The organism is Pseudomonas sp. BIGb0558, from assembly GCF_024807515.1.
GTDB lineage: Bacteria > Pseudomonadota > Gammaproteobacteria > Pseudomonadales > Pseudomonadaceae > Aquipseudomonas > Aquipseudomonas yamanorum_A.
This window is the reverse complement of the sequence record NZ_JANUEW010000044.1, coordinates 1-46,194: the sequence shown is the minus strand read 5'-3', so window position 1 is coordinate 46,194 and position 46,194 is coordinate 1. Positions and strand designations below refer to the sequence as shown.

The 46,194-nt window shown below is 61.4% G+C and carries 43 protein-coding genes; 21 read left to right on the top strand and 22 right to left on the bottom strand.

Going from position 1 to position 46,194, the window contains the following annotated elements; all coding sequences use genetic code 11:
- Nucleotides 1-337: 337 nt before the first annotated feature.
- The 7 genes from nagE to M2400_RS29530 form a co-directional block, all read right to left on the bottom strand.
- Nucleotides 338-1,996: an N-acetylglucosamine-specific PTS transporter subunit IIBC gene (gene nagE, locus M2400_RS29560; RefSeq protein WP_405046184.1), complete on the bottom strand. Its 1,659-nt coding sequence runs from the start codon at nucleotides 1,994-1,996 to the stop codon at nucleotides 338-340.
- Between the two features lie 74 nt (nucleotides 1,997-2,070).
- Nucleotides 2,071-4,578, bottom strand: a complete 2,508-nt coding sequence (gene ptsP / locus M2400_RS29555) for a phosphoenolpyruvate--protein phosphotransferase (protein ID WP_259196351.1) — start codon at nucleotides 4,576-4,578, stop codon at nucleotides 2,071-2,073.
- 36 nt (nucleotides 4,579-4,614) lie between these two features.
- A complete protein-coding gene (locus M2400_RS29550; protein WP_177047003.1) occupies nucleotides 4,615-5,637 on the bottom strand; it encodes an SIS domain-containing protein in 1,023 nt (340 codons plus the stop codon).
- On the bottom strand, nucleotides 5,618-6,724 hold the full coding sequence (gene nagA / locus M2400_RS29545) for an N-acetylglucosamine-6-phosphate deacetylase (RefSeq protein WP_177077463.1): 1,107 nt from the start codon (nucleotides 6,722-6,724) through the stop codon (nucleotides 5,618-5,620). Before nagA ends, M2400_RS29550 begins: the two co-directional genes overlap by 20 nt.
- Before the next feature lie 10 nt (nucleotides 6,725-6,734).
- On the bottom strand, nucleotides 6,735-7,493 hold the full coding sequence (locus tag M2400_RS29540; protein WP_076017517.1) for a GntR family transcriptional regulator: 759 nt from the start codon (nucleotides 7,491-7,493) through the stop codon (nucleotides 6,735-6,737).
- A gap of 263 nt (nucleotides 7,494-7,756) precedes the next feature.
- Entirely contained in the window at nucleotides 7,757-8,260 is a 504-nt protein-coding gene (locus M2400_RS29535; RefSeq protein ID WP_177114775.1) for a murein L,D-transpeptidase family protein, read from the bottom strand.
- Nucleotides 8,261-8,303: 43 nt separating this feature from the next.
- Entirely contained in the window at nucleotides 8,304-8,852 is a 549-nt protein-coding gene (locus M2400_RS29530) for an NUDIX hydrolase (protein ID WP_259196352.1), read from the bottom strand.
- Nucleotides 8,853-8,998: 146 nt separating this feature from the next.
- Here M2400_RS29530 and M2400_RS29525 point away from each other — a divergent pair, with 146 nt between their 5' ends.
- The 5 genes from M2400_RS29525 to purT all read left to right on the top strand — a co-directional run bounded on the left by M2400_RS29525 (nucleotide 8,999) and on the right by purT (nucleotide 12,318).
- A complete protein-coding gene (locus tag M2400_RS29525) occupies nucleotides 8,999-9,601 on the top strand; it encodes a CoA pyrophosphatase (protein ID WP_177077459.1) in 603 nt (200 codons plus the stop codon).
- Nucleotides 9,602-9,640: 39 nt separating this feature from the next.
- Entirely contained in the window at nucleotides 9,641-10,165 is a 525-nt protein-coding gene (locus tag M2400_RS29520) for a gamma carbonic anhydrase family protein (protein ID WP_177046987.1), read from the top strand.
- On the top strand, nucleotides 10,162-10,377 hold the full coding sequence (locus tag M2400_RS29515) for a DUF1289 domain-containing protein (protein ID WP_177046985.1): 216 nt from the start codon (nucleotides 10,162-10,164) through the stop codon (nucleotides 10,375-10,377). Before M2400_RS29520 ends, M2400_RS29515 begins: the two co-directional genes overlap by 4 nt.
- A 221-nt stretch (nucleotides 10,378-10,598) precedes the next feature.
- The gene (locus M2400_RS29510; protein WP_003209599.1) at nucleotides 10,599-11,066 is read left to right on the top strand and encodes a hypothetical protein; all 468 of its coding nucleotides are present in this window, start codon (nucleotides 10,599-10,601) and stop codon (nucleotides 11,064-11,066) included.
- Nucleotides 11,067-11,136: 70 nt separating this feature from the next.
- The gene (gene purT, locus M2400_RS29505) at nucleotides 11,137-12,318 is read left to right on the top strand and encodes a formate-dependent phosphoribosylglycinamide formyltransferase (protein ID WP_169387190.1); all 1,182 of its coding nucleotides are present in this window, start codon (nucleotides 11,137-11,139) and stop codon (nucleotides 12,316-12,318) included.
- A gap of 96 nt (nucleotides 12,319-12,414) precedes the next feature.
- Here the strand turns inward: purT and M2400_RS29500 are convergent, their stop codons facing one another.
- The 3 genes from M2400_RS29500 to M2400_RS29490 form a co-directional block, all read right to left on the bottom strand.
- The gene (locus M2400_RS29500; protein ID WP_177046983.1) at nucleotides 12,415-13,725 is read right to left on the bottom strand and encodes an MFS transporter; all 1,311 of its coding nucleotides are present in this window, start codon (nucleotides 13,723-13,725) and stop codon (nucleotides 12,415-12,417) included.
- A 222-nt stretch (nucleotides 13,726-13,947) separates the two neighbouring features.
- Nucleotides 13,948-15,186 (bottom strand): transporter associated domain-containing protein, encoded by a 1,239-nt coding sequence (locus M2400_RS29495; RefSeq protein WP_259196358.1) that lies wholly within the window; start codon nucleotides 15,184-15,186, stop codon nucleotides 13,948-13,950.
- A 12-nt stretch (nucleotides 15,187-15,198) separates the two neighbouring features.
- Nucleotides 15,199-16,011 (bottom strand): inner membrane protein YpjD, encoded by an 813-nt coding sequence (locus M2400_RS29490; RefSeq protein WP_026078135.1) that lies wholly within the window; start codon nucleotides 16,009-16,011, stop codon nucleotides 15,199-15,201.
- A 219-nt stretch (nucleotides 16,012-16,230) separates the two neighbouring features.
- On the opposite strand from M2400_RS29490, the gene ffh reads away from it, so the two are divergent.
- The 9 genes from ffh to thrC all read left to right on the top strand — a co-directional run bounded on the left by ffh (nucleotide 16,231) and on the right by thrC (nucleotide 24,890).
- Nucleotides 16,231-17,607 carry a signal recognition particle protein gene (gene ffh / locus M2400_RS29485; RefSeq protein WP_177046972.1) on the top strand — a complete coding sequence of 459 codons (1,377 nt, stop codon included), beginning with the start codon at nucleotides 16,231-16,233 and terminating at the stop codon, nucleotides 17,605-17,607.
- A gap of 251 nt (nucleotides 17,608-17,858) precedes the next feature.
- Entirely contained in the window at nucleotides 17,859-18,110 is a 252-nt protein-coding gene (gene rpsP, locus M2400_RS29480; RefSeq protein WP_003209587.1) for a 30S ribosomal protein S16, read from the top strand.
- Nucleotides 18,111-18,115: 5 nt separating this feature from the next.
- A complete protein-coding gene (rimM, locus tag M2400_RS29475) occupies nucleotides 18,116-18,652 on the top strand; it encodes a ribosome maturation factor RimM (RefSeq protein WP_003175898.1) in 537 nt (178 codons plus the stop codon).
- A 43-nt stretch (nucleotides 18,653-18,695) separates the two neighbouring features.
- Nucleotides 18,696-19,406, top strand: a complete 711-nt coding sequence (gene trmD / locus M2400_RS29470; RefSeq protein WP_237151084.1) for a tRNA (guanosine(37)-N1)-methyltransferase TrmD — start codon at nucleotides 18,696-18,698, stop codon at nucleotides 19,404-19,406.
- Between the two features lie 45 nt (nucleotides 19,407-19,451).
- Nucleotides 19,452-19,802: a 50S ribosomal protein L19 gene (gene rplS, locus M2400_RS29465; protein ID WP_003175895.1), complete on the top strand. Its 351-nt coding sequence runs from the start codon at nucleotides 19,452-19,454 to the stop codon at nucleotides 19,800-19,802.
- 397 nt (nucleotides 19,803-20,199) lie between these two features.
- A complete protein-coding gene (gene xerD / locus M2400_RS29460; RefSeq protein ID WP_010176826.1) occupies nucleotides 20,200-21,096 on the top strand; it encodes a site-specific tyrosine recombinase XerD in 897 nt (298 codons plus the stop codon).
- 154 nt (nucleotides 21,097-21,250) lie between these two features.
- On the top strand, nucleotides 21,251-21,982 hold the full coding sequence (gene dsbC, locus M2400_RS29455) for a bifunctional protein-disulfide isomerase/oxidoreductase DsbC (RefSeq protein WP_259196359.1): 732 nt from the start codon (nucleotides 21,251-21,253) through the stop codon (nucleotides 21,980-21,982).
- Nucleotides 21,983-22,108: 126 nt separating this feature from the next.
- Nucleotides 22,109-23,413 (top strand): homoserine dehydrogenase, encoded by a 1,305-nt coding sequence (locus tag M2400_RS29450; RefSeq protein WP_003209580.1) that lies wholly within the window; start codon nucleotides 22,109-22,111, stop codon nucleotides 23,411-23,413.
- A 67-nt stretch (nucleotides 23,414-23,480) separates the two neighbouring features.
- Nucleotides 23,481-24,890, top strand: coding sequence for a threonine synthase (gene thrC / locus M2400_RS29445; protein WP_177114770.1), 1,410 nt, complete (start codon nucleotides 23,481-23,483; stop codon nucleotides 24,888-24,890).
- Nucleotides 24,891-24,977: 87 nt separating this feature from the next.
- On the opposite strand, the gene M2400_RS29440 is transcribed toward thrC, so the two are convergent.
- A complete protein-coding gene (locus M2400_RS29440; protein ID WP_177046954.1) occupies nucleotides 24,978-25,199 on the bottom strand; it encodes a hypothetical protein in 222 nt (73 codons plus the stop codon).
- Between the two features lie 301 nt (nucleotides 25,200-25,500).
- On the opposite strand from M2400_RS29440, the gene M2400_RS29435 reads away from it, so the two are divergent.
- Complete coding sequence (locus tag M2400_RS29435) at nucleotides 25,501-25,785, top strand: DUF3509 domain-containing protein (RefSeq protein ID WP_003209570.1); 285 nt, start codon at nucleotides 25,501-25,503, stop codon at nucleotides 25,783-25,785.
- Nucleotides 25,786-25,956: 171 nt separating this feature from the next.
- Here M2400_RS29435 and M2400_RS29430 read toward each other — a convergent pair whose 3' ends face one another.
- On the bottom strand, nucleotides 25,957-26,835 hold the full coding sequence (locus tag M2400_RS29430; protein ID WP_259196361.1) for a TIGR02285 family protein: 879 nt from the start codon (nucleotides 26,833-26,835) through the stop codon (nucleotides 25,957-25,959).
- Nucleotides 26,835-28,034, bottom strand: a complete 1,200-nt coding sequence (locus M2400_RS29425) for a CaiB/BaiF CoA-transferase family protein (protein ID WP_177129085.1) — start codon at nucleotides 28,032-28,034, stop codon at nucleotides 26,835-26,837. Before M2400_RS29425 ends, M2400_RS29430 begins: the two co-directional genes overlap by 1 nt.
- 147 nt (nucleotides 28,035-28,181) lie before the next feature.
- On the opposite strand from M2400_RS29425, the gene M2400_RS29420 reads away from it, so the two are divergent.
- The 5 genes from M2400_RS29420 to M2400_RS29400 all read left to right on the top strand — a co-directional run bounded on the left by M2400_RS29420 (nucleotide 28,182) and on the right by M2400_RS29400 (nucleotide 32,855).
- The gene (locus M2400_RS29420; protein WP_177129083.1) at nucleotides 28,182-28,724 is read left to right on the top strand and encodes a YaeQ family protein; all 543 of its coding nucleotides are present in this window, start codon (nucleotides 28,182-28,184) and stop codon (nucleotides 28,722-28,724) included.
- A gap of 203 nt (nucleotides 28,725-28,927) precedes the next feature.
- Entirely contained in the window at nucleotides 28,928-30,637 is a 1,710-nt protein-coding gene (recJ, locus tag M2400_RS29415; protein ID WP_177046946.1) for a single-stranded-DNA-specific exonuclease RecJ, read from the top strand.
- A 151-nt stretch (nucleotides 30,638-30,788) separates the two neighbouring features.
- Nucleotides 30,789-31,895, top strand: a complete 1,107-nt coding sequence (locus M2400_RS29410) for an NADH:flavin oxidoreductase/NADH oxidase (protein WP_177046944.1) — start codon at nucleotides 30,789-30,791, stop codon at nucleotides 31,893-31,895.
- 80 nt (nucleotides 31,896-31,975) lie between these two features.
- Nucleotides 31,976-32,467, top strand: coding sequence for an ATP-binding protein (locus M2400_RS29405; RefSeq protein WP_177046942.1), 492 nt, complete (start codon nucleotides 31,976-31,978; stop codon nucleotides 32,465-32,467).
- Nucleotides 32,468-32,669: 202 nt separating this feature from the next.
- Nucleotides 32,670-32,855 (top strand): hypothetical protein, encoded by a 186-nt coding sequence (locus tag M2400_RS29400; RefSeq protein ID WP_177046940.1) that lies wholly within the window; start codon nucleotides 32,670-32,672, stop codon nucleotides 32,853-32,855.
- Nucleotides 32,856-32,900: 45 nt separating this feature from the next.
- On the opposite strand, the gene M2400_RS29395 is transcribed toward M2400_RS29400, so the two are convergent.
- The 9 genes from M2400_RS29395 to M2400_RS29355 form a co-directional block, all read right to left on the bottom strand.
- Nucleotides 32,901-34,526: a glucan biosynthesis protein D gene (locus tag M2400_RS29395; RefSeq protein ID WP_177046938.1), complete on the bottom strand. Its 1,626-nt coding sequence runs from the start codon at nucleotides 34,524-34,526 to the stop codon at nucleotides 32,901-32,903.
- Between the two features lie 322 nt (nucleotides 34,527-34,848).
- Nucleotides 34,849-36,711 (bottom strand): FAD/NAD(P)-binding protein, encoded by a 1,863-nt coding sequence (locus M2400_RS29390; protein WP_177046936.1) that lies wholly within the window; start codon nucleotides 36,709-36,711, stop codon nucleotides 34,849-34,851.
- Nucleotides 36,712-36,889: 178 nt separating this feature from the next.
- Nucleotides 36,890-38,314, bottom strand: coding sequence for a gamma-aminobutyraldehyde dehydrogenase (locus tag M2400_RS29385; protein ID WP_177077449.1), 1,425 nt, complete (start codon nucleotides 38,312-38,314; stop codon nucleotides 36,890-36,892).
- 149 nt (nucleotides 38,315-38,463) lie between these two features.
- Entirely contained in the window at nucleotides 38,464-39,273 is an 810-nt protein-coding gene (locus tag M2400_RS29380) for an ABC transporter permease (protein ID WP_063032954.1), read from the bottom strand.
- Nucleotides 39,263-40,192, bottom strand: a complete 930-nt coding sequence (locus tag M2400_RS29375; protein WP_003209552.1) for an ABC transporter permease — start codon at nucleotides 40,190-40,192, stop codon at nucleotides 39,263-39,265. Before M2400_RS29375 ends, M2400_RS29380 begins: the two co-directional genes overlap by 11 nt.
- A 1-nt stretch (nucleotide 40,193) precedes the next feature.
- On the bottom strand, nucleotides 40,194-41,228 hold the full coding sequence (locus tag M2400_RS29370; protein ID WP_177046932.1) for an ABC transporter ATP-binding protein: 1,035 nt from the start codon (nucleotides 41,226-41,228) through the stop codon (nucleotides 40,194-40,196).
- A gap of 194 nt (nucleotides 41,229-41,422) precedes the next feature.
- On the bottom strand, nucleotides 41,423-42,574 hold the full coding sequence (gene ydcS, locus M2400_RS29365; protein WP_003209550.1) for a putative ABC transporter substrate-binding protein YdcS: 1,152 nt from the start codon (nucleotides 42,572-42,574) through the stop codon (nucleotides 41,423-41,425).
- 72 nt (nucleotides 42,575-42,646) lie between these two features.
- Nucleotides 42,647-44,104: a gamma-aminobutyraldehyde dehydrogenase gene (locus M2400_RS29360; RefSeq protein WP_177046928.1), complete on the bottom strand. Its 1,458-nt coding sequence runs from the start codon at nucleotides 44,102-44,104 to the stop codon at nucleotides 42,647-42,649.
- Nucleotides 44,105-44,237: 133 nt separating this feature from the next.
- A complete protein-coding gene (locus tag M2400_RS29355) occupies nucleotides 44,238-45,149 on the bottom strand; it encodes a LysR family transcriptional regulator (RefSeq protein WP_003209548.1) in 912 nt (303 codons plus the stop codon).
- A gap of 168 nt (nucleotides 45,150-45,317) precedes the next feature.
- Here M2400_RS29355 and M2400_RS29350 point away from each other — a divergent pair, with 168 nt between their 5' ends.
- The gene (locus tag M2400_RS29350) at nucleotides 45,318-46,031 is read left to right on the top strand and encodes a tellurite resistance TerB family protein (RefSeq protein WP_177047268.1); all 714 of its coding nucleotides are present in this window, start codon (nucleotides 45,318-45,320) and stop codon (nucleotides 46,029-46,031) included.
- Nucleotides 46,032-46,194: the final 163 nt, after the last annotated feature.

The window sequence follows — 46,194 nt, the reverse complement described above, 5'->3', positions numbered from 1 at the left end:
TACGGCTTCGCGGCCAAACCCGGGCCCCACATTTGACCGAGTTGCCATGTCTGGTGGCGATCAAATGTGGGAGCTGGCTTGCCTGCGATAGCGCCACCTCGGGCGCCCCGGGTTCCTGCAGGCCAACGCTGAATTTATGTAAGGTGCCTGAACAGGCGGCCCCGGCATGGACATATTTCTTTGCTAAAGGCCGTAACCCTGTGGCGAGGGAGCTTGCTCCCGCTGGGGCGCGAAGCGGCCCCAAAACCTGCCACAGAGTTCTACCTGAAAAAATGCGGCGCTCTTATTGGGGCTGCTGCGCAGCCCAACGGGAGCAAGCTCCCTCGCCACAATGTTGTCAGGCGCCGGTTACGGCTTCGCGGCCACTGACCAACCGCTCCAGCGCCTCACCCAAGCCTGACGCCTTGTCACCAATCAGCAAGTGCCAAACACCGCTCTCAAGTTGGCTCACACCCTGGCAACCCAGCGCCGTCAGTTGGGACTCGGACAACGCCGAACCATCCCCCAACTCCACCCGCAGCCGCGTCATCGCCACCGCGTCCAGTTGCAGCACATTGCCCCGACCGCCCAGCGCACTCAGCCATTTCTCGGCCTCATGCACATTCACCGGCGTGCTCTTCTCAACCGGCGCAGCAGCGACCGGAGTTACCCCAACATAGGAAGGCATGGCCAACCGAATCTCATCGGCAATGCTGTCCGCCATCGGCCCGACCACCACCTGCAAACTCCCGCCATTACCCGGCCGAACCACCGCCATGGCACCCAGCGCTTTCAGCTCGGCATCTACCGCCTTGTTGCGGTCCACCATGTCCAACCGCAGGCGCGTCGTGCAAGCCCCCACACTCAGCAAATTCTCCGCACCACCCAGCGCACGAATGTAAGCCCCGGCCCGTTGGTTATCAGTCATGGCCTCAGCCTGCACCACCTGAATATCCTCACGCCCCGGCGTCTTCAAGTTGAACCGGCGAATGCAGTAATTGAACACGCTGTAGTAGATCAACGCATACGCCAGCCCAACCGGGAATACCAGCCAGCCGTTGGTGGACTTGCCCCAACCCAGCACCATGTCGATAAACCCACCGGAGAAGGTAAAGCCCAGGTGGATGTTGAGCATGTTGGTGATCGCCATCGACAACCCGGTGAGCAGCGCATGCACCAGGTACAGGAACGGCGCGAGGAACATGAAGGCGAATTCGATCGGCTCGGTCACCCCGGTCAGGAACGAGGTCAGCGCCATCGACAGGAAAATCCCGCCCATGATCTTGCGCCGTTCCGGCAGGGCATTGCGGTACATCGCCAGGCACGCCGCCGGCAGGCCGAACAGCATCACCGGGAACATGCCGGTCATGAACTGGCCGCCTTTCGGGTCGCCGGCAAAGTAGCGGGTCAGGTCGCCGGTCACTACCGCGCCCGTGGTCGGGTCGGTGAAGGTGCCGAACACAAACCACGCCATGTTGTTGAGGATATGGTGCAAGCCAGTGACGATCAGCAGGCGGTTGAACACCCCAAACACGAACGCACCAAAGCTGCCGCTTTCCATCAGCAACACACCGAAGCTGTTGATGCCTTGCTGCACGGGTGGCCAGATCAGCCCAAAGATCACCCCCAGCGCCACCGCCGAGAACCCGGTGACGATCGGCACAAACCGTCGCCCGCCAAAGAATGCGAGGTACTCCGGCAGCTTGATGTCCTTGAAGCGGTTATACAGCGCACCCGCCATCAAGCCGCTGGCGATGCCCGCGAGCATGCCCATGTTGATGCTGGCGTCCATCACCTTGAGGGTGGAGACCATCACCAGGTAACCAATGGCCCCCGCCAGGCCCGCCGTGCCGTTGTTGTCGCGGGCAAAACCCACGGCAATCCCGATGGCGAAGATCAGCGCCAGGTTGGCGAAGATCGCCTGCCCGGCGTCGTGCATCACCGCGATGTTCAGCAAGTCGGTGTCGCCCAGTCGCAGCAGCAGGCCGGCGATCGGCAAAATCGCGATCGGCAGCATCAGCGCACGGCCCAGGCGTTGCAGCCCTTCGATAAAATATTGGTACACGGCGTGTCTCCCTATTCTTGTTGTTTTCAGCTCAGCGGCCAGTGGTGTTGACAGGCTTGGCGAACGGCTTTGGCGCTGCTCAGGTTAAGCAGGCCTTGGCTCAGTTGCCGGCATTGGGCTGCGTCCAGGTGGCGGACACGGTCCTTGATTTCTCCGATTTGCGGCGGGCTCACGGACAGCTCGCTGATGCCCAGGCCGATCAGCACCGGCGTGGCCAGCGGGTCGGACGCCAGCGCACCGCACACACCCACCCAGCGCCCATGCTTGGCGGCGCCGCTGCAGGTCTGTGCGATCAGCCGCAGCAGCGCCGGGTGCAGGGCGTCGACCCGGGCGGCGAGGCCGGCGTGGTCGCGGTCCATGGCCAGGGTGTACTGGGACAGGTCGTTGGTGCCGATGGACAAGAAGTCCGCGTGCTCGGCCAGTTGTTCGGCCATCAGCGCGGCGGCGGGCACTTCGATCATCACGCCCAGCTCGGGGCGTTGGGTCAGTTCCAGCTCGGTGCACAACTCATCGAGGCGCTGGCGGATCTGTAACAGTTCGTCGACTTCGCTGACCATCGGCAGCAGGATCCGGCAGCGTTCCAGCGGCGAGACTTGCAGCAGGGCACGCAGTTGCTGGTCCAGCAGTTCCGGGCGCACCTGGGCCATGCGAATGCCCCGCAGGCCCAGCACCGGATTGGTCTCGAACGGCAGCGGCAGGTAGTCCAGTTGCTTGTCGCCGCCGACGTCGATGGTGCGGATGATCACGGACTTGTCGCCCATGGCATCCAGCACGGCTTGATAGGCCTGGCGCTGCTCCTGTTCATCGGGCGCGGTGCGGCGGTCGACGAAGAGAAACTCGGTGCGCAGCAGGCCGACGCCGTCGGCGCCGTTCTCAAAGGCCAACTGGGCTTCGGTGCTGGAGGCGACATTCGCCGCCACTTCTATACGCACGCCATCTTGAGTACTGGCTGAACCTTGAGCCTCGGTGTGTTGCTGCTGGCGCCGCAGTTTCTGTGCGTCGCGCAATTGGTGAACCTGAGTGTGGCGCGCATCATCCGGCGTCAGTTCCAGCCGACCGTTGGCGGCATCCAGCACCACCCGCTGGCCTTGGGGCACGTCGAGCAATTCGGTGCCCAGCGCAACCACACACGGCAAGCCTTTACCCCGCGCCAGAATCGCCACATGGGAGGTCGCGCCGCCCTCGGCCATACAGATGCCGACGGCGTGTTGTTTGCTCAGTTGCAGCAGATCCGACGGGGTCAACTCATGGGCGGACACGATCGCGCCGGCCGGCAAATCAAAATTCCAGGCCTCGCCCAACAGCGCCCGCAGCACACGTTGCTGCAAGTCCCGCAGGTCATTGGCACGTTCGGCGAACAGCGGTTTTCCGAGGGCCAGCAGCACCGCGCACTGGGCCTGGATCGCATCGCGCCAGGCGTGAGTGGCAGCACTGCCGTGTTCGATAGCAGTGGTGGCGGCCTCCAGCAGTGTCGGGTCTTCCAGCAGGGCGAGGTGGGCGGCGAAGATCTCTTCTTCCTCCACATCCTTGCGCTGGCGGGCCTGGTCCAGGGTGTGGCGGATTTCGCCGCGCACCTGTTCCAGGGCACTGTCCAGGTGCTGCAGTTGTTCATCCGGGACGTTGCTGCCCGGGTCTGCCGGCAGCTCGATTCCGTTCAGGCGGAACAGCGGGCCACAGACCAGGCCGGGCGCGGCGCACACGCCTTGCAGTACACCGGCTTCGGTATTTGCAAGGCGCGGGGCAATGACCACTGGCGCGTGATGTTCTTCGCCAACTGCCACCGACAGCGCGGCAATCAGGGCTTGCAGCGCCGCTTCACAATCCTTGCCGCGACAGGTGACCTGCACCTCGTCCTGCTCGCCAATCCCGAGGCCCATCAAGCCGATCAAGCTGTCGCACGACGCTGTCTTGCCGGCGAAATGCAGCTGTGACTGGCTGCTGAATGCCTGCGCCGTCTTGCGCACCAAGGCTGCAGGGCGTGCATGCAGGCCGCCGCGATGGGTGATGCGCAGGGTCGCGCTGGCTTCAGTGACAGACTCATCAAGCACTTTCGCGGCCCCGGCCAGCCGCGCAACCACATGCAGCAGCGGCTCGCCCACCCTCACCGACTTCAGGGTGATCGGCCGTAACTCAAACAACTCGCTGTTGGTCAGGATGATCAGGCTGACCAGGCTTTTGCACCGGCGCGCGATCAGGTCCAGGTCAAACTGCACCAGCGCCTGGCCCTTGCTGACCCGCGCGCCTTGCTTGACCAGCAGCGCAAAACCTTCGCCATTCAGTTCCACCGTGTCGATGCCCAGGTGCATCAGCAATTCGGCACCGTTGTCGGCGCGAATGGTCAGCGCATGCCCGGTGCGGGCGACATGGATGATCACACCATCGCACGGCGCGTGCAGGCAATCATTGAGCGGGTCGATGGCAATGCCGTCGCCCATGGCGCCACTGGCGAACACTTCGTCGGGAACGTTGCCCAGGGTCAGCACCGGCCCGCTGAGGGGAGCGCTGAGGGTGAGGTCTTTATTGTTGTTGGACATGGGCACGGTACTCATCAGGAAAACGCTGCAATCGACTCAGTGGGTGCGGGTCACTTTGCTCAAGTGACGTGGCTGGTCGGGGTCCATGCCCCGGGCCTCGGCCAAACCTGCGGCCATCACGTAGAAGCTCTGGATCGCCAGGATCGGGTCCAGGGCCGGGTGTTCGGCGCGGCTCAGGCTCAGGTCGCGTTCGGCGATGTCGTCGGGAGCGGCCAGCAGCACGCGGGCGCCACGCTGGCGCATGTCGGCGGCCAGGCTCAGCAGGCCGGCTTGTTCGGCGCCACGGGGGGCGAAGACCAGCAGCGGGTAGTTGTCGTCGATCAGGGCCATCGGGCCGTGGCGCACTTCGGCACTGCTGAAGGCTTCGGCCTGGATCGCCGAGGTTTCCTTGAGCTTGAGCGCGGCTTCCTGGGCGATGGCAAAACCGGCGCCACGGCCGATCACCATGAGTTGTTGGCAATCGCGCAGGGCGTCAATGGCCACGCTCCAGTCTTGCTTGGCGGCTTCCCGCAAACCGTCGGGCAATGCCTTACAGGCTTGCAGCAACTCGTCTTCCTGATTCCAGTGGCCAATCAATTGAGCGCTGGCGCTCAGGGTGGCGATAAAGCTTTTGGTGGCGGCGACGCTGCGTTCCGGCCCGGCGCACAATGGCACGTGGAATTCGCAGGCGGCTTCCAGCGGTGAGTCTTCGGCATTGACCATCGAGATGCTCAAGGCGCCGCGTTTGCGCAACAGGCGCAGGCTGTTGACCAGGTCCGGGCTTTGCCCCGACTGGGAGAAACCGAACGCCACTTGCCCGCTGACCTTGAGTGGCGATTGCAGCATGGTCACCACCGACATCGGCAACGACGCCACCGGAATCCCCAGGTGCTGCATGGTCAGGTAGGCGAAGTAGCTGGCGGCGTGGTCCGAACTGCCACGGGCGATGGTCATCGCTACCTGTGGCGGCTGGCGGCGCAGGCGGCCGGCGACTTCCACCAGCAGCGGGTCCAGGCGTTGCAGTTGAGCCTCGACGGCCTCACAGGAGGCCAGGGCCTCTTCAAGCATTTTTGAAGTCAATGGTTTCTCCTTCGACCATTACGTCGGTGAGGTGCAGGGAGCGGTCCAGGCGCACGCAGTCGGCAAAGCTGCCGGGTTGCAGGCGGCCGCGTTCTTCCAGGCCCAGGTAGTCCGCAGGAAATTGCGACAAACGTTGTGAGGCTTCGTTGATGGGCAGGCCGATCTTCACCAGGTTGCGCAGCGCCTGGTCCATGGTCAGGGTGCTGCCGGCCAGGGTTCCATCGGCCAGGCGCACGCCGCCCAGGCATTTGGTCACGGTGTGGCTGCCCAGCTTGTATTCGCCGTCGGGCATGCCGGCGGCGGCGGTGGAATCGGTGACGCAGTACAGGCACGGGATCGAGCGCAGCGCCACGCGCATGGCGCCGGGGTGCACGTGCAGCAGGTCGGGAATCAGTTCGGCGTATTTGGCATGGGCCAGGGCCGCGCCGACGATGCCGGGCTCGCGGTGATGCAGCGGGCTCATGGCGTTGTACAAGTGGGTAAAGCTGGTGGCACCGGCGGCGAGGGCGGCGACGCCTTCTTCATAGCTGCCCAGGGTGTGGCCGATCTGCATGCGCACGCCGCGTTCGCTGAGGGCGCGGATCAGGCCGTCGTGGCCGGCGATTTCCGGGGCAATGGTGATCACCCGGATCGGCGCCAGGCGCAGGTATTCCTCGACTTCGGCCATCAACGCCGTGTGAGCGAAGTTCGGTTGCGCGCCGAGTTTTCCGGGGTTGATGTAGGGGCCTTCCAGGTGCACGCCGAGCACTCGGGCGGTGCCGGTGGGGCGGCTTTCGCAATAGGTGCCGATCTCGCCGAGCACGCGGGAAATTTCGTCCACCGGCGCGGTCATGGTGGTGGCCAGCAGCGAGGTGGTACCGAATCGTACGTGGGTGCGGGTGATGGTCTGAAAGGCGTCGCTGCCTTCCATGATGTCTTTGCCGCCACCGCCGTGTACGTGCAGGTCGATAAAGCCTGGCAGCAGGTAGGGCAGGTCGTTGTCAGCCGGGTCGCACGGGCTGCCTTCAACGGCAGTCACCTTGCCGTGCTGGTGCACCAGGCGGCCGCGAATCCAGCCGTGGGGCGTGAGGATATTGTCTTCGGACATGGGCAGTTCTCTAAATTCGCAGTTCAGCGGAATAGTCGTGGCGGCGCAGTTCTGCGACAAAGTCGTAGTAGTCGTTGCGGCAGTAGGTGTCGGTGATTTCAATCGGGGTGTTGTCGGCGGTGTAGCCCACCCGCGTCATCAGCAGCATGGCGGTGCCGGGGGCGATGCCCACCAGGGCCGCGAACTCGTCCGAGGCGTTGATTGCCTGGATGTGTTGCAGGGCGCGCACGATGGGTTTGCCGATGCTTTCCAGGTATTCGTACAGCGAATTGCCGATGGCCTGCGGGTGCGGGAGGACAGAGGCGGGCATGGCGGTCATTTCAATCGCCATCACCGTGTCGTCGGCCTTACGTAAACGCTTGAGGCGCGCGACCTTGTCGCTGGGCGACAGGCCCAGGCGGATCAATTCTTCATGGGTGGGCTGGGTGATGTCGCGCTCCAGCCATTGGGACGTCGGCACAAACCCTTTGAGCCGGAGCATTTCGCTGAAGCCCGAGAGGCGCGACAACGGCTGTTCCAGGCGCGGCGTGATGAAGGTTCCGGAGCCTTGGCTGCGACGGATCAGGCCTTGTTCGAACAGCACTTCCAGCGCCTTGCGGGCAGTCACCCGGGAAATGCTCAGTTGCTCGCTGAGGGCGCGCTCCGAGGGCAATGCCTGCTCGGATTTCCACTGGCCGGCATGAATCGCGGCTTCCAGGTTGCGGGCCAGTTGCAGGTACAGCGGCGTCGATTGTTTATCGTCGGGGCGCAGGGCCAGGATGGGGTTCATTGTGTCGGTTTCCGATGCGGTTATTGGAGTGTTGTCGCCCGGTAGTGATCGCAAGCTAATACCACTTAAATACCATGTCAATGCAGCGAAAACGGTGCAGACGAGCGTTTGCGGGCGCCTTAATAGTGCGCCAGATCAAGTGGTATTAGAGAGGTCTTTATCGCGGGCAGAAGCGCGCAGCTTGCCGGGGTGAACTGGTATTCACCGGCAAGCGCTGCGCGGGGCAGGATTTTTTTTCGAATTATTTTACGGGCGGCGGGAAATTACGGACGAATCTCGATCATGGTGCCGTCTTTGACCAGGTTCCAGACTTCGCGCATGTCGACATTGCGCATGCCGATGCAGCCATCGGTCCAGTCCAGGGTGTGGAACAGCTCTTCGGGGTAGTCCTCGGCGTCGGGGGTGCCGTGGATCATGATCATGCTGCCGGGCTTGACCCCTTCGCGGCGGGCGCGGGCGGAGTCGCTGATGTTGGGGTAGGAGATGTGCATGGCCAGGTTGAAGCGGTCGCTGGTCTTGCGCCAGTCGATCCAGTAGAAGCCTTCCGGGGTTCGACGGTCGCCTTCCATCAGCTTGGTGCCCTTGGGGTTTTTGCCCAGGGAGATGCGATAGGTTCTGATCGGCTTGCCGTCGTTGATCAGTTGCAACTGATGGGCGGACTTGAGCACCAGGATTTTCTCGACGGGTTTGCCGCCCAGGATCACTTGGGTGGAGGCTGGCGACAGCGTGGCAAACGACAGACAGATCAGAGCAAGCAACCAACGCATTAAAACGGTATCCCCTGAGAAGACTACGTGCCGCCTGGAGTTGTTATTTGGCCAGTTGGGTCAGTGGCGGCACCGACTCGCTGCGCACCGGATACGACTGTTGGCGGCGGTCAGCAAAAAAGCATTCTAAGGTACGCCCGACCGTGCGGAAAGCCAGCTCTGACCAAGGGATGTCGGCTTCATCGAATAAGCGCACTTCGAGGCTTTCGGGGCCTGCGGCAAAGTCCAGGTCGATCAGCTCGGCGCGGTAGAAGATGTGCACCTGGCTGATGTGCGGCACGTCGATCAGGGTGTAGATGCTCAAGTTGCGCACCCGGGCGCAGGCTTCTTCCATGGTTTCGCGTATGGCGGCTTGCTCGACGGTCTCGCCGTTTTCCATGAAGCCGGCGGGCAGGGTCCAGAAACCCAGGCGCGGCTCGATCGCGCGGCGGCACAGCAACACCTGATCGCCCCACACCGGCACGGTGCCCGCGACGATATTGGGATTCTGGTAGTGAATGGTCTGACAGTGATCGCAGACATAACGCAGGCGTGCGTCGCCTTCGGGAATGCGTTGGGTGACTGGTTTACCGCACTGGCTGCAGAAGTTCATGCTGGGGTTCCTGGAGAGTGCGCCTATCTTGGCGTGACCGGGTATGGGCTGCAAGTTGTCGTTTAGCGACATGGCCAGGGTTTTGGGGTTGGGCGGGCGCAAGGTTTGGTGCATGATGCAAGGTAGCCAACAGACCGAGATGACTCATGCTGGACGAGCTACTTCGCCGGGTAAGCAATCATACGCCCCACACGCTGGAGACCGACGGTCGTTTCCCGGAAGCGGCGGTACTGGTGCCCATCACCCGCAGTGACGAACCCGAGCTGATCCTGACCTTGCGCGCCAGCGGGTTATCCACCCATGGCGGCGAAGTGGCGTTCCCTGGCGGTCGCCGCGACCCGGAAGACCCGGACCTGATCTTTACCGCGCTGCGCGAAGCGCAAGAAGAGATCGGCCTGCCGCCGGGCCTGGTGGAAGTTATCGGCCCGTTGAGCCCGCTGATTTCCCTGCACGGTATCCGTGTCACGCCTTATGTAGGCGTTATCCCCGATTACGTTGAATACCTGGCGAATGACGCCGAGATCGCCGCTGTTTTCAGCGTGCCCCTGGAGTTTTTTCGCCAGGACCCGCGCGAACATACCCACCGTATCGATTACCAGGGCCGCAGTTGGTACGTGCCCAGTTACCGGTTTGGCGAGTACAAGATCTGGGGCCTGACGGCGATCATGATTGTAGAGCTGATCAATCTGCTCTATGACGATGCCGACATCAGCCTGCATCGACCACCGAAAAGCTTCATCAATACCTAAGAGCCAGATGGCCATCGTTTCCGCCGTGAGGATCCACCTATGAAATACCGCCTGGGCGACGCCCGAGTCGAAACCCATCCCGACAGCTGGGTGGCCCCGAATGCCACGCTGGTGGGCAAGGTCAAGCTGGAGGAGGGCGCCAACGTCTGGTTCAACGCGGTGTTGCGTGGCGACAACGAACTGATCCTGATCGGCAAGAACAGCAACGTGCAAGACGGCAGCGTGATGCACACCGACATGGGCTACCCGCTGACCCTCGGCACCGGCGTGACCATTGGCCATAACGCCATGCTGCATGGCTGCACCGTCGACGATTACAGCCTGATCGGCATCAATGCGGTGATCCTCAACGGGGCGAAGATCGGCAAGCACTGCATCATCGGCGCCAATTCGCTGATTGGCGAGGGCAAGGAAATTCCGGATGGCTCGCTGGTGATGGGGTCGCCGGGCAAGGTGGTTCGGGAGCTGACCGATGTGCAGAAGAAAATGCTCGAGGCCAGCGCCGCGCACTATGTGCATAACTCGCAGCGTTATGCCCGTGACCTGGTTGAGCAGGAAGAATGACCTTATCTGAACGGCCGGTAGCGTCGCCGTGCGTGAGCATTTGTGCGCTGGATGACGATGATATCTGCACGGGCTGCCAGCGGACGGTGGATGAAATCACCCGCTGGAGTCGCATGGACAACACCGAGCGCCGGGTGGTGCTGGGGTTGTGTCATGAGCGGGCGAAGGCGAGTGGGTTGATGTGGATGATTCCGGGAAAGTCCGGCGCCTGATCTGCAGGTGGACTGCTTTTCTGTGGCGAGGGAGCTTGCTCCCGCTGGGCTGCGAAGCAGCCCCAAATCAGACGACTGCCTTCCTTCAGATACACCAGGCTCGCCCATTTCAGGGCCGCTTCGCGCCCCAGCGGGAGCAAGCTCCCTCGCCACCAAGCTCCCTCGCCACATTGACGGGTTGTGCAGTACCCTGTGCCCCTTGTTCACAGGTCCCTCGCCCCATGTTCTTCCTGATTGCCTACATCAGCAGTGTCGTGCTGATCAACTTTGCCTTTTCCACCGCCCCGCACCTGGACGTCATCTGGTCTGCCTGGGGTGGTTTGGTGTTTGTCCTGCGGGACATGGTGCAAACCCGCTTCGGCCATGGCGCGATCATCGCGATGCTGGCGGCGTTGGTGCTCTCCTATATCACCTCCGATCCGTCCATCGCCCTGGCCAGCGCCACGGCGTTTGCGGTGTCCGAGTGCATCGACTGGCTGGTGTTCAGCATCACCAAGCGTCCGCTCCATGATCGCCTGTGGATAAGTTCGGCGCTGAGCATCCCCCTCGATACCTTCATCTTTTTCGGCCTGATCGGCGCGCTCACGCCTGCCGTGGCCGGCACTGCGCTGGTCTCGAAATTCGCCGGCGTCACCGTGGTGTGGCTGGCCATGGCCTGGCGTTTGCGCCGGCAGCGCGTCGCCAACTGAAGCCAATCTTTACAGTTCATGTAAAATGCCGGCCTTTCTCCACCATGATCCGCTCCCCTGAGGACCTGAGATGACCCGAATCGGAACTCCATTGTCGCCAACCGCGACCCGCGTAATGCTGTGTGGCTGCGGTGAGCTGGGCAAGGAAGTGGTAATCGAACTGCAACGCCTGGGCGTTGAAGTGATTGCCGTGGATCGCTACGCCAACGCGCCGGCCATGCAGGTCGCGCACCGCAGTCACGTGATCAACATGCTCGATGGCGCCGCCCTGCGTGCTGTGATCGAAGCCGAGAAGCCGCACTTCATCGTGCCGGAAATCGAAGCGATCGCCACCGCGACCCTGGTTGAGCTGGAAGCCGAAGGCTTCACCGTGATCCCGACCGCCCGCGCAACCTTGCTGACCATGAACCGCGAAGGCATCCGTCGCCTGGCGGCTGAAGAGCTGGACCTGCCGACCTCGCCGTACCACTTCGCCGACACCTTCGAGGACTACAGCAAGGCCGTCACCGATTTGGGTTTCCCATGTGTGGTCAAGCCGGTAATGAGTTCGTCGGGCAAGGGCCAGAGCCTGCTGCGCAGCGCGGATGACGTGCAAAAAGCCTGGGATTACGCCCAGGAAGGCGGGCGAGCCGGCAAGGGCCGGGTGATCATCGAAGGCTTTATCGACTTCGATTACGAAATCACCCTGCTGACCGTGCGCCACATCGGCGGCACCACCTTCTGCGCGCCTGTCGGCCACCGTCAGGAGAAGGGTGACTACCAGGAATCCTGGCAGCCACAGGCCATGAGCCCGATTGCACTGGCCGAATCCGAGCGCGTTGCCAAAGCGGTAACCGAGGCCTTGGGTGGTCGTGGCCTGTTTGGTGTCGAGCTGTTCATCAAAGGCGATCAAGTGTGGTTCAGCGAAGTCTCGCCACGCCCCCATGACACTGGTCTGGTGACCCTGATTTCCCAGGACTTGTCGCAGTTTGCCCTGCATGCACGGGCGATTCTTGGCCTGCCGATCCCGTTGATCCGTCAGTTCGGGCCTTCGGCTTCGGCGGTGATTCTGGTGGAAGGGCAGTCGACCCAGACTGCGTTTGCCAACCTGGGCGCAGCCTTGAGCGAGCCGGATACGGCGTTGCGCCTGTTTGGCAAACCGGAAGTGAACGGTCAGCGCCGCATGGGCGTGGCGTTGGCGCGGGATGAGTCGATTGAGGCTGCCCGGGCTAAGGCCACTCGTGCTTCGAAGGCGGTTGTTGTAGAGCTGTAACCGAGTCGCGCCCATCGCGGGCAAGCCCGGCTCCCACATTTTGATTTGTGAATACATTCAAATGTGGGAGTCGGGCTTGCCCGCGATGGCGGTCTATCAGCTAACGCGATTCAAATCGTTATTGCGCGTCTCTTTCAGGCACAACACAGCAATCAAGCTGATCACCGCTGCCGCCGACACATACCCGCCGACATAACTCAAACCGCCCATCGCTACCAGCTTGGTCGCGAAGAACGGCGCCGCCGACGCACCCACGATCCCACCCAGGTTATACGCCGCCGAAGCGCCGGTATAACGCACGCGGGTCGGAAACAGTTCCGGCAACATCGCGCCCATCGGGGCAAACGTCACGCCCATCAAAAACAGCTCCAGCGCCAGGAACAGGGCCACGGCCCAGGTTGAACCGTGGGTCAGCAACGGTTCCATGGTGAAGCCGGAAAGGATGGTCAGGATCGCCCCCACAATCAGCACCGGCTTACGCCCGTAACGGTCGCTTGCCCACGCCGCCAGCGGGGTCGCCGCGCCCATGAACAGCACCGCGAAGCACAGCAACCCGAGGAAGGTTTCACGGCTGTAGCCCAGGGTGGACACGCCATAGCTCAGGGAAAACGCCGTGGTGATATAGAACAGCGCATAACACACCACCATCGACGCGGCGCCCAGCAGCACCGGCAGCCAATGCTGGCTGAACAGCTCCACCAGCGGCACCTTCACCGGCGCTTCTTTGGCCACCGCATTCGCGAACACCGGGGTTTCATGCAGTTTGAGCCGCGCATACAGGCCGACCATCACCAGCGCCGCGCTGAGGATGAATGGAATGCGCCAACCCCAGCTGCGGAACTGCTCGTCATTCAGGTTCATGGCCAGGATCAGGAACAACCCGTTGGCCGCCAGAAAGCCAATCGATGGCCCCAGTTGCGGAAACATGCCGAACCAGGCGCGCTTGCCCTTCGGCGCGTTCTCGGTGGCCAGCAACGCCGCGCCGCCCCATTCGCCGCCAAGCCCGAGGCCCTGGCCGAAACGCAGCACGCAGAGCAGGATCGGCGCCCAGGCCCCGATGCTGTCATAGCCGGGGAGCAAGCCGATCAGCGTGGTGCACACGCCCATCAGCAGCAAGGAGGCGACCAGCGTCGATTTACGGCCGATCCGGTCACCAAAGTGCCCGAACAGCGCCGAACCCAACGGCCGGGCGATAAACGCAATGCCGAAGGTCAGGAACGAGGCAAGCATCTGCGCCGTGCCGGAGGTTTGCGGGAAGAACACCGGGCCGATCACCAGTGCTGCGGCGGTCGCGTAGATATAGAAGTCGTAGAACTCGATGGCGGTGCCGATGATGCTCGCGGTGGCGACCCGGGCCGTCGAGTTGGTCGGGGCGGCGGTCGCTGCCTCGTTATAGGTGGTGCTCATGAAGGTATCCCTGACGGTCATTGCGCGTTTGGACGCGGATTATTATTGGTCGAACACCCATGGATCAGGGTTGTGCGCGGGGCGGCTCGGGATGGGAGCAAACACCGTTCAGACACGATAAAGCGGTGCCTGGACACGCTCAGTGCGGGTAGCACGCGGTCGGGCGGGGCTTGGGTAAGCCGCCCCGATTATAGGAAGGGGTTTGTGGATCCAACAAGGGGCTTAAGCGGCGACCGGCACCGTGCTGGTGTGCCAGATCAGCACCTTGGCCACGCGGTTGTCCTCGGTCTCGAGGATTTCCAAGCGATAGCGGCCGATTTTCAGGCACACGGCGCAGTCCGGAATGGTTTCCAGCGCTTCGGTCACCAGGCCGTTGAGGGTCTTGGGGCCGTCGCTGGGCAGGTGCCAGCCGAGGGTTTTGTTCAAATCACGGATCGAGGCGGCGCCGTCGATCACGTAGCGGCCATCCAGTTGCGGCTGGATGTGGGGGTTGTCGAGGTGCTGCTCGCTTTCGAACTCACCGACGATTTCTTCAAGAATGTCTTCCAGGGTCACGATGCCCAGGACTTCGCCGTATTCGTCCACCACCATGCCCAGGCGACGCTGTTGCTTGTGGAAGTTCAGCAATTGCAGCTGCAGCGGCGTGCTTTCCGGGACGAAGTAGGGCTCGTGGCAGGCCGCCAGCAGCGCTTCCTTGGTCAGGCTGGCGTCCGGCAGCAGGTGGCGGATCTGCCGGGTATTGAGCACGGCTTCGACCTGGTTGATATCGCTGTGGAACACCGGCAACCGGGTGCGGGTAGAAACCCGCAGTTGCTCGATGATTTCCTCGATCGGGTCATCCAGGTTGATGCCGTCCACTTCACTGCGGGGCACCAGGATGTCATTCACGGTGATGTTGTCCAGGGCGTGGATGCCTGGCATGCCCGGCGCGCGGGTGTTGGGGATTTCGGCTTCCGGTTCGCCGTCCTGGTCCGGCTGTGGCTCGTCGCTCTTCTTGACCACGCCGGCCTTGCGGGCGAACGGGCGCAGCAGCACAAGGCTGACGCCGTTGAGCAGCCAGGCCAGCGGGTACAGAATTTTCAACGGCACGCTCAGCAGGGTGTTGCCAAAGCCAAGGATGGTTTGCGGGTGGCGAGTGGCCAGGGCGCGCGGCAGATAGTCGGCCAGCACCAGCAGGACGGCACTGGAGATCACCCAGCCGAGCCACGGGCCGTTTTCTGCCCAGGCGTAGATCGCCAGCAACGTGCAGAGAATCACCACCACGGCACGGCACAGGGTGTTGCAAAGGATCAGGCTGTTGCGCGGGAAATTCAGGCGGGCGGCGGCTTTGTCACCCTGGCGGGTGCCGGGGCGCAGGGCCAGCAAATGTTGCTGGGCGGCTTCGATGGCGGTAAACAGCGCCGACCATAAAACCAGCAAGGCTACTACCGCAAGCATCGGCCCCAAGGGCAAGTTGTCCATGTCGGCTGCCCGTCAGATATGCAGGATGTATTCGCGAACCAGCTTGCTGCCGAAATAGGCCAGCATCAGCAGGCAGAAACCGGCCAGGGTCCAGCGGATCGCCTTGTGCCCGCGCCAGCCGAGGCGGTTGCGGCCCCACAGCAGCACGCTGAACACTACCCAGGCCAGGCACGCCAGCAGGGTTTTGTGCACCAGGTGCTGGGCGAACAGGTTCTCGACGAATAGCCAGCCGGAGATCAGAGACAGCGACAGCAGCGTCCAGCCGGCCCAGAGGAAGCCGAACAGCAGGCTTTCCATGGTTTGCAGCGGCGGGAAGTTCTTGATCAGCCCGGACGGGTGCTTGTGCTTGAGCTGGTGGTCTTGCAACAGCAGCAGCAAGGCCTGGAACACCGCGATGGTGAACATGCCGTAGGCGAGGATCGACAGCAGGATGTGGGCGAGGATGCCCGGCTCTTCATCAATGACCTGCACGGTGCCGGTCGGGGTGAATTGCGCCAGCAGCACTGTCAGCACCCCAAGCGGGAACAACAGCACCAGCAGGTTCTCCACCGGGATCCGGTAGCAGGCCATCAGGGTCAGTGCGATCACGGCGGCGGCAATCAGGCTGGCGGCGCTGAAGAAATCCAGGCCCAGGCCCACCGGCGTCATCAAATGCGTGAACAGGCTGGCGGCGTGAGCCAGCAGGGCGAGAACGCCAAGGCCTACCAACAGGCGTTTGTCGGCCTTGGCGCCTTGGGCCAGACGAGTGCCCTGATAGAGGGTCGCAGCGGCATACAAGATGGCGGCGGCGAGGCTGGGTAGCAAACTGGGTGACAAAGGGAGCATAAATCCTGTTAAGCAGGCCCGAAAGGCGCTGAGTTTGGCATACACCCGCGTAACACGAAAGACTCTCAGGCCAGACAGCGGGTGTGCATGGCGACAGTCTTCGCTATAATCCGCGACCTGCCCACGCCGCAGGCTCGCCGAGCGCTGTTTTTAATAGCGATTTACCACAGCCTGGGCCGCCATTACCTCGGTCTAACATAGGGCCTGAAAGGATCGCGCATGTTTGAAAATCTGACTGACCGTCTCTCGCAGACGCTGCGCCATGTCACCGGCAAGGCCAAGCTGACCGAGGACAATATTAAAGACACCCTGCGTGAAGTGCGCATGGCGTTGCTGGAAGCCGACGTCGCCTTGCCGGTGGTGAAGGACTTCGTCAACTCGGTCAAAGAGCGCGCGGTGGGCACCGAAGTGTCCCGCAGCCTGACGCCGGGCCAGGCGTTTGTGAAGATCGTCCAGGCCGAACTCGAAAGCCTGATGGGCGCGGCCAACGAAGATTTGAACCTCAGCGCCGTACCGCCGGCCGTGGTGCTGATGGCCGGTCTGCAAGGTGCGGGTAAAACCACCACCGCCGGCAAACTGGCGCGCTTCCTTAAAGAGCGCAAGAAGAAGTCGGTGATGGTGGTGTCTGCGGACGTTTACCGTCCGGCCGCCATCAAGCAGCTGGAAATGCTCGCGGGTGAAGTGGGCGTGACCTTCTTCCCGTCCGACCTGAGCCAGAAGCCGGTCGACATTGCCCAGGCCGCTATTAAAGAAGCCAAGCTGAAATTCATCGACGTGGTCATCGTCGATACCGCCGGTCGCCTGCACATCGATGAAGAGATGATGGGCGAGATCAAGGCGCTGCATGCCGCGATCAACCCGGTAGAAACCCTGTTTGTGGTCGACGCCATGACCGGCCAGGATGCGGCCAACACCGCCAAGGCCTTTGGTGATGCGCTGCCGCTGACCGGTGTGATCCTGACCAAGGTCGACGGCGACGCCCGTGGCGGTGCCGCGCTGTCGGTGCGTGCGATTACCGGCAAGCCGATCAAGTTCATCGGTATGGGCGAGAAGAGCGAAGCGCTCGAGCCGTTCCACCCTGAGCGGATCGCCTCGCGTATTCTCGGCATGGGCGACGTGCTCAGCCTGATCGAGCAAGCGGAAGCGACCCTCGACAAGGACAAGGCCGACAAGCTGGCCAAAAAGCTGAAGAAGGGCAAGGGCTTCGACCTCGAAGACTTCCGCGACCAGCTGCAACAGATGAAGAACATGGGCGGCCTTGGCGGCCTGATGGACAAGCTGCCGAACATGGGCGGCGTGAACCTGGCGCAAATGGGCAATGCCCAGGGCGCGGCAGAGAAGCAATTCAAGCAGATGGAAGCCATCATCAATTCCATGACCCCGGCCGAGCGCCGCGACCCTGAGCTGATCAGCGGTTCGCGCAAGCGTCGGATCGCCATGGGTTCCGGCACCCAGGTGCAGGACATCGGTCGCTTGATCAAGCAGCACAAGCAGATGCAGAAGATGATGAAGAAATTCTCCGCAAAAGGCGGAATGGCCAAGATGATGCGCGGCATGGGCGGTATGTTGCCCGGCGGCGGCATGCCGAAAATGTAAAGAATTCGAGCGGGAGCTTTGCTCCTGCTCCGACCCGCAGGGATGCGGGATCTCCAGCAAACCCGCCATTGGCGGGAGCTGACTTGCCGTTTTAACCGACGGCTCTATAGCAGATCTGAATGGCACGCTGATAGGCGCCAGAAAAAGACATTTGCAAAAGTCCGGATATTCCTTAGAATATGCGGCCTTTCGGGCACCTATGCCCGCTGTGCATTTAGATTTGCAGCACCGACTACAGGAACGATGTTCACATGCTAACAATCCGTCTTGCCCTTGGCGGCTCCAAAAAGCGCCCGTTTTACCACTTGACCGTAACTGACAGCCGCAACCCACGTGACGGCTCTCACAAGGAACAAGTAGGCTTCTTCAACCCGATCGCTCGTGGTCAAGAAGTCCGTCTGTCCGTGAACCAAGAGCGCGTAGCCTACTGGCTGAGCGTTGGTGCACAACCTTCTGAGCGCGTTGCTCAGTTGTTGAAGGATGCATCTAAGGCTGCGGCCTGAGCAATATGAACGCGACGCCAGCGGTTGCTGATGATTTGATCGTTATCGGCAAGATTTACTCTGTTCATGGCGTTCGCGGCGAAGTGAAGGTGTATTCCTTTACTGATCCGACTGAAAACCTGTTGCAGTACAAGACCTGGACGCTCAAGCGCGAAGGTAGTGTGAAACAGGTAGAGCTGGTCAGTGGACGCGGGAGCGACAAGTTCCTGGTCGCAAAGCTCAAGGGTCTTGATGATCGTGAAGAAGCTCGTCTTCTGGCCGGTTATGAGATCTGCGTGCCGCGCAACCTGTTCCCTGAATTGACCGACGGCGAGTACTACTGGTACCAGCTGGAAGGTCTGAAGGTTATTGATCAACTCGGGCAATTGCTCGGGAAAATCGATCATCTTCTGGAAACCGGCGCCAATGATGTAATGGTGGTCAAGCCTTGCGCTGGCAGCCTGGATGATCGCGAACGCCTGTTGCCCTATACCGAGCAATGCGTGTTGGCCGTCGACCTGGCAGCGGGCGAGATGAAGGTGGAATGGGACGCGGACTTCTAACGTGGCTAACCTGCGCGTTGAAGTGATCAGTTTGTTTCCCGAGATGTTTTCCGCCATCAGCGAGTACGGCATCACCAGTCGGGCGGTGAAACAGGGGCTCTTGCAGCTCACCTGTTGGAACCCGCGAGACTACACGACGGATCGACATCACACTGTGGACGATCGCCCATTTGGCGGTGGCCCGGGCATGGTGATGAAGATCAAGCCCCTGGAAGACGCGTTGGTTCAGGCCAAGGCAGCCGCCGGGGAGAAGGCGAAGGTAATTTACCTGTCCCCTCAAGGCCGTCAGCTGAATCAGTCGGCGGTACGCGAGTTGGCGAATCTGGAAGCATTAATCCTGATTGCCGGTCGCTATGAAGGCATTGACGAGCGTTTTATTGATGCTCATGTCGATGAAGAGTGGTCGATTGGGGACTATGTCCTGTCTGGCGGCGAGCTGCCGGCGATGGTCCTGATAGATGCGGTTACACGACTGCTGCCTGGAGCTTTAGGGCATGCGGACTCCGCGGAGGAAGATTCCTTCACGGATGGTTTGCTGGATTGCCCGCACTACACCCGACCGGAGGTGTATGCGGATCAGCGTGTTCCCGACGTATTGCTAAGTGGCAATCACGCACACATCCGGCGTTGGCGTTTACAGCAGTCCCTCGGGCGGACCTATGAACGACGCGCCGATCTTCTGGAAAGCCGCTCGCTTTCTGGAGAAGAGAAGAAGCTGCTCGAGGAATACATCCTCGCGCGGGACGATAGTTAACAACGTATCGATGGTAGGTCCGACGACTTACCTTAGGAGCACAGCATGACTAACAAAATCATCCTTGCACTCGAAGCAGAGCAGATGACCAAAGAGATCCCTACCTTTGCCCCGGGCGACACCATTGTCGTTCAGGTGAAAGTGAAGGAAGGCGACCGTTCGCGTCTGCAAGCGTTCGAAGGCGTGGTAATTGCCAAGCGTAACCGTGGTGTGAACAGTGCTTTCACTGTTCGTAAAATCTCCAACGGTGTTGGCGTAGAGCGTACTTTCCAGACCTACAGCCCGCAAATCGACAGCATGGCCGTTAAACGTCGCGGTGACGTACGTAAAGCCAAGCTGTACTACCTGCGTGACCTGTCCGGTAAAGCAGCTCGCATCAAGGAAAAACTGGCTTAAGTCCAGCTTCCCGATGCAGAAAAAAGCAGCCTACGGGCTGCTTTTTTGTTGCCTGAAATTTGTCTATTTCCCTGGTACCTGTTCATGACCACCCGCCTCGAAGAAATCCAGCGCCGTGCCGACCTGTCCGAGAAAAGGCCATCCAGGGTTTGCCGACTGATCCTGAATCGAGTCGCTTTTGTGGCGAGGGAGCTTGCTCCCGTTGGGCTGCGCAGCAGTCCTGAAACCTGCAATAGAAGTCTTTCTGTTGGACTTCAATGGTCAATCAGGGCCGCTTCGCGCCCCAGCGGGAGCAAGCTCCCTCGCCACAGATTATTTGCCCGCCTTCATTGATGTGTAGATGCCTGTGCTGCGATAGGATCTACCCGACATCGCCACCTTCCCAGCTTGAGCCCCCATGCCCGCCATCGATCACCCCCAGATAGACCGCTTCCTCGATGCCCTCTGGCTGGAAAAAGGCCTGTCGGACAACACCCGCCAGGCCTACCGCAGCGACCTGGCGTTGTTCAATGGCTGGCTGCAGGAGAAAAACCTGGAGCTGCTCAACGCCGGTCGTGAGTTGATCCTCGATCATTTGTCCTGGCGCCTGGAGCAGAACTACAAACCTCGCTCCACTGCGAGGTTTCTTTCCGGTGTACGTGGCTTTTATCGCTACCTGCTGCGGGAAAAGCTGATCGCTATCGACCCAACCCTGCAAATCGACATGCCGCAGCTGGGCCGGCCATTGCCCAAATCCCTGTCGGAAGCCGACGTCGAAGCCCTGTTGGCAGCCCCCGACCTGAGCGAAGCCATCGGCCAGCGCGACCGCGCCATGCTGGAAGTGCTGTATGCCTGCGGCCTGCGTGTCACCGAGCTGATCAGCCTGACCCTGGAGCAGGTCAACCTGCGCCAGGGTGTGTTGCGGGTGATGGGCAAGGGCAGCAAGGAGCGCCTGGTGCCCATGGGGGAGGAGGCGATCGTGTGGATCGAGCGCTACATGCGTGACGCCCGCAGCGAGTTGCTCAACGGTCGCCCCAGCGATGTGCTGTTTCCCAGCCAGCGTGGCGAGCAGATGACCCGCCAGACCTTCTGGCATCGCATCAAGCACCAGGCCAAGGTTGCCGGCATCGGCAAGTCGCTGTCGCCCCACACCCTGCGCCATGCCTTCGCCACGCATTTGCTCAACCACGGTGCGGATTTGCGCGTGGTTCAAATGCTGTTGGGGCACAGCGACTTGTCCACCACCCAGATCTACACCCACGTCGCGCGCGCACGTTTGCAGGACATGCACGCCAAGCACCATCCCCGTGGATGAAAAACCCATCGGAAAAAGCCCAATTTCCCCGCGACTGGCTGCCCTGCGGCCCAACTGTGGTAGGCTTTGCCGGTTCGCAAAGGGGACGGCCCAAACCCGTGTTTGAAGATCGGTGTTCCTGCTCCCGTCCCTGCATCTGCCTTCAGGAGTTCCCATGCGCGTGACCCAGATTTTTGCCATCGCAGCCATTGCGTTGGTCTCAACCTTTGCCGTCGCCGACGACGCCGCCGAGAAGACTATCCGCAAGAGCCTGGAAGCCCTCCAGCTCGACACCCCGATAGAAAGCATCAATGCCAGCCCGATGGCCGGCCTGTATGAAGTCAAGCTCAAGGGCAGCCGCGTGCTGTACGCCAGCGCCGATGGCCAGTACATCGTCCAGGGCTACCTGTTCCAGTTGAAAGATGGCAAGCCGGTGAACCTCACCGAGAAAGCCGAGCGCCTGGGCGTGTCCAAGCTGATCAACGGCATCCCGGTGGCTGAAACCGTGGTGTACCCGGCCATCGGCGAAACCAAGACCCACATCACCGTCTTCACCGACACCACCTGCCCGTACTGCCACAAGCTGCATGCCGAAGTGCCTGAGCTGAACAAGCTCGGTGTTGAGGTGCGCTACGTAGCGTTCCCGCGCCAGGGCCTGGGTTCGCCGGGTGACGAGCAGTTGCAAGCCGTCTGGTGTTCGGCCGACAAGAAAGCCGCCATGGACAAGATGGTCGATGGCAAGGAAATCAAGGCGGCCAAGTGCGCCAACCCGGTTTCCAAGCAGTTCGCCCTCGGCCAGTCGATTGGCGTGAACGGTACGCCGGCCATCGTTTTGGCTGATGGTCAGGTGATTCCGGGCTACCAGCCTGCGCCGCAAGTTGCCAAACTGGCACTGAACGCAAAGTAAGCACTATCGTCGAGCCTTGACGATCATGACTGGCCGACCATTCGGCGGGTCATTAATAGAGAGCCGCAGTTGTGCGGCTGTTTTCACGGCCGACCTTGAGTCGGCCGTTTCATGGGGAGTTCTTCAGTGAAACCGGTCAAAGTAGGCATCTGTGGGTTAGGGACCGTCGGTGGCGGCACCTTCAACGTACTTCAGCGTAACGCTGAAGAAATTTCCCGCCGTGCAGGGCGTGGGATTGAAGTGGCACAAATTGCCACGCGTACGCCAAAGCCTCAGTTCCAAACGACCGGTATTGCGATTACCAACGATGTCTTCGAAGTCGCCACCAACCCTGAAATCGATATCGTCATCGAACTGGTTGGCGGCTACACCGTGGCCCGCGAGCTGGTGCTCAAGGCCATCGAAAACGGCAAGCACGTGGTCACCGCCAACAAGGCGCTGATCGCCGTGCACGGTAACGAAATCTTCGCCAAGGCCCGCGAGAAGGGTGTGATTGTGGCGTTCGAAGCGGCCGTGGCCGGTGGCATCCCGGTGATCAAGGCGATCCGTGAAGGCCTGTCCGCCAACCGTATCAACTGGGTGGCCGGCATCATCAACGGCACCGGTAACTTCATCCTCACCGAAATGCGCGAGAAGGGTCGTACCTTCGAAGACGTGCTGGCCGAAGCCCAGGCACTGGGTTACGCCGAAGCCGATCCGACCTTCGACGTGGAAGGCATCGACGCGGCCCACAAGCTGACCATCCTGGCGTCCATCGCCTTTGGCATCCCGCTGCAGTTCGACAAGGCCTACACCGAAGGCATCACCAAACTGACCACCGCCGACGTGAACTACGCTGAAGCCCTGGGCTACCGCATCAAGCACCTCGGTGTGGCGCGCAGCACCCCGGCCGGCATCGAGTTGCGTGTGCACCCGACACTGATCCCGGCTGACCGCCTGATCGCCAACGTCAATGGCGTGATGAACGCCGTGATGGTCAACGGTGACGCTGCCGGTTCGACCCTGTTCTACGGCGCCGGCGCCGGCATGGAGCCTACGGCTTCGTCGGTGATCGCCGACCTGGTGGACGTGGTTCGCGCCATGACCAGCGACCCGGAAAACCGCGTACCGCACCTGGCCTTCCAGCCGGACTCGCTGTCGGCCCACCCGATCCTGCCGATCGAAGCCTGCGAAAGCGCCTACTACCTGCGCATCCAGGCCAAGGATCATCCGGGCGTGTTGGCCCAGGTGGCCAGCATCCTGTCGGAGCGCGGCATCAACATTGAATCGATCATGCAGAAGGAAGTCGAAGAACAAGACGGCCTGGTGCCCATGATCCTGCTGACCCACCGCGTGCTGGAACAGCACATCAACGATGCCATTGCCGCGCTTGAAGCGTTGCAGGGCGTGGTTGGACCGGTGGTGCGGATTCGCGTCGAACACCTGAACTAATCGTTTTGCGGCAAGGGCCCCACACGTTCGGCGGCCCTTGTTCAAGCATGCTCTAGAGGAGCCAGTCATGCGTTATATCAGCACCCGCGGCCAGGCACCGGCCCTGAATTTCGAAGACGTTTTGCTGGCCGGTCTGGCCACTGACGGCGGCCTGTATGTGCCGGAAAACCTGCCACGCTTCACCCAGGAAGAAATCGCCTCCTGGGCCGGCCTGCCGTATCACGAGCTGGCATTCCGGGTCATGCGCCCGTTCGTTGCCGGCAGCATTCCGGATGCCGACTTCAAGAAGATCCTGGAAGAAACCTACGGCGTGTTTTCCCACAGCGCCATCGCGCCGTTGCGCCAGCTGAACGGTAACGAATGGGTGCTGGAACTGTTCCACGGCCCGACCCTGGCGTTCAAGGATTTTGCCCTGCAACTGCTGGGTCGCCTGCTCGATTACGTGCTGGAAAAGCGCGGCGAGCGCGTGGTGATCATCGGCGCCACCTCCGGTGATACCGGCTCGGCGGCGATCGAAGGTTGCAAGCACTGCGAAAACGTCGACATCTTCATCCTGCACCCGCACAACCGTGTGTCGGAAGTGCAGCGCCGGCAGATGACCACCATCTTCGGCGAGAACATCCACAACATCGCCATCGAAGGCAACTTCGATGACTGCCAGGAAATGGTCAAGGCGAGCTTCGCCGACCAGAGCTTCCTCAAGGGCACGCGCCTGGTAGCGGTGAACTCGATCAACTGGGCGCGGATCATGGCCCAGATCGTCTACTACTTCCACGCCGCCCTGCAGCTGGGCGGCCCGGCGCGTTCGGTGTCGTTCTCGGTGCCAACCGGCAACTTCGGCGACATCTTCGCCGGTTACCTGGCGCGCAACATGGGCCTGCCGATCAACCAGTTGATCGTCGCCACCAACCGCAACGACATCCTGCACCGCTTCATGAGCGGCAACCAGTACGTCAAGGAAACCCTGCACGCCACGCTGTCGCCGTCGATGGACATCATGGTCTCGTCGAACTTCGAACGCCTGCTGTTCGACATGCACGGTCGCAACGGCGCTGCCCTGGCCGGCCTGATGGACAGCTTCAAGCAAGGTGGCGGTTTCAGCGTCGAGCAAGAGCGCTGGACCGAAACCCGCAAGCTGTTTGATTCCCTGGCCGTGGACGACGCAGAAACCTGCGAGACCATCGCCGAAGTCTACGCCCAGACCGGCGAGCTGCTGGACCCGCACACCGCCATTGGCGTCAAGGCCGCGCGCGAATGCCGTCGCAGCCTGGACATCCCGATGGTGATTCTCGGCACTGCGCACCCGGTCAAATTCCCGGAAGCGGTGGAGAAGGCCGGTGTTGGCAAGGCGCTGGAATTGCCACCGCACCTCACCGACCTGTTTGAGCGTGAAGAGCGTTGCACGGTGTTGGCCAATGACCTGAAAGCTGTGCAGGCGTTTGTCAGCCAGCACGGGAATCGTGGCAAGCCGTTGTAAAGAACGCGCTGCGCTTCGGCGCACACAAAAACGCCGCTTTCCTATCCTTGGGTCAGCGGCGTTTTTCGTTTCTTGAAGGCCTGGCGGTTATAGGAACAGTTTGATTGCCATTGCTGTGATCGAGGAAATTGTCGCAACAACAGCCATTGCGACGCCCATGGGGTACCAGAAGTTTTCACGGGTTATCTTATGGGTTTCCGCGTTCAGCTTGCGTTGTTCGGCGTAGATCCGTGATATTTCAGCATAGATGCGTGATACATCAGCGTGCATTTTCTCTATCGTTGCCTGTTGTTCGTTCTGTTCCAACATCGTCTTTATCCTTCGCAATAAGGGCCCTTCGACATGCACTTTTGCCTGCAGGGCAAAGTGGTCAGCGCTCATCGAGTATAGGATTCACCTCTCGCAGCAGCGCCAAAACAGCGACCCATTGAGTAAGCAGTTATGTGCCGCCGTTTTCTGGTTGTCATGTTGCAAGCGCATGCTGGTCACGTCATCCCCGGCAACCCTTGAAAGACGAAAAAGCGAACTTTCCTACGACGCAAATAGTCACTTAGGATAGATGCAGCTCCCGTTTACACGATTGTTCCCGAACTATTGAGTGGTGATCGAGATGGAAAGTATCAGCCTATTGCTCGGTGAAGCACTGAGCCCTTACCAGGTCACGCTGACCACCTCGGGTGTGCAGGGCGAATGCCTGGTAACCGTAAAGAATCCTGCGGGTGCCATCGTGGTCGAGCGTGAAGTCGACCAGGCGCAATTGACCGACAAGCGTGCGTTGGTGGATGTGGTGGACTGTCTGCACCGCGACCTGATGATTGCCGAAGGACGCCTGGAGCCCTCGGTCATGGCGGCTCTGCGCAACGCGGCCCTGACTCGGCCGATTGCCTGCGCATGAAGATTTATTTTTGTTGGGAACCTTCCTACGGCAAGGCGAGTCAGATTTTGTAACAGCGAGATCAAGCATTGTGCTCCGGTGCTTGTGGCTCGTTGTTACTGGTCTTTTTAGGCCCTTATTAACCCCGAGTTGTCTCCCCACTGCTCGGGGTTTCTTTTTGCCCGCGATTTGTCAGGGGAGAGGGGCATCCTGGAAAAACGTCGGGTTGTCTTTCAGGTACTGCTCACGCGTGACCGGGTCGAGCCAGGAGGCGTAGGACTGTCGCAGTTGCTCCTGTGGTATCTCGTGCAGCACATGATTGATCCGCTCGATGGCCTTGCGGCCTGCTGCGTTGTCGGTGCACGCAATGCGGGTCAGTTGATAGGGCGCGGTCCCTTTGATGGGGTAGAAGATCAGGTCCTGGGGATCAATGCCCTGTTGCAGCGCCTGATAGCGAACTTCTGTCCCGTAACCCAGTACCGCTTCCAGTCGTCCCTTGCGTTGCATTTGCAGCAGGCTGCCGAGGGCGTCATTGCCGTAGTGCGGTGCCAGCTTGTGAGTGCTGGCGTGCTTCAGCGCTTCATCGATGATGGGGCCATAGCTGCGTTCGGCGATGATGCCAAGGCGGGCATCCCGGGCATTCAAAAACGCCTCCAGGTCAAACAGGCCATCCACTACAAACGGCGCCAGCAGAGCCCGCTGACTCTGGCGGATCGTTACCCCATTGCTCGCTGACGCAAAGGCCTGGGTGGAAAAAACGATGGTTTTCGCGCGCTCTGCCGTCCACAGCAGGGACGGGTCGCACGTCAGCGTGCCGGGGTCGCGGAGCATTTGCATGCCCCGCGCACGGTTCACGTGGAGAATCTGGTGCTTATATTCCGGCATATGGTTGGCGAGTATCGGCAGCAGTTGGTCGAGCACGCCCTGGCCTTTTTGCGGGCCTTCGAAAATCGTCACCGGCGGCAGGTCACGCAACAGCCAAATCAGGGTTTCCTGGGCGTGGCTCGACAGCGGCCACCCCCCGAGCAGTGAGCCCAGGAGGCAGAGTCGAATGATGAAGCGCCGGGCCATCAGATTGCGCCATCCTCGCGCAGGCGCGTAATGGCCGCAGCGTCGTAGCCCAATTCATTGAGCACCACGGCGTTGTGCTCGCCCAACTGCGGCCCGACCCATTCACAGCTGCCCGGGGTGTCTGAAAGTTTGGGCACGATGCCCGGCATCTTGAAGTCCTTGCCGCCGGGGAGCTGCGCCTTGAGGAACATCTCGCGGGCGAGAAACTGCGGGTCGCCCAGCATGTCTTCAGCACTGTAGATGCGGCTGGCGGGTACTTCGGCCTTGTTCAGTTGCTCGACCACTTGCTCCAGCGGCAGCGAATTGACCCAGCGATCAATCACCCCGTACAACTCATCGCGACGGCTGTCGCGGCCATCGTTGCTGGCCAGGGCCGGGTCATTGGCCAGGTCCTCCCGGCCAATGGCCGACATGAACCGCTTGAAGATCGCGTCACCATTGGCGCCGATCTGCACATGCTTGCCGTCCTGGCTGGTGTGGATCGAGGAGGGCGTAATGCCCGGCATGATGTTGCCGGTGCGCTCGCGGATAAAGCCGAAGACGTCGAACTCCGGGATCATGCTCTCCATCATCGCGAAGATCGCTTCATAAAGCGCCACATCCACCACCTGCCCCAGGCCACCGTTGACCTCGCGATGCCGCAGGGCCATCAGCGCCCCAATCACCGCCCACAACGCCGCGATTGAATCGCCGATGGAGATCCCGGTGCGCACTGGCGGGCGATCCTCGAAACCAGTGATATAGCGCAGGCCGCCCATTGACTCACCCACCGCGCCAAACCCGGGTTGATCCTTCATCGGCCCGGTCTGGCCGAAGCCCGAGAGGCGCACCATCACCAGTTTCGGGTTCAGGGCGTGCAAGGTTTCCCAGCTCAGGCCGAGCTTTTCCAGCACGCCAGGGCGAAAATTCTCGATCAGGATGTCGGCATCCGCCAGCAACTGCTTGAGGATCGCCAGGCCGTCCGGGTGTTTCAGGTTCAGGGTCAGGGATTTCTTGTTGCGCGCCTGCACAAACCACCACAACGAAGTGCCTTCATACAGCTTGCGCCACTTGCGCAACGGGTCGCCGCCATCGGGGGATTCGACCTTGATCACCTCGGCGCCGAACTCGGCGCAGATGCGGGACGCGAACGGGCCGGCAATCAGGGTGCCGAGTTCGATGACTTTCAGGCCGGCAAGCGGTTTGGCGGTAAACGACATGAGGATCCTTCAAGCGCGGTACGGGGATGTGATGCCTTTTAACATAGGCGAGTGGCGCAGTGATAAGGATGATGCAGCGCAGGATTCGTTGAATCACCTCGCCATCGGTTAGACTTGCCGCCTTTCCCTGTCTCTAGAAGTCCGTTCATGGCCCAGCCGTCCACGACCTACAAGTTTGAACTCAACCTCACCGACCTCGATCGTTCGGTGTACGAGAGCGTCAAGCAGACCATTGCCCGCCATCCTTCGGAAACCGAAGAGCGCATGACCGTGCGTTTGCTGGCCTACGCCCTTTTCTACAACGAGCAGTTGTCTTTTGGTCGTGGCCTGTCAGATGTAGACGAGCCGGCATTGTGGGAAAAAAGCCTGGATGATCGCGTCCTGCACTGGATCGAAGTCGGCCAGCCGGATGCCGACCGCCTGACCTGGTGTTCGCGCCGTACCGAACGCACCACGTTGCTGGCCTATGGCAGCTTGCGCGTCTGGGAAGGCAAAGTGGTGCCGGTGGCGAAAAACCTGAAAAACGTGAGCATCGCCGCTGTCCCCCAGGAAATCCTGGAAGTCCTGGCCAAGGACATGCCGCGGGTGATCAAGTGGGATGTGATGATCAGTGAAGGCACTATCTTCGTGACCGACGACCGTGGCCAGCACGAAGTCCAGCTGGAATGGCTGGTCGGCGAGCGCGGTTGAAACGTCGATAACTGATTGGACGCTGGTCGAGTGTGGGAGCTGTCGAGCTTTAGCGAGGCTGCGATGCAGGCGCTGCGGTCTGACAGGTACACCGAGGTGACCCTATCGCAGCCTCGCCGGGGCTCGACAGCTCCCACAAGGGACCACCGCTGTTTTCAGCATTAATTTTCAACGCTGTATTAAAGAGAAGCTTCCGTCACCCCATGCGTATCGATCCTCGCCCGTTGCCCGCCGTCCTGCCATTCCTCGGTGAATTGCCACCGTTGTTGACCCGTCTCTACGCCGCACGCGGGGTGCAATCGGAAGCCGAGCTGGATAAAAGCCTGGCGCGGCTGATCCCGTATCAGCAGCTCAAGGGTATCGATGCCGCCGTGGACCTGCTGGTGACGGCCCTGGAGCAGCGCCAGCGGATCCTGATCGTGGGGGACTTCGACGCCGACGGCGCCACCGCGAGCACCGTGGGCACCCTGGGCCTGCGCCTGCTGGGTGCCGCGCATGTCGACTACCTGGTGCCCAACCGCTTCGAATACGGCTACGGCCTGACCCCGGAAATCGTCGCCGTGGCCCTGCAGCGCCAGCCACAGCTGCTGATCACCGTGGACAACGGCATCTCCAGCGTCGAAGGCGTGGCGGCGGCGAAAGCGGCGGGGCTCAAGGTGCTGGTCACCGACCACCACTTGCCGGGCGATGAATTGCCGGCGGCCGACGCCATCGTCAACCCGAACCAGCCGGGCTGTGAATTTCCCAGCAAGGCCCTGGCCGGTGTCGGCGTGATCTTCTACGTACTGATGGCCCTGCGCGCGCGTTTGCGCAGCCTGGGCTGGTACGAGAACAAGCCGCAGCCGAACATCGGCGAACTGCTGGATCTGGTTGCCCTGGGCAGCGTGGCCGACGTGGTCCCGCTGGACGCCAACAACCGCATCCTCGTCTACCAGGGCCTGGAACGCATTCGCGCCGGTCGCGCACGGCCCGGGATCAAGGCGATCCTCGAAGTGGCCAAGCGCGATCACGCCCGCATCACCTCCACCGACCTCGGTTTTATCCTCGGCCCACGCCTGAACGCCGCGGGTCGCCTGGATGACATGAGCCTGGGCATCGAATGCCTGCTCACCACGGATTTCGCCGCTGCCCGGGAAATGGCCGCGCAACTGGACGGCATGAACCAGGACCGTAAATCCATCGAGCAAGGCATGCAGCGCGAGGCCCTGGCCCAGCTCAAGGACTTGCCGGTGGAGTCCATGCCGTATGGCTTGTGCCTGTTCGATCCGGAATGGCACCAGGGCGTCATCGGCATCCTCGCCTCGCGGATGAAAGAGCGCTACTTCCGCCCGACCATTGCCTTTGCCGATGCCGGTGACGGCCTGCTCAAGGGCTCCGGGCGTTCTGTGCCGGGCTTCCATATCCGTGACGCGCTGGCCGTGGTGGCCAGCCAGCATCCGACACTGATCGCCAAGTACGGCGGTCACGCTATGGCGGCAGGTCTTACGTTGCCCGAGGCCAATTTCCCACTGTTCGCCGAAGCCTTTGACGCCGAAGTGCGCCGGCAACTGCGTGAAGAAGACCTGACGGGCCGGCTGCTGTCCGACGGCACCCTGGCGGTTGAAGAATTTCACCTGGAACTGGCCCGCGCCCTGCGCAACGCCGGGCCGTGGGGCCAGCATTTCCCCGAGCCGTTGTTCCACGGGGTGTTCCAGTTGGTGGAGCAGCGGGTGGTCGGCGAGCGTCACCTGAAAGTGGTGCTCAAGAGTGAATGCGGTTCGGTGAAACTGGATGGCATCGCGTTTGGTATCGACCGTGAAATCTGGCCCAACCCCACCATTCGCTGGGTGGAACTGGCCTACAAGCTCGACGTGAACGAGTTCCGTGGCCAGGAAACCGTGCAATTGATGATTGCCCACATCGAGCCGCGCTGAACCCTGTGCAATCCTCTGTTGTCGACTAGTCTCTAAGCACTGTGTGATCGGTCTTGTGACCTTGTCTTATTTCAGCCCGCCGGGGACGGGTTTTTCGTCGACCGTTCAAACAGAACCCTGGAGCCTGCCCACTGCATAAAAGAGGTGCCCCATGAGTCTGCTGCTTGAACCCTATACCCTGCGCCAACTGACCCTGCTCAACCGCATCGCCGTGTCGCCGATGTGCCAGTATTCCAGCGTCGATGGCCTGGCCAATGACTGGCACCTGGTGCACCTCGGCAGCCGTGCCGTCGGCGGCGCCGGGCTGATCTTCACCGAAGCCACCGCCGTGACCGCCGATGGCCGCATCACCGCCCAGGACCTTGGGCTGTGGAACGACGAACAGATCGAACCCCTGCAACGCATCACCCGTTTTATCAACGCCCAGGGCGCGGTGGCGGGCATCCAACTGGCCCACGCCGGGCGCAAGGCCAGTACGCACCGGCCGTGGATCGGCAAGCACGGCAGCGTCAAGCCGGAAGACGGCGGCTGGGTGCCGGTGGGTCCATCGCCCATTGCCTTCGACCCGCAGCACACCTCACCCAAGCAACTGGACGAAGGGCAGATCCAGCAAGTGATCGCTGACTTTGTCGCGGCCGCCAAGCGAGCGCTGACCGCCGGTTTTAAAGTGGCGGAAATCCATGCGGCCCATGGCTACCTGTTGCATCAGTTTCTCTCGCCCCTGAGCAACCAACGCCAAGACCAGTACGGCGGCTCGTTCGAAAACCGTATCCGCCTGGTGCTGCAAGTGACCACGGCGGTGCGTGAAGCCTGGCCGCAGGAGCTGCCGCTGTTTGTGCGGGTGTCGGCCACCGATTGGGTCGAAGACGGCTGGAACCCGGATGAAACCGTGGAACTGGCGCGTCGCCTGAAAGATCTGGGCGTGGACCTCATCGACGTCTCTTCCGGTGGCACCGCCGCCAATGCGGAAATTCCTACCGGCCCCGGTTATCAGACCCGCTTCGCCGAGCGTGTGCGCAAAGAGTCAGGGATCGCCACCGGCACCGTGGGCATGATTACCGAGCCGGCTCAGGCCGAGCACATCCTGCGCACCTGCCAGGCCGATATCATTTTCCTCGCCCGTGAACTGTTGCGTGATCCTTACTGGCCACTGCATGCCGACGATGACCTCGGTGGGCGCAAGGCGATCTGGCCGGCGCAATACCAGCGGGCGACCCACAGGGACCAGCCGATTCATGAGTCGGATCTGCGGGATTGATCTGTACGGCAATCGTGGTAAACATGAAAACCCGCCGTTGATCCGGCGGGTTTTTTATTGGCCTCACACCGGAGAAACCTATGTTGCACCTGATCTGCGGCAAAATCGCATCCGGCAAATCGACCCTGACCCAGCAATTGTCCCAGGGACCCCAGGCGGTATTGATCAGCGAGGATGAGTGGCTGGCTCGGCTCTATCCCGGACAGATCCAGGCCCTTGGCGACTATGTGCGCTGCACCGGCCTCCTGCGTGATGCGTTGACGGCGCATATCATTTCCTTGCTCAAAGCCGGTGTTTCGGTGGTGCTGGATTTTCCCGCCAACACCTTGGCCAGTCGCCGCTGGATGCGCTCCTTGTTCGAAGGCGCAGGCGTTGACCACCAATTGCATTACCTGGATGTGCCGGACGCGGTCTGCAAGGCACGTCTGCGTGCGCGCAATGCCGCCGGCACCCACGCATTTGAAACCAGTGATGCCCAGTTTGACCTGATAACCGGCTATTTCGAAGCGCCCCGTGTAGAAGAGGGGTTCAGCGTCATTCGCTATGAGGCGTCGCAAAATAATGTGGGATAGGGCTGTAGGTCATTGCCCTGTAAGCAGTTTTTTAAGTGATTACTCTAAAAAACTCTCACGCCCGGCAAGATAGTTTCTACGCTTACAGTAAGTCTGATTTCTGGCCCAGGAAGTCAGTCTGTGGGGCCTTCGCTGGCATCGCACATCGCGGGACAAGGTTATGGGCAACCAGGAGCAGTTGACTGACACGAGGAGACAGTCCATGGCCAAGTCTTATGGTGTAGCGGGGGTTTTATCGTCCTTTCTGGCCCGCAGGCTGTCGTTGCGAGGCAGGCGCTTGAGTTCGGACGAGGAGCAATTGCTGGAGCAGTACCGCGCCCTCACCGAGAGTGATCAGGTGGCGATGCGGTACTTGATTGGGGCGATGAAAAGTATTTCGCGGTTCTGAGCACGCCGAAGGGGCATTCCCACGCAAGCGTGGGAACGTTCGCTATCAGATGTACTTACGCTTGTCTGGCGCGGGTGGGAAGTACTGGTACAGCCAGGTTTCACTCAAGGTGCGGTCCTGGGTGCGGATGAACAGTCGCAGTTCAACCGGCTCGACACTGTCGCTGGTGGGGTACCAGTCAAACAGAATCCGATAGCCCTTGATGGCATCCAGCACCAACACGCTGAAGTCCTTGACCTCACCATGGGAGCAGGTCACCACCGGTTCGATCCCGGTGCCTTCAGGCAAACGATCCAGGCCGCCGCCGTTGAAGTCCACGGCAAAGCGCCGCGCCCACACCTCGGGGTAATGCTCGCCCGGTGCCCAGCCTTCGGTAAAGCCGCCCATGCCTGAACGGGTCGCGTTGACCTGTGCCAGCGGCGTGCTGACCGGCGGCAGGGCGCTCCAGTAGAGCTTGTAGCCGTAGTTCAGGGACTCGCCGGCCGCCACGGGCTTTTTCGGGGTCCAGAAGGCCACGATGTTGTCCAGGGTCTCGCCGGTTGTAGGAATTTCCAGCAGGTCGATCGAGCCTTCGCCCCACGCAGTTGTCGGTTCTACCCACAGGCTTGGACGCTTGCTGTACCAGTCCACGGTGTCCTGGTAGCTGGCGAACTCATGGTCGGTCTGCACCAGGCCGAAGCCTTTCGGGTCGGTGTCGGCAAAGGCGTTGAATTGCAGGGTGGCCGGGTTGTTCAGCGGGCGGCAGATCCACTCGCCATTGCCGCGCCACATGGCCAGGCGATCCGAGTCGTGGATTTGCGGGTGGATGGTGTCGCACATCCGCCGCTCAACGGTGCCGCAACTGAACATACTGGTCATCGGGGCGATGCCCAACTGTTCGATAGCGGTACGCGCGTTGATATGGGCGTCAATGGCCATCACCACCTGGTTGGCCTGGCAGTCGATATCGAAGCGGTAGGCACCTGTGGCGCTCGGCGAATCCAGCAGGGCGTAGACCACGAAGCGGGTGCTGTCCTTGTCCGGGGTTTCGAACCAGAACTTGGTGAAGTCCGGGAACTCCTCGCGCTTTTTCGCGTAGGTGTCGATGGCCAGGCCGCGTGCGGAAAGGCCGTACTGGCCGGTGGAATCCACCGCCCGGAAGTAGCTGGCGCCGAGGAAGGACAGCACGTCGTGGCGGTCCAGTTCCGGGGCCTTGAACAGCTTGAAGCCGGAGAAACCCAGGTCGCCGGTCAGCTGCTTGGTGTCCACCGTGGTTTTTTCATAGTTGAACAGCGAAGGGCGAAAGTGCACCTCGCGGGCCTGGCGGGTTTTCGGGTCGACGCTGTACATGCGCACCGGCGTCTTGAAACCCATGCCGACGTGGAAGAATTGCACGTCCAGTTGGCCGTTCAACTCTTTCCACAGCGAATGCTTGCCGTCGTAGCCGATGGCATTGAAATTCTGCGGGGTCATGGTCGCCAGGGTCGGCGGCAGCACCTGCTTGGTGTCCTGGTAGCGATTGCTGGCCAGTTGCTTGGCCTGGATCTTCAGGGCTTCGAAATCGAAAGCCTGAGCCTCGCCATCAGCGGCGCGATTGCCCGCCCAGGCTTGAGCGGCCAGCAGGCCACTGGCCGACAGACCGGTGTAAGCCGCAATGGCCATGGACGCTTTGAGCAAATTCCTACGGTGCATAAATACAACCTGTCGTGAACAATCCCGCGCCGTTCCTGGCACGTGCTGGATCAAGAAAAACGGTTCGGACATGCCTTCGGCCAAACGCAACGGACATTAAACAGATGCCAAATAGCTTAAGCGGTTCGGTGCGCAAGGAAAAATGATTGATGGCGGGTTGATGGCGTTGCATATGAAACAAGACGTGTCAGGGTCTGAAGTGAACGCAATCCCTTTATCAATGAAGATCAAATGTGGGAGCTGGCTTGCCTGCGATGGCATCGCCCCGGTCTGTCTGACAGACCGAGGTGCCCCCATCGCAGGCAAGCCAGCTCCCACAGGTTTAACTCACTTCACCTACCGCCCGATATGCCTCATCAATCGCCGCATGGGCATACGCGCTCCACGCCGCATCCGAGTTGGCGATGCTCACATGCCCCACCGGCTTGCGCGCCAGGTTCTTCAGTTTTTCGCTTTCATCGGCATCGTCAAACAAGCTGTTGGAGAAGGTCGCATAGCCGTGTGACCAACGGTTGACAGTGATCGCCAGAATGTCGGTCTGGTGGTTGAAACCGCCCGGGCCGAGCATGCGTTGCAGTTGATCCCGCAACTGCGCTTCCAGTTGTTCAAACGTCTGCCCGTACAGCTTGCCCCGCCCGGCGCGGGCCTGGTCGCGGCCGTTCATGCCGCTGTTGGGGCTGGTGGGCACGTACACCATGTGCAAACCGATCGGCTGCGTCGGGTCACGCGGGTGCTCGTAACCGCCCATGCTCACCGGGTAGTCGAGCTTGATCCGGCTGTAGGGCTGGGTGGCCGCGTAGATCTCATGCACCCCCAGCTTCTGGAACGACGTCCAGTTGCGCACCACCACTTTGGTATAAACCAGCGGGTACTTCACGTTCTGGCTCAGGGCCTGGGCCTGTGGCGCCGGCAGGTCCCGCAGCAGGTACGGGATCATCATGTTGTAGCAGGCCAGGATGCAGCGCTTGCCACGCACCTGTGCGAGTTGGCCGCCACGGCTGTAGCCGATGTGCACGCCGTCACCGACGTTACGCACACTCACCGCCGTGCTGTTGAGGCGTACCCGCACCGGTGTCTTGGGTTGATCGAGCTTGGCGTAGTCAAACGGTGCCAGCACGATGTCGTCCATGGTGTGTCCGGGCGCCACGGTCGGAATCAGGCTGCGTACCAGCAAGCGTGCCAGCGACGCGTTGCCGTCTGGGAAGTGGTAGATGTAAGGCTCTTCCATTTCCGCTGCAGCTTCTTCGCTGATGGGCGCGAGATTCATCCCGCCAAAACCCGGGAAACCCACGCTGTAGGCATCGGCCGACGCCACGGCATCGATGCTCAAGGCCATGAAGTCGTTGGTGCGACTCTGGAAGTACTTCACCGCACCTTCCGACAATCCCACGTCCTTGAGCAGGAAATCGCGGTAGCTGGTGGCGGCGAGATATTCTTCCTTTTCCTCGGCGGATTTGCCCGGCAGGTAATCCTTGGGCGCGACGTGCAGGGCGATCAGCGCCTGGCGGTCGGCCTGCGGCAACGGGAAGTCATTGATGAAGTCGCTGATGGAGCGCGCGTGCAGTTGGTCCGGGGCGATGTCGTCGGCGACCATCGGTGTCGGGTCGCCGGTGACCAGTTTGTCTTCGCCGAAGTTTTCCTTGTCGAAGAACACCCCGCGGGACAAACCCAGGCCCGGGTAGAACTGGCGGTCGAACGCGGTCTCGAAGCGCTTGATGTTTACCCCGAGTTTCTTCAACAGTCCGTTTACTTCTTTGCTGTAAAGATGATTCGGCGACTGAAACGCTTCGCTGCCGCCGTAACCGATGATCATCCGGCCACCTGCCTGGAATTCATTGCGCTTGGCGTGGCCACCGAAGTCGTCGTGGTTTTCCAGGATCAGGATCTTCGCCTGCGGGTGCTTCTCACGGTAGAACCACGCCGCCGACAAACCGCTCAAGCCTCCGCCGACCACCACCAGGTCGTAGTCTTCGGTAATGGGCAGTTTATCGGTGTCGAAGGCCTTCTTTTCCCAGCCCATCTGGTGGGCGATTTCGAATGAGCCGACATGGCTGCCGCGCAAGCCGGTGAGGGCGGGCGGGTAGTAGCGGCCATCGGGAGCGGCCTGGAGGAGTTGCAGGGGCGTCATGCCGGCGGCAATGGTGATGGCGACGCCGTTGAGGAAGTCGCGGCGGGTGATATCCATGGGAACCTGCGAATTATTTATTGTTATGAGGAGATCCCCTGTGGGGGCGGGCCGTTGTGGCGAGGGAGCTTGCTCCCGCTGGGCTGCGTAGCGGCCCCAAAAATCCTGGGAGCGCTGCGCACTCCAGCGGGAGCAAGCTCCCTCGCCACAGTGAGCTCGCTTCGACAGGGGTTATGGGTCAGTGCTTGAACATCACATGGCGAACGGTGGTGTAGTCCTCCAGGCCATACATGGACATGTCCTTGCCATAGCCAGACAGTTTCTGACCGCCGTGAGGCATTTCGCTGACCAGCATGAAGTGGGTATTCACCCAGGTGCAGCCGTATTGCAGGCGGGCAGCCAGGCGGTGGGCGCGGCCGACATCGGCGGTCCACACCGACGACGCCAGGCCGTAGTCCGAATCATTGGCCCAGCCCAATACCTGGGCCTCGTCATTAAACTTCGTCACCGAAACCACTGGCCCGAACACCTCGCGGCGCACGATTTCATCGTCCTGCTGCGCATCGGCCAATACCGTCGGCTCAAAGAAGAACCCGTTGCCTTCCACCGCCTTGCCGCCGGTGATCAGGCGGATGTGGGATTGCGCCACGGCACGCTCCACAAACCCAGCGACACGGTCGCGATGCTGCGCTGTGATCAGCGGGCCCAACTCGGTGGCCGGGTCATCCTGCAAACCGTACTTGATGCTGGCGACGGCCGCGCCGAGCTTTTCGACGAAGGCATCGTAGATATCGGCCTGTGCATAAATCCGGCAGGCCGCGGTGCAATCCTGGCCGGCGTTGTAGAAACCAAAGGTACGAATGCCCTCAACCGCCGCGTCGATATCGGCGTCGTTGAAGATGATCACCGGTGCCTTGCCGCCCAGTTCCATGTGCATGCGTTTGACGCTGTCGGCGGTGCTGGAAATGATATTGGCACCGGTGGCAATCGAACCCGTCAGCGACACCATGCGCACTTTCGGATGATTCACCAGCGGGCTGCCCACGGTCGGCCCACGGCCAAACACCAGGTTGAGTACACCGGCCGGGAAAATTTCAGCGGCCAGCTCCACCAGACGCAACGCGGTCAGCGGGGTTTGTTCCGACGGCTTGAGCACCACGGTATTCCCGGCGGCCAGGGCCGGGGCGATTTTCCAGGCGACCATCATCAGCGGGTAGTTCCACGGCGCGATGGAGGCAATCACGCCCACCGGGTCGCGACGGATCATCGAGGTGTGGCCCGGCAGGTATTCACCGCCGGCCGAACCGCTCATGCAGCGGCTGGCGCCGGCGAAGAAGCGGAACACGTCGGCCACCGCCGGGATCTCGTCGTTCAGCGCGGCGCTGTAGGGCTTGCCGCAGTTGTCCGACTCCAGCTTGGCCAGTTCTTCGCCATGGGCTTCGATGGCGTCGGCGAGTTTGAGCAGCAGCAGCGAGCGGTCTTTGGGCGGGGTCTGGGACCAGCCTTCAAAGGCGCTGTCGGCGGCGCGCACGGCGGCGTCGACCTGGGCTTCGCTGGCTTCCTTGATCTCTACCAGCACCCGGCCCAGTGCCGGGTTGAACACCGGCTGTGCCGGGCCTTCGCCTTCGACCAGTTGGCCGTTGATCAGCAGTTTGGTTTGCATGGTTCAGTCCTCTTAAAGCTGCATCGTTTCCCCTGCCGAAACCAGCGTCATTTGTAGGAGCCGGCTTGCCGGCGATGGCGGTGTGTCAGGTGATACCGCCATCGCTGGCAAGCCAGCTCCTACAGTGGATCCGGTTTCGTCAGTGGCAATTATTTACCGCCACTACCGGCCACGCTTTCGCCGCCGCGGGTGAGGTAATAGGCACCCAGAATCGGGAACATCGTCACGATCATCACCAGCATCGCCACCACGTTGGTCACCGGCACATCCCGTGGCCGGCTCAACTGGTTGAGCAGCCACAGCGGCAAGGTGCGCTCGTGGCCGGCAGTGAAGGTGGTGACGATGATTTCGTCGAACGACAGCGCAAACGCCAGCATGCCGCCGGCCAGCAACGCCGAGCCGAGGTTGGGCATGATGATGTAGCGGAAGGTCTGCCAGCCGTCGGCACCGAGGTCCATCGAGGCTTCGATCAGGCTGTGGGAAGTGCGGCGCAAACGGGCGATCACGTTGTTGTAGACGATCACCACGCAGAAGGTCGCGTGGCCGACGATGATGGTGAACATCCCCGGTTCAATGCCCAGCGTCTTGAAGGTCGCGAGCAAGGCGATACCGGTGATGATCCCCGGCAGCGCAATCGGCAGGATCAGCATCAGCGAGATGCCCTGCTTGCCGAAAAACTCCCGGCGATACAACGCCGCCGACGCCAGGGTGCCGAGCACCATCGCAATCAGCGTGGCAATGGCCGCGATTTGCAGCGACAGCTTGATCGCTTCCAGCACGTCCGGCCGCGAGAAGGCCACGCTGAACCACTTCAGGGTGAAGCCCTGGGGCGGAAAGCTGAAGGCCGCTTCTTCGGTGTTGAAGGCGTAGAGAAAGATGATCAGGATCGGGAAGTGCAGGAAAACCAACCCACCCCAGGCCGCGATCTTGAGACTCCATGAAGCTTTTTCAGAGTGCATCGAAGGCCCCCAGACGTTTGACGATGGACAGGTAAACCGCGATCAGCACGATCGGCACCAGGGTGAACGCTGCAGCCATGGGCATGTTGCCGATGGCACCTTGCTGGGCGTACACCATGCCGCCCACGAAGTAACCCGGCGGGCCCACCAGTTGCGGCACGATGAAGTCCCCCAGGGTCAGCGAGAACGTGAAGATCGAACCCGCCGCAATCCCTGGCACCGACAGCGGCAGAATCACCTGCATGAAGGTCTGGCGCGGCTTGGCGCCCAAGTCTGCCGAGGCTTGCAGCAACGACGGCGGCAAACGCTCCAGCGAGGCCTGGATCGGCAGAATCATGAACGGCAGCCAGATGTACACAAACACCATGAACCGCCCCAGGTGCGAGGTGCTCAAGGTGCTGCCGCCCACGCCGGGAATGCCCATGATGAATTGCAGCGCCGGCTCCAGGCCCAGGTGCTGCACGAACCACTGCGCCACGCCGCCCTTGGCCAGCAGCAGGGTCCAGGCGTAGGCCTTGACGATGTAGCTGGCCCACATCGGCATCATCACCGCGATGTAGAAAAACGCCTTGGTCTTGCCCGTGGTGTAGCGCGCCATGTAGTAGGCGATGGGGAACGCGACGATGGCGCTGGCGATGGACACCACGACCGCCATGCTCAAGGTGCGCACGATGATGTCGAAGTTCGACGGCTGGAACAGCGCGGCGAAGTTGGCCAGGGTCAGGTCCGGCGTCACCGCCATGGTGAAGTCGTCAAACGTGTAGAAGCCTTGCCACAGCAGGGTCAGCAACGAACCCAGGTAGATCGCGCCGAACCAGATCAGCGGCGGCACCAGCAGCAGCGACAGGTACAGGTTGGGCTTCTTGTACAGCAGGTTGGAAAACCTGCGCATCGGGGGTTGGGACAGGGCCAGGCTCATGTCACACCTCGCCTGCGATGTCGGTCAGCGGCGTCATGGCTTCCCGCGCCCAGCGCGCCGTGATGGACTGGCCGACCTGATGCCCGGCGGTGGTGTCCAGCCATTGATTGTTGGCCTGGCTGATGTTCAGGGCCTGGCCGTTTTCCAGTTTCAGTTCATAGCGCGTGGCGCTGCCCTGGTACTGGATGTCATGCAGCAGGCCGCTGACTTCCACTTCGCCAGTGCCCAGCGGGCCTTCGGCGAAACGCACGTGTTCCGGGCGGATCGAGAACGGCTGCGGGTTACCGCTCAAGCGTTGCGCCAGTTCACCGCGAATCACGTTGGAGGTGCCGACGAATTCCGCGACGAAGGTGGTGGCGGGCTTCATGTACAGGTTGCGCGGGGTGTCGACCTGTTCGATGCGGCCCTTGTTGAACACCGCCACGCGGTCGGACATCGACAGCGCTTCGGTCTGGTCGTGGGTCACGAAGATGAAGGTGATGCCGAGCTGGCGTTGCAGCTTCTTCAGCTCGCTTTGCATCTGTTCCCGCAGTTTCAGGTCGAGTGCGCCAAGGGGCTCGTCGAGCAGCAAAACGCGAGGGCGATTGACCAGTGCGCGGGCCAGGGCCACACGTTGACGCTGGCCGCCGGAGAGTTGCACCGGCTTGCGGTCGCCGTAGCCGCCGAGGGCCACCATGCCCAAGGCCTCTTCGGCGCGGTTGAGGCGTTCGGTCTTGGCCACGCCTTTGACTTTCAGGCCATAGGCCACGTTGTCCCGCACGTTCATGTGGGGGAACAGCGCGTAATCCTGGAACACAGTGTTCACGTCGCGCTGATACGGCGGCAGGCCGGCGGCTTCCTCGCCGTGAATCCGGATGGAACCGGCACTCGGTTGTTCGAAACCGGCTATCAGGCGCAGGCACGTGGTTTTGCCCGAGCCGGAAGGGCCGAGCATGGAGAAGAACTCGCCGTCCTGGATATCGATGGAAACCCGGTCAACGGCTTTCACTTCGCCGAACTGACGGGAAACGTGGGTGAATTGGACTGCAAGCGTCATGGTGCGGTGCTCCAAAAAGGCGCGTTTTGGATAAAAATCAAATCCGAGGCGGTGCGCAAATTCGCAGCCTCGTTTCACTCGACAGCTCCTACATTCGGCGTAGGCGCTGTCGAGCGCAGGCGATGTTTTATTGAGGTCGCGTAGCAGCTGCCGAGGTACGAGGCTGCGTTGGGCCGCGAAGCGGCCCCAAGGGCTTAGCGGCCGCCCATGATCGCGATGTAATCCTGGGTCCAGCGGCTGTACGGCACGAACTTGCCGCCTTCAGCCTGTGGGGTTTTCCAGAAGGCGATCTTCTCGAACTGGTCGAAACCGTTGGTCTTGCAACCCTCGGCGCCGAGCAATTCGCTTTCCTTGCACGCGGCAGGCACCGCCGGCAGCGAACCGAACCACGAGGCCACATCACCCTGGACCTTCGGCTGCAGCGACCAGTCCATCCACTTGTAGGCGCAGTTCGGGTGCTTGGCATCGGTGTGCAGCATGGTGGTGTCCGCCCAGCCGGTGGCGCCTTCCTTCGGAATGGTCGAGGCGATCGGCTGCTTCTCGTTCACCAGGCCGTTGACCTGATACGGCCACGCACTGGAGGCCACCACGCCTTCGTTCTTGAAGTCACTCATTTGCACGGTGGTGTCGTGCCAGTAGCGGTGGATCAACGGCTGCTGGGCGCGCAACAGGTCGAGCACGGCCTTGTACTGGGTTTCGGTCAGCTCGTACGGGCTCTGGATGCCCAGTTCCGGCTTGGTGGCCTTGAGGTACAGCGCCGCATCGGCGATGTAGATCGGGCCGTCATAGGCCTGCACGCGGCCTTTGTTCGGCTTGCCGTCCGGCAGGTTCTGCGCGTCGAACACCACGTTCCAGCTGGTGGGCGCGGTCTTGAACACGTTGGTGTTGTACATCAACACGTTCGGGCCCCACTGGTACGGCGTGCCGTACGTCTGCTGGCCCACCACGTACCACGGCGCATCCTTGAGGCGCGGGTCGATGTTCTTCCAGTTGGGGATCAGCGAGGTGTTGATCGGCTGTACGCGCTTGCCGACGATCAGTCGCAACGAGGCATCGCCCGACGCGGTGACCAGGTCGTAGCCGCCCTTGGCCATCAAGCTCACCATCTCGTCAGAGGTGGCGGCGGTCTTGACGTTGACCTTGCAGCCGGTCTCTTTCTCGAAACCGGTGACCCAGTCGTAGTTCTTGTCGCTTTCGCCACGTTCGATATAGCCGGGCCAGGCGACGATATCCAACTGGCCTTCACCGGCACCCACCGCCTTGAGCGGTTCGGCGGCCTGGATGCTGACACTGGCCAGCAGCGCGGTGGTCAGGGCACTGAGCAGTGCGGTCTTGTGCGCAGACATGGGGGTTCCCTCTTCTTTAATTATGGTCGGGGCAGTTTTTGCAGCAGGTGGTGCATGAGCGTAGTTGTTGTTTTAAAGATGCTGGCCGTGGCGCGCCATGATGTGCCGCACCACGCTGTAGTCCTGTAGCGAATCGCTGGACAGATCTTTCCCATACCCCGAGCGCTTCAAGCCGCCGTGGGGCATTTCGCTGACCAGCATGAAATGGCTGTTGATCCAGGTGCAGCCGTATTGCAGGCGCGATGCAACCTGCATGGCCTTGTCCAGGTTCTGGGTCCAGACGGAAGAGGCCAGGCCATATTCCGAGTCGTTGGCCCAGTCCACGGCCTGTTCCAGTTCATCGAAGCGGGTCACGGTGACCACCGGGCCGAACACTTCGCGCTGCACGATTTCATCATTCTGTTTGCAACCGGCCAGCAACGTTGGCTGGTAGAAGAACCCGGCGCCGGAATGCACGGCGGCACCGGTGATGCGTTCGATATGCGGCTGGCCGAGGGCACGCTCGACAAAACTGGCCACGCGGTCGCGCTGGCGCGTACTGATCAGCGGGCCGAGTTCGTTGTCCGCATCACGCTTGCCGGCAAACCGCAGGCTGCTGACGGCGGCGCCGAGGTCGGCCACCAATTTGTCGTGGATGCCGGCCTGGGCGTAGATGCGGCACGCGGCGGTGCAGTCCTGGCCGGCGTTGTAATAACCGTAGGCGCGCACGCCTTCGACCACGGCTTGCAGGTCGGCGTCGTTGCACACGATCACCGGTGCCTTGCCGCCCAGTTCCAGGTGGGTGCGCTTAAGTGTCTTGGAGGCGGCCTGGAGGATTTTCTGCCCGGTGACGATATCGCCGGTCAACGACACCATGCGCACTTTCGGGTGGCTGACCAAATGGCTGCCGACGCCTTCGCCGCCGCCACACAGAATGTTGATCACCCCGCGCGGCAACAGTTGGCTCAGCGCGGGGGCCAGGGCCAGGATCGACAGCGGCGTGTGTTCCGACGGCTTGAACACCAGGGTATTGCCGGCGGCCAGGGCCGGGGCGATTTTCCAGGCGGCCATCATCAGCGGGTAATTCCATGGCGCGATCGAGGCGACCACGCCAATCGGATCGCGGCGCACCATGCTGGTGTAGCCCGGCAGGTATTCACCGCTCAGTTGCCCGGTCTGGCAGCGCACGGCGCCGGCGAAGAAACGGAACACATCGACGGTGGCGCTCAAGTCGTCCTGGCGCGCCAGGTGCAACGGCTTGCCGCAGTTCAGCGATTCCAGGCGGGCGAGGTAGTCGGCTTGTTTTTCGATGGCATCGGCGATGCCCAGGAGAATGTTCGAACGCTGCTGGGGCGTGGTCCGCGACCAACCGGCAAAGGCGCGGTGGGCGGCCAGGATTGCGGCTTCAACCTGTTCGGTGCTGGCTTCGGCGATGTGGGTGAGGATTTCACCGGTGGCCGGGTTGATGATCGGCTCGACAAAACCTTCGCCTGCGACCAGTTCGCCGTCGATCAGCAACGCAGTGAGCAGCGGTGTGGGCGCGCCAGACATTTTTCGCGATCTCTTTTCTTGTGTGGTCATGGCTGTTCTCGTACGAGGCGCCTGACCTTCTCTTATGGGATGAGCAGAGACTAGAGGTCAGGCGCGAGGTCAACAAATACTAAATACTGAAAGCAGCATTCGATTAAATAGATGGCTTGCGTGGGTGGGGCTGTTCGCGCGCCACCGTCAGGAACGGGTCCACCAGCGCCGGGCGTGCCGTGCCCCGGCGCCAGGCCAGGCCCACGTCGAGGGTCTGGCTGAGATCGGCGATCGGCCGGGCCTCGATGATGTCGCCTTCCAGCGACCAGGGACGGTAGGTCATGTCCGGCTGGATCGACACGCCCAGGCCAGCGGCGACCAGGCTTCGCACGGCTTCCGTCGAGGCTGTGCGCAATGTGACGCGAGGTTGCAGGCCGGCGCCGGTCCACATGCGCTGGGCGTTGTGGCCCATTTCATCGACGTTCAACTGAATCAGTGGCTCGCGGGCTACGTCGGCGAGGTTGATGCTGTCGTGTTCCAGCAGCGGGTGCTGGGCCGGCAGCCACAGGCGATGGGGTGAGTGGGTCAGCACTTCGGTCTGCAGGGCGTGGCGGTCTTCGAGATTGGAGAGGATCAGCACGCCGACGTCGATTTCGCCGCTGACCAGCAAGTGTTCGATGTAGGGGCGTTCGTCTTCCATCACGCGAATTTCGACATTGGGGTAGGCGCGCTGGAAGCGGGTGAGCAGATCGGCCAGGTAATAGCCGGCCACCAGGCTGGTCACGCCGATGATCAGCTGCCCGGCTACCTGGTCGGTGCTCTGTTGCAGGCTGCGCTTGGCGTTGTCGACGGTGGCCAGGATCAGGTGCGCCTGGCGCAGGAACTGGTGGCCCTGGTGGGTCAGGGTCATGCCCTTGGCGTGGCGGTTGAACAGGTTGACGCCGATTTCCTGCTCCAGTTGCTGGATCGCCAGGGTCAGGGTGGACTGGGAGATGAAGGCGGTCTGGGCGGCGGCGGAGATCGAGCCGGTCTCGGCCACGGCGATGAAATGACGGATCTGACGCAAGGTCATCATGCTGGAATTACCAGTGGGGTGTTTTTATAGATTTGTTCGAGTGTATATCGTTTTAATTGAGGGGTAGGGGCGTTACATCTGGAAGCACTCTAGATCGGGGGTTTTTGGCACTTAGTTTTACGCTGGGGGCCTATTGGTCCTATGAACCTGCGTTTCTGGAGGCTGTTAATGAATACTCGTGGATTGCTTGATCAACTGCTCAAATCTGGCCAGGACATGTTGCAGAACAAGGCTGGTGGGCAGCGTAAAGGTGAGGATAAGGGGGCCCTTGGCGGCCTGCTCGGCAGCGGTGGGTTGGGCAGCTTGCTCGGTGGTGCGGGCGGGGGCGCCTTGGCAGCCGGCGCTATGGGGCTTTTGTTGGGGAACAAGAAAGCTCGCAAGTTTGGTGGCAAGGCGCTGACGTACGGCGGATTGGCCGCGCTGGGTGTGATTGCCTACAAGGCTTACGGCAATTGGCAGGCGCAGCAGGCCAGTGCGCCCCGGGGTGAGCCGCAGACGATTGATCGCTTGCCGGCCGCTCAGGTTGAGCTGCATAGCCAGGCGATTCTCAAGGCGTTGGTGGCGGCGGCCAAGGCGGATGGGCACGTGGATGAGCGTGAGCGTGAGTTGATCGAAGGGGAGTTTGTGAAGCTGGATAATGATCAGGAGTTGCAGCATTGGTTGCATGCTGAGCTGAATAAGCCGCTGGATCCGGCTGATGTTGCCCGGGCGGCCAGTACGCCGGAGATGGCGGCTGAGATGTATATCGCCAGTGTGATGTTGGTGGATGAGGAGAACTTCATGGAGAAGGCTTATCTCGATGAGTTGGCGCGGCAGCTTAAGTTGGAGCCGGGGTTGAAGGTTGAGCTTGAGAAGCAGGTGCGGCAGGTGGTGGCTGGTTGATTGATTGATTGATTGATTGATTGATTGATTGATTGATTGAGTACATATCCGTTGCTGCGGTAACGGCTACTTAGGGTTCCGCTCTTACAGCGGGTCACTTTTGGCAAACGCCCGGAATGCCGGCCCAGCCAAAAGTAACCAAAAGGTCTTTGCCCCACCACTC

Excerpts from the sequence above, each read along its gene's own strand:
- ptsP (WP_259196351.1), bottom strand. The coding sequence starts at position 4,578 with ATGTCCAACAACAATAAAGACCTCACCCTCAGCGCTCCCCTCAGCGGG.
- M2400_RS29535 (WP_177114775.1), bottom strand. The coding sequence starts at position 8,260 with ATGCGTTGGTTGCTTGCTCTGATCTGTCTGTCGTTTGCCACGCTGTCG.
- M2400_RS29510 (WP_003209599.1), top strand. The coding sequence starts at position 10,599 with ATGTTCTTCCTGATTGCCTACATCAGCAGTGTCGTGCTGATCAACTTT.
- M2400_RS29360 (WP_177046928.1), bottom strand. The coding sequence starts at position 44,104 with ATGTCTGGCGCGCCCACACCGCTGCTCACTGCGTTGCTGATCGACGGC.
- M2400_RS29520 (WP_177046987.1), top strand. The coding sequence starts at position 9,641 with ATGAAATACCGCCTGGGCGACGCCCGAGTCGAAACCCATCCCGACAGC.
- nagA (WP_177077463.1), bottom strand. The coding sequence starts at position 6,724 with ATGTCCGAAGACAATATCCTCACGCCCCACGGCTGGATTCGCGGCCGC.
- trmD (WP_237151084.1), top strand. The coding sequence starts at position 18,696 with ATGTTTTCCGCCATCAGCGAGTACGGCATCACCAGTCGGGCGGTGAAA.
- M2400_RS29420 (WP_177129083.1), top strand. The coding sequence starts at position 28,182 with ATGGCCCAGCCGTCCACGACCTACAAGTTTGAACTCAACCTCACCGAC.
- thrC (WP_177114770.1), top strand. The coding sequence starts at position 23,481 with ATGCGTTATATCAGCACCCGCGGCCAGGCACCGGCCCTGAATTTCGAA.
- M2400_RS29430 (WP_259196361.1), bottom strand. The coding sequence starts at position 26,835 with ATGGCCCGGCGCTTCATCATTCGACTCTGCCTCCTGGGCTCACTGCTC.
- M2400_RS29495 (WP_259196358.1), bottom strand. The coding sequence starts at position 15,186 with ATGGACAACTTGCCCTTGGGGCCGATGCTTGCGGTAGTAGCCTTGCTG.
- xerD (WP_010176826.1), top strand. The coding sequence starts at position 20,200 with ATGCCCGCCATCGATCACCCCCAGATAGACCGCTTCCTCGATGCCCTC.
- purT (WP_169387190.1), top strand. The coding sequence starts at position 11,137 with ATGACCCGAATCGGAACTCCATTGTCGCCAACCGCGACCCGCGTAATG.
- M2400_RS29385 (WP_177077449.1), bottom strand. The coding sequence starts at position 38,314 with ATGCAAACCAAACTGCTGATCAACGGCCAACTGGTCGAAGGCGAAGGC.
- M2400_RS29380 (WP_063032954.1), bottom strand. The coding sequence starts at position 39,273 with ATGCACTCTGAAAAAGCTTCATGGAGTCTCAAGATCGCGGCCTGGGGT.
- M2400_RS29375 (WP_003209552.1), bottom strand. The coding sequence starts at position 40,192 with ATGAGCCTGGCCCTGTCCCAACCCCCGATGCGCAGGTTTTCCAACCTG.
- nagE (WP_405046184.1), bottom strand. The coding sequence starts at position 1,996 with ATGCTGCCGATCGCGATTTTGCCGATCGCCGGCCTGCTGCTGCGACTG.
- M2400_RS29410 (WP_177046944.1), top strand. The coding sequence starts at position 30,789 with ATGAGTCTGCTGCTTGAACCCTATACCCTGCGCCAACTGACCCTGCTC.
- M2400_RS29390 (WP_177046936.1), bottom strand. The coding sequence starts at position 36,711 with ATGGATATCACCCGCCGCGACTTCCTCAACGGCGTCGCCATCACCATT.
- M2400_RS29515 (WP_177046985.1), top strand. The coding sequence starts at position 10,162 with ATGACCTTATCTGAACGGCCGGTAGCGTCGCCGTGCGTGAGCATTTGT.
- M2400_RS29500 (WP_177046983.1), bottom strand. The coding sequence starts at position 13,725 with ATGAGCACCACCTATAACGAGGCAGCGACCGCCGCCCCGACCAACTCG.
- recJ (WP_177046946.1), top strand. The coding sequence starts at position 28,928 with ATGCGTATCGATCCTCGCCCGTTGCCCGCCGTCCTGCCATTCCTCGGT.
- dsbC (WP_259196359.1), top strand. The coding sequence starts at position 21,251 with ATGCGCGTGACCCAGATTTTTGCCATCGCAGCCATTGCGTTGGTCTCA.
- rplS (WP_003175895.1), top strand. The coding sequence starts at position 19,452 with ATGACTAACAAAATCATCCTTGCACTCGAAGCAGAGCAGATGACCAAA.
- ydcS (WP_003209550.1), bottom strand. The coding sequence starts at position 42,574 with ATGTCTGCGCACAAGACCGCACTGCTCAGTGCCCTGACCACCGCGCTG.
- M2400_RS29400 (WP_177046940.1), top strand. The coding sequence starts at position 32,670 with ATGGCCAAGTCTTATGGTGTAGCGGGGGTTTTATCGTCCTTTCTGGCC.
- M2400_RS29425 (WP_177129085.1), bottom strand. The coding sequence starts at position 28,034 with ATGTCGTTTACCGCCAAACCGCTTGCCGGCCTGAAAGTCATCGAACTC.
- M2400_RS29355 (WP_003209548.1), bottom strand. The coding sequence starts at position 45,149 with ATGATGACCTTGCGTCAGATCCGTCATTTCATCGCCGTGGCCGAGACC.
- M2400_RS29405 (WP_177046942.1), top strand. The coding sequence starts at position 31,976 with ATGTTGCACCTGATCTGCGGCAAAATCGCATCCGGCAAATCGACCCTG.
- M2400_RS29370 (WP_177046932.1), bottom strand. The coding sequence starts at position 41,228 with ATGACGCTTGCAGTCCAATTCACCCACGTTTCCCGTCAGTTCGGCGAA.
- rimM (WP_003175898.1), top strand. The coding sequence starts at position 18,116 with ATGAACGCGACGCCAGCGGTTGCTGATGATTTGATCGTTATCGGCAAG.
- M2400_RS29525 (WP_177077459.1), top strand. The coding sequence starts at position 8,999 with ATGCTGGACGAGCTACTTCGCCGGGTAAGCAATCATACGCCCCACACG.
- ffh (WP_177046972.1), top strand. The coding sequence starts at position 16,231 with ATGTTTGAAAATCTGACTGACCGTCTCTCGCAGACGCTGCGCCATGTC.
- M2400_RS29440 (WP_177046954.1), bottom strand. The coding sequence starts at position 25,199 with ATGTTGGAACAGAACGAACAACAGGCAACGATAGAGAAAATGCACGCT.
- M2400_RS29395 (WP_177046938.1), bottom strand. The coding sequence starts at position 34,526 with ATGCACCGTAGGAATTTGCTCAAAGCGTCCATGGCCATTGCGGCTTAC.
- M2400_RS29530 (WP_259196352.1), bottom strand. The coding sequence starts at position 8,852 with ATGAACTTCTGCAGCCAGTGCGGTAAACCAGTCACCCAACGCATTCCC.
- M2400_RS29490 (WP_026078135.1), bottom strand. The coding sequence starts at position 16,011 with ATGCTCCCTTTGTCACCCAGTTTGCTACCCAGCCTCGCCGCCGCCATC.
- M2400_RS29540 (WP_076017517.1), bottom strand. The coding sequence starts at position 7,493 with ATGAACCCCATCCTGGCCCTGCGCCCCGACGATAAACAATCGACGCCG.
- M2400_RS29350 (WP_177047268.1), top strand. The coding sequence starts at position 45,318 with ATGAATACTCGTGGATTGCTTGATCAACTGCTCAAATCTGGCCAGGAC.
- rpsP (WP_003209587.1), top strand. The coding sequence starts at position 17,859 with ATGCTAACAATCCGTCTTGCCCTTGGCGGCTCCAAAAAGCGCCCGTTT.
- M2400_RS29435 (WP_003209570.1), top strand. The coding sequence starts at position 25,501 with ATGGAAAGTATCAGCCTATTGCTCGGTGAAGCACTGAGCCCTTACCAG.